Here is a 53828-nt window from a genome sequence, read left to right on the forward strand (position 1 = left end):
AAACGGTTCGGGTTAAGGGTAAATCTGATTGCAGGACTGATTAATGCGATGGGATGAATATTTTCGCAAGAGGTCTACTATTGATTGCAATTGTTTCATTTTTGTCTGCCTGTTCCGATCCGAAAGAAATTGTTATTAACAAAGGGGGAGATATAGAGGCAAATGCAGATAAACTGAAAAATTTAAGTCTTGAAGACAGGCAATTATTGGCTGGATACATTATCCGTGCAGAAATGGGCAGCGTTTTCGGTCAATCCAATTCGGCCTCATACGGCGTAACCGTTCAAGAAGCCATTGAGAAGCAAAAACAGTTTGTTGTCGAGCAGGAAAAACAAATTGCCGAAAAAAAAGCGGTAGAGGAAAAAGTACGTGCGGCTGAAGAAAAAGCCCGTCAAGAATATGCTGAAAAAGAAAAGCAATTAAACTTGGCAGTAGATGTTGTTTTTGTATCGCACTCATCCGATGTGAACGATTTTGGTAGTCGGAATGCAACAGTAGTGTTTAAAATTGTCAATAAATCCGACAAAGATATTACGGGCATTAAAGGGATTGGTGTTTTCTATGATAAATTTGGTGATGAAATATATAGCAGCGGATTAAAAATTGATTTTAAAGACATAAATGGCGTTTTAGCTCAAGGGGCGGAATATGAGTATACTGGAGGAACACGCATCAACCAGTTTATTGATGAGGAAGTGAAATTTGCCACCAGTTCTACGGCAGATCTGAAATTTGAGTACCGTCCTGAGGTCGTTTTGTTCAAAGATGGCACGTCTATTGAAGCAAAAACATCTAACCAGAAATTTTAACTCTTTTTAAAATATGAAGAAATTATTGTTATCACTTTGTTTGTTTGGCTATTCTACGATGTCATTAAGCAATCCGGCTTGGCAGTTTTTAGTTAATGCTGATGCTGTGGATGTTTATGTGGATACCACCAGCCGAGAACAAAATTCTGCACTATTTAAGTGGGAAAATGACCCGCAAATGCTTAAGCTTGGGTTTAATATGGTTATTGCAAGATTTAGTGCAAATTGTGAGTCAAAATTGATTTGGCTTGATTCGGGACGGAAATATCTGAATGGTAAATGGGTTGGTGATGAAATGGTGGAAAAAATTGATGTTATGGATATTTCTTCCTACCCTGAAGAGAATGTTTATAAACATATTTTTGATTATATCTGTATAAATTATCAGTAAATATTATGTCTGACAAATTGTTCTATTTTTGTCATTGCCAATAAATCGGAGCTTGCCCTCCTTAAAGCCGTCTGAAAACCCGTTTGACGGAATGTCGGGTTTTCAGACGGCCTTTTGATATTTAACGGCTGCCGTTTAATTTTTCGGGCGGCTGTCGAGGATGTTGATGACTTTGCGCGGTTTGGCGAGGCTGATGCTGTCTTCGTCTTCCCCGCTGTCGAAACGGGCGGGCAGGGTTTCGCTGTCAAAGGCCAAATCGCCGCCGTGCTTGAGGTTTTGACCGCGTTTCAAGCTGGCGAAATCGAAAAGCTCGGTGTCGGCGAGGTGGGAAGGGACGACGTTTTGCAGGGCGGAGAACATGGATTCAATGCGGCCGGGGAAGCGTTTGTCCCAATCGCGCATCATGTCGCCGATGACTTGGCGTTGCAGATTGGGCTGCGAACCGCAAAGGTTGCACGGGATAATCGGGAATTGCTTCAGTTCGGCGTATTTGATCAAATCTTTTTCTTTTACATACGCCAGCGGGCGGATGACGATGTGTTCGCCGTTGTCGCTCACCAGCTTGGGCGGCATGGCTTTGAGTTTGCCGCCGTAAAACATATTCAGGAACATGGTAGCGAGGATGTCGTCGCGGTGGTGTCCCAAGGCGATTTTGGTGCAGCCCAATTCTTTGGCGGTGCGGTAGAGGATGCCGCGGCGCAGGCGGCTGCACAGCGAACAAGTCGTTTTGCCTTCGTCCAATACGCGTTTGACGGTGGAGTAGGTGTCTTCTTCGACGATTTTGTACGGCACACCTATGCTTTCTAGATAGGTCGGCAATACTTCTTCGGGGAAACCGGGCTGCTTTTGGTCGAGATTGACGGCAACCAGTTCGAAATCAATCGGCGCGCTGGCTTGGAGCTGGCGCAGGATGTCTAACAGGGCGTAGCTGTCTTTGCCGCCGGAGAGGCAGACCATGATTTTGTCGCCCTGCTCTATCATGTTGAAATCGTTAATCGCATCGCCGACGGCGTGGCGCAGGCGTTTTTGCAGTTTGTTGGCTTCGTGTTCGTGTTTCGGTTTGTTGGACATTTTTATGTGTTTCGGTTTGTTTTCGGTTGGGGCGCGATTATAGCGGAAACACCCCGTTTTGAGGCCGTCTGAAAAGGATGCGGCATCCATCGGACGGGAGGGCGGCTTTCAGACGGCCTTTTGCGGTACAATGCGGCCTTTATTTTTTCCGGAAACCGCAAACAAACGATGATTTCTTTAGAAACATGGATAGGCCTGCGCTATTTGCGGGCGAAAAAACGCAGCGGCTTTATGTCGTTTATCGGCATTATCTCCATCATCGGCATCGCCATCGGCGTGATGGCGCTGATTGTGGTTCTGTCGGTGGTAAACGGCTTTCAGAAAGACGTGCGCAGCCAATTGTTCAGCGTCGCGCCGCATGCCGAAATCGGCTTTTACGATACGGAAAACAGCGGCAGCTGGCAGGATTTGCGCAAAATGGTGGCGGGCAATAAGGACGTGCTCGGTTCCGCGCCCTATATCGCCGACCAGGCGCTTTTGGCCAACAACGGCGTGGTGCGCGGCGTGCAGGTGCGCGGCATAGACCCGCAAGAAGAGAAACAGGTCGTCGATTATTGGAAGAAAATGACGGCCGGTAAATTTGAAGATTTGAAACCGGGCGAGTTCGACATCATCCTCGGCCAGGAATTGGCCAACGAACTGGGCGCGGAAGTGGGCGGCAAGGTAACGGTGATTACGCCCGAAGGCAACGTTACGCCCGCCGGCGTGGTGCCGAGGCTGAAGCAGTTCAACGTAGTGGGCGTGGTGAAGACCGGCCTCTACGAATTGGACAATACGCTGACGCTGACCCATATCGAAGACGCGCGGACGCTCTACCGATTTGAAGGCGGTTTTGCCGGCCTGCGCCTGAAACTGGCCGATCCGCAAAACGCACCGGCTGTTGTGCCCAAGCTCCTGCCTGCTGATGCGGCCGACCGCGTGTGGGCGCGCGATTGGACGTTCAGCAACCAATCGTATTTCAATGCCGTGGAATTGGAAAAGAAAATGCTGTTCGTCGTGATGTTCTTCATCAGCCTGGTGGCGTCGATCAACCTGATTTCCACCCTGATTATGACCGTTACCGAAAAGCAGTCGGCAATCGCCATTTTGCGCACGCAGGGTATGCCGCCTTCGGGCATCATGAAGATATTCTTCGTCCAAGGCACGCTGCTGGGTTTAATCGGCACGGCCATCGGCACCGTGCTCGGCCTGTTGCTGGCGGTGAATATCGGCGACATTCTGAAATGGGTGGAAAACCTGCAGGGGCGCAAGTTAATCGAATCAAAAGTATATTTCCTCGACTATCTGCCCTCGCACGTCCTTTGGAGCGACGTGGCGGCGGTTGTCGCCATTTCCCTCGGCCTGTCGCTGCTGGTAACGCTTTATCCAAGCTGGCGTGCGGCGAGAACCGAACCTGCGGAGGCTTTGCGTTATGAGTAACACCATATTGGCTTGCGAGGCCGTCTGTAAAAATTATTACGACGGCCAACTGAACGTGCAGGTGTTGGACAACCTGACCCTGCAGGTGGACAAAGGCCGAAGCATAGGCATTGTCGGCGCGTCGGGCAGCGGAAAATCTACCCTGCTGCACATCTTGGGCGGGCTGGACAAACCGACTTCCGGCCGTGTTTCCCTGATGGGGCAGGACTTGTCCCAGTTGAGCCAGAAGCAATTGAGCGGGCTGAGAAACCAATATCTCGGCTTCGTTTATCAGTTCCACCACCTGCTGCCTGAATTTTCCGCCTTGGAAAACGTGATGATGCCCCTTCTAATCGGCAAACGCCCGAAAGAACAGGCGCGGGAACGGGCATTGCTTATGCTGGAAAAAGTCGGCCTGAAAGACCGCGTACTGCACCGACCGGGCGAACTTTCGGGCGGCGAACGCCAACGCGCCGCCATCGCCCGCGCGCTGGTTACCGACCCGGCCTGCCTGCTGGCCGACGAGCCGACCGGTAACCTCGACCGCAAAAACGCCCTCAACATCCTCGACATGATGATGGAACTGAAGCAGGAACTCGGCACCGCGCTGGTGGTGGTCACCCACGACGACGAAATGGCCGCCCGTTTCGACCGCGTATTGAACATGACCGACGGCGCGCTGTCGGCTTAAACCGAAGGCATCAGGCCGTCTGAAAACGCATTTCCCGTCCGGCAATCCGTTTTCAGACGGCCTCAATGCTTGAAACTGTCCCTGAACAGGCGCAAAATGCGCTCTTTACCGAACTTCACATTGGAATCAGAATATGAATGGTGAACTCCATCCCGAAACCCTGGCCATCCGGGGCGCGAAAGAACAAACCGGCTACAACGAACACAACCAGGCACTGTTTATCACCAGCAGCTTCATGTTTGACAGCGCGGCCGACGGAGCAGCACTCTTCAAAGGCGAGAAGGCCGGCTTTACCTACAGCCGCACCGCCAACCCCACCACTGCCGCCTTCGCCAAACGCATCGCCATTTTGGAAGGCGGCGAAGCGGCCGTGGCCACCTCTACCGGCATGGCCGCCATCAATGCCTCCCTGCTGACCTTCCTCAGCGCGGGCGACCACCTGATTTGCAGCCGCAGCCTGTTCGGCACCACCATGGGCCTGCTGAACAACCACATCGCCCGCTTTGGCATCGAAATCAGCTTCGTTTCGCAAACCGATTTGGACGAATGGCGCGCCGCTGTGCGCCCGAACACCAAAATGCTGTTCCTCGAAACCCCGTCCAACCCGCTCAACGAAGTGGCCGATTTGGAACAGCTGGCCGACATCGCGCATCAGGCGGGCGCACTACTGGTGGTGGACAACAGCTTCCTGACCCCGGTTTTGCAGCAGCCGCTGAAATTCGGCGCCGATTTGTCCGTACACTCCGCCACCAAGGCGATAGACGGGCAGGGCAGGGTGCAGGGCGGCGTGGTGGTCGGACGCAAGGAACTGATGCAGCAGGTTCAGGTTTACATGAACGCCTGCGGCATGTCGATGGCGCCGTTTCATGCCTGGGTGCTGCTCAGCGGCGTGGAAACCCTGCCGCTGCGTATCGAACGGCAATGCGCCAATGCCGAAAAAATCGCCGAATGGCTGCGGCGGCAGCCGCAAATCGAGCGCGTTTACCATTCCGGCTTCACCGACCACCCGCAGGCCGAATTGGTGAAAAAACAGCAATCGGGCGGCGGCATCGTCTTGGCGTTTGAAGTCAGGGGCGGGCAGGAAGCCGCGTGGAAACTGCTCGACAACGTTAAAATCTTCTCCAAAACCGCCAACCTGGGCGACGTGCGCTCCACCATCACGCACCCGTGGACGACCACGCACGGCAGGATGCAGCCCGAAGCGAAATACGCCGCAGGCATCCGCGAAGGCCTGCTGCGCATCGCCGTCGGCCTGGAACATGCCGACGACCTGATTGCCGATTTGGCACAGGCAATGGCATCATAAACCGCTTTCAGACGGCCTTCGGCAAATGGAGGCCGTCTGAAAAACAAACGGACGGCAAACTAGAAAGACGGCTTCCCGCCTGCCCGGTACAGCAGCAAACACACAACATCAAAAAAGGAAAAAACACACATGACTGAAGCACAATTCTCCGCCTGGGCCATGAAAATCGGCCTGACCGTACTCGTCATCTTCATCGGCTTCATCGTTTACGACCTCGGCAAAAAATCGAATGCGGGCAAGTTCGGCATGTTCATCCTGTTCTTCGTACTCGGGCTGGGCGTATTCGGTTTCCTGTTCAAAGAGCTGTTAATCGGCTTTTTGATGAAAAAATAATTTTCAGACGGCCTGAGGAATACCGCCCATGCTGCCCTACCTGTTCAAACGCCTGCTTTTGCTGATTCCCACCCTGCTCGGCATACTCGCGCTCACCTTCCTGATTATCCAATTCGTGCCCGGCGGGCCGGTGGAACAGCTGATGGCGGAACTTTCCGGCAGCGGTGCGGCGGCGGAAGCGGCATCGGGCGGCGGCAGCATGGCGGGCCGCACGCGCCTGAGTGCCGACGACATCGCCGCCCTCAACGCCCTCTACGGTTTCGACAAACCGCCGCTGACCCGCTTCGGCGAAATGCTGGCGCGTTTTGCCCGCTTCGACCTCGGCAACAGCTTCTTCCACCACGAAACCGTGGCTGAACTCATCCGCCAGAAGCTGCCCGTTTCCATGAGCCTCGGCCTGTGGACCTTCTTCCTCACCTACCTCATCTGCATCCCGTTGGGCATCATGAAAGCCGTGCGCGACGGCAGCCGCTTCGACACCCTGACCGGTCTCGTCATCCTCGTCGGCTACACCATCCCGCCCTTCGTGCTCGGCCTGTTGCTGCTGGTGTTGTTCGGCGGCGGCAGCTTCTTCGCCTGGTTTCCGCAAGGCGGACTGACGGGCGACAACTGGGACCAACTCTCCACTGCGGGAAAAATCGCCGATTACCTTTGGCACATCGCCCTGCCCGTTACCGCCTCCGTTGCCGGCAGCCTGGCCGTTACCACCGTTTTAACCAAAAACGTCTTCCTCGAAGAAATCCGCCGCCAATACGTCTATACCGCCCGCGCCAAAGGCCTGCCCGAACGGAAAATCCTGTTCAAACATATCTTCCGCAACGCCATGATTCCGCTGATTACCGGCTTTCCGGCCGCCTTCATCGGTGCGTTTTTCACCGGAAGCCTGCTGATTGAAACCCTGTTTTCCCTCGACGGGCTCGGACTGTTGTCCTACGAAGCGGTACTCAAACGCGACTACCCGGTCGTGATGGGCACGCTCTACGTCTTCACCCTGATGGGCCTGACCGCCCGCCTGCTGACCGATTTGTCTTACGCCTGGGCCGATCCGCGCATCCATTTCGGCAGCGGCCGCTGAATTTGCATTCAGGCCGTCTGAAAGCCGGTTTTCAGACGGCCTCCATCCCATCCCGAAGCCCCGAAACACCGCATTTCGCTATATAATGCCGCCTTTTCCCGAACGGCGGACACATGAAAACCGTAGAAAAAAACATATTGGTGGCACACAGCGCGTGGCAAATGTTCGAGCTGGTGGACAAAGTCGAAGACTACCCCGAATTTTTGCCATGGTACGGCAAGACCGAAGTCATCTCGCGCGAAGGCGACGAACTCAAAGCCCGCCTGTATATGGACTATAAAGGCGTGAAGCAGTCCTTCGCCACCCACAACCGCAACATCCCCGGCCGCCAAATCCGCATGGAACTGCTGGAAGGGCCGTTCAAAACCCTGCGCGGACGGTGGCATTTCATCGATTTGGGCGGCGACTGCTGCAAAATCGAATTCCGCCTCGAATATGATTTTGCCAACCCCATGCTTTCCGCCCTGATCAGCCCTGTTTTCAGCCACTTGGCCGGCCGGCTGGTGGAATCCTTCATCGCCGAAGCGGACAAACGCTATGATTGACATCGAAGTCGCCTACGGCACGGATAAAAAACAGTTTTTGCAGCAACTGGCCGTCGAGGAAGGTACAACCGCCCGCGAAGCCGTTTTGCAAAGCGGCCTGTCCGCCGCCTTTCCCGAAGCCGATTTGCACGCGCCGCTGGGGATTTTCGGCAAACAGGTCGCCGACGATACCGTTTTGCGGCAACACGACAGGGTGGAACTCTACCGCCCGCTGCTGATCGACCCCAAAGAAGCCCGCCGCCGCCGCGTGTCCGACGGCGGCCGCAACAAAATCAAACGATAACCCGAATATGAGCATCAAACTAATCGTCGGCCTGGGCAACCCGGGCACAGAATACGAACACACCCGCCACAACGCGGGCTTTTGGTTTTTAGACGAACTCGTCCGGCAGTGGAAGGCCGTGTGGAAGCACGAAAAAAAATACTTCGGGCACACCGCACGCGTCAGCCGCCCCGAAGGCGAAATCTGGCTTTTGAAACCCGACACCTACATGAACCTCTCCGGCAAAGCCGTCGCCGCGTTGGCGCAGTTTTATAAAATCCGGCCGGAGGAAATCCTCGTCGCCCACGACGAACTCGACATTCCCTGCGGCCAAATCCGCTTCAAGCTCGGCGGCGGCAACGGCGGGCACAACGGTTTGAAAGACATACAGGCCAAATTCGGCACGCCGGACTTCTACCGTCTGCGCCTCGGCATCGGCCACCCCGGCGACCGTAATCTGGTCGTCGGCTATGTGTTGAACAAGCCGAGTGCCGAAGACCGCGCCCTGATAGACAAGGCAATCGAAAAATCGCTGCAAGGCCTGCCGCTGATTATGGCGGGCGACCGCGAAGCCGCCACCCGCTTTCTGCATGCGAAATAACAGGGAGGCCGTCTGAAAAACAGTTTCAGACGGCCTCCGTCTTGTGTGGCAGTGCTTGGGTTCTTCATCAGATACATTGAGATTTTTGAAAAATTTTATATAATTCATATAGTTATAATATTTTCATAAGTACTTTCTTCCAGCAAACCGCACAAGCCATGATTGCCAAACACATCGACCGCTTCCCACTATTGAAGTTGGATCAGGTGATTGATTGGCAACCGATCGAACAATACCTGAATCGTCAAAGAGCCCGTTACCTTCGAGACCACCGCGGCCGTCCCGCCTATCCACTGTTGTCCATGTTCAAAGCCGTCCTGCTCGGACAATGGCACAGCCTCTCCGATCCCGAACTCGAACACAGCCTCATCACCCGCATCGATTTCAACCTGTTTTGCCGTTTTGACGAACTGAGCATCCCCGATTACAGCACTTTATGCCGCTACCGTAACCGTCCGCTGAAGGCGGCCTGGATGCTCGATTATCAGGTGTCCGGGGAGGATTAAGGGGGTATTGGGAATGTGAACAACCGAAAATCGGTGTTTGGGTTTCAGTTGTCGGAGAAAGGGTCTTTTTGCAAAGGTCTCGGGCTGCCGTTCCAGCGGTAACGCCTGAAACGAATGGTTTGATGGGCTTATTTTGCTTGTGTTGGCTTAGACGGCTTCTTCTTATAGAAATTATTAAGGGCTGTACTAGATAACTAGGGAAATTCAAATTAAATTAGAATTATCCCTATGCGAAAAAGTCGTCTAAGTTGGTACAAACAAAATAAGCTCATTGAGCTGTTTGTTGCAGGCGTAACTGCAAGAACGGTAGCAGAGTTGGTCGGTGTCAATAAAAATACCGCTGCCTATTATTTTCATCGTTTACGTTTGCTTATCTATCAAAACAGTCTGAGACCTTTGCAATAACATAAGTTATTAAAATTTTATGCTCAACACCATTTTCAAAATGAGGAACCTCCCTGATTTCTTCCACTTTTTTCTCAGTATCAGAAAGGTTTTAGTCGATTGAAAATTTTTTAGCACATTTTTATGCGTCAAATTTCGTTAACAGACTATTTTTGCAAAGGTCTCAGTCTGTATCTAGAAATGTTTGACGGGGAAGGAGAAGTGGATAAAAGTTAGGGGCTGTACTAGATTAGCAGATATGTTATCCTCGGAATATGAAGATAACACACTGCAAATTAAAGAAAAAAGTACAGAAAGAACTGCTCCGGTTTTTTGTACTCGAAGTTACCGCCCGTTCTGCCGCCGATATTTTGGGTATCCATCCCAATTCGGCAGTCCTGTTCTACCGCAAAATCCGTATGGTCATCGGCCATTATCTAGCCTTGGCTGCCGATGAGGTTTTCGAGGGCTCTGTCGAGTTGGACGAAAGCTATTTCGGCGGACGGTGTAAAGGCAGACGCGGTCGCGGTGCGGCAGGAAAAGTGGTTGTCTTCGGCATTCTGAAACGTAACGGACGGGTCTATATCGTTGTCGTAGATAATGCCAAGTCCGATACGTTGATGCCTGTTAGCAAACAGACAATCATGCCGGACAGCATTGTTTATACCGATAGTCTGAGCAGCTATGACAAGCTAGACGTAAGCGGTTTTATCCATTACCGCATCAATCATTCCAAAGCGTTTGCCGACCGTCAGAACCACATCAACGGCATTGAGAATTTTTGGAATCAGGCAAAACGCGTCTTGCGAAAATACAACGGAATCGATCGCAAATCTTTCCCGCTGTTCTTGAAAGAATGCGAATTTCGGTTTAACTTCGGCACACCGTCCCAGCAGCTAAAAATCTTGCGGGTTTGGTGTGGAATTTAGGGCTAATCTAGTACAGCCCCTTGTTTATACAGATTGTTACCGCAGTTATGATGTGTTAAACGTAAGTGAATTTAGTCATCTGCGTATCAATCACAGCACACATTTTGCAAAGCGGCAAAACCACATTAACGGAATTGGGAACTTTTGGAACCGGACAAAATGTCATTTACGCAAGTTTAACGGCATTCCCAAAGAGCGTTTTGAGTTGTATTTGAAGGAGTGTGAATGGCGTTTTAACAACAGTGAGATAAAGTCTCAGATTTCTATTTTAAAACAAATGGTAAACAAGGATTTGCCCTAGTTATTTAGGACAGCCTCAATTATTATAGTTTGAATTGATTTTCCCTAGTTATCTAGAGCAGCCCCCAGTTTTAGTGAAACAAGTTATTGCCAAAATATAAGTAATTCTTTGAGCAATAGCTAAATAAAGCTACTATGGAATAAATGCTTTTGCCGAGAATGCTATATTCGAATTTTGATTTATTTAATAATTAATCTTCTTAATATTATTTTTCTGGATATGGTTATGTAACTTTACCACAAATCTTCTTTTTTTACCTTTGGGTAAATTTTGAAACGCAATTTATTTAAATAATCTATAATGTGACCATCTATTGTGTGATTCTTTTAGTACCAAAGAGTTCATTTTAATTCGGATGCGCTAATGAAAAATCAGCAACCATTACAACAATATTTTGATGTCTATATTTCCTATCCCCCAGGTATCGATCAAGACCAAGTAAATGAAAATATAAGACAAAATTTATCTTCAGAAGAGGCGGAAGAAGTTATTTTAGCATTAGAAGAAAATAGACAAGCCCTGATGATTGAGCGATGCACTAATGAAGAGCGGCTGAATGCCCAACATTATTTTGGTTATTTGGGATTGGATGTCATTATCCGTGTTTCATTGGAATTAATATCGGATGACGATGGTTGCAATAGTAATCAAATTGATAATTCTTCATCCCCTATCCCCCAATGTCCTGTATGTTTTACTATTTTTGAAGATCCTGATACGACACAGTGTCCAACGTGTCAGTTACATTTGCGGACTGCGACTGAAGCCTATATTTACCGAAAGCGTATTGAATGGCAAGAGCGAATAGCTTTTGAACATCGAAAACAGCATGAACTGGCTTATCGTATGTTGCGTGAGCGTCAAGCAGAGGAAAAAAGAATACGTAAACAAATTCGTAATGAATTAGAAACCGAATTGTTGAAAGAGTTAGGTATTCTAAATAGCTGGCAGTCTGTTTTTTATAATAAAAGAGTAATTATCTCTCTTGTGTTAATTATTTTGTTTGCAATTATTTTTACTTCGCTGGGCTATTTTTTGGCTCAGATTATTGTTAAGTAAATAACATTTAGTTATTTTTGAGGTTAATATTTCAATTTTTGATATGTTTTACTTTCAATGATTATATAATAAAATAAATGTGTTAGATTAATTTTATAAAGAAATAAATATTATGGGTTGCGCTAGATAACTAGCACTGCCCATAATATTTTTGGGTTACACTGTAAACTTGTATAGTTTAAATATATTCTTTTCAGACGGCTTCCTTTATATAATAGGAATAGGATAATGAATTCAATGTCCTCTTTAGTTCGAGATGAAATACAGGAAATGTTAGCTTATACGGTAGCAGATATACCTAACTCCTGCATTAAGTTGGATGCAATGGAATTACCCTGCCAATTTCCAGAATATATGCAAAAAGAGTTAGCTTGCGAACTGGCAGTAGCGGAAATTAACCGTTATCCCAATCCGGCCACAAGCGGGTTGCAGCAATTATTAAAGGGAATATTTCAAATCCCTAAACAGGCGCAAATTGTTTTGGGCAACGGTTCGGATGAACTAATCCAACTAATCGCAATGCTGCTGGCAAAACCGAAAGCCAAAATATTGTCTGTAGATCCAAGTTTTGTGATGTATCGGCGCAATGCAGTATTATTTGGGTTGGAGTATATCGGAGTCCCTCTTAATAACGACTTTACCCTGAATTTACCTGCAATTTTATCTGCAATTAAGACTCATCAGCCTGCACTGATTTTTATTGCTTATCCGAATAACCCTACCGGTGTGTGTTTTAGGCATGAGGATGTTCAGGCAATAATTGATGCTGCGCCTGGCGTTATTGTAATAGATGAGGCTTACGGCTCATTTAGCCTTGATAGTTTTCTGCCTTATGCGGGCAATGTGGAAAAGCTGGTTGTGATGCGCACCCTAAGCAAAATCGGTTTTGCCGGATTGAGATTGGGCTATGCATGCGGTCATCCAATTCTGATGAATGAGTTGGCTAAAATTGTGCCTCCTTACAATATGAATCAGTTAAGTCTAACCGCAGCTAAGTTTGCCCTGCGCCATTATGGATGGGTTGAGGAACAAATCAATACTTTGAAACGGGAAAGAAGCCGTTTATCTGAGGCTCTATCAATGCTGCCCGAAGTGAAAGTGTTTGGTAGTGAGGCAAATTTCCTAACGATTCGGGTACCTGATGCAGAACTGGTTTTTAAGGCATTAAAAGATAGTAACATCCTGATCAAAAACTTACATGGTTCACATCCTTTGTTAGACCAATGCCTGCGTTTGACGGTGGGCACTTTTGAACAGAACCAACAGGTTCTAACAGTTTTTCAACATCTATTTAACAAATGAAATATATGGACAAAAAAGCAATCCGTACTGAAAATTTCTTCCGCCTGATTAAAGAAGCAGGGAATGTATCCAAACTGTCCCGCGCCTGCGGTTATACCAATCCTGCATCTTTACATCAGTTGCGTGCGCGGTTGGAAAAAAATGAGGAAGGTGGGCGTGGTATTTCCAGCGTTTTAGCAACCAAACTAGAGCAAGGCATGAAAAAACCAAAGGGCTGGATGGATGAGCGTCATCGTGATGAAACACAACCTGTTTCTGGCAACAAACAAACGGTAGATTTTACACATAGCCTGATAACCGATAACGGCGGCCGAATAGTAAGCGTGACCCGCAACACTAAAGAAACACAAATTACCATTACTATCAACCTAGATGGTAGCGGGCAAGGACGATTTGATACAGGTGTGCCGTTTCTAGAGCATATGCTTGACCAAATCGCCCGTCATGGAATGATTGATTTGGACGTTACTTGCAAAGGCGATCTCCATATCGATGATCATCATACCGTAGAAGATATCGGCATCGTTTTCGGCCAAGCACTGAAACAGGCTTTGGGCGATAAAATGGGAGTACGCCGCTACGGTCACTCTTATGTGCCGCTAGACGAGGCTTTGAGCCGCGTGGTATTGGATTTATCCGGTCGTCCCGGCTTGGTGTATAACTTAACATTCAGCCGCGCTTGGATAGGTAAATTCGATGTTGATTTATTTGAAGAATTCTTTCATGGTGTCGTCAATCACGCGATGATAACGTTACATATTGATAATTTAAGCGGTACCAATGCACACCATCAGGCTGAGACGGTATTCAAGGCATTTGGGCGTGCACTACGCATGGCAGTGGAATTTGATGAACGCATGACAGGAAAAATTCCGTCCACTAAGGGTTTACTATCTGAATCTAACTGACAGTAGAATCCAAAACCACTTATCCCTATAACCATACGGATAAGTGGTTTTTTCATATTAAAGGATAATTTGAGACCTTTGCAATAACATAAGTTATTAAAATTTTATGCTCAACACCATTTTCAAAATGAGGAACCTCCCTGATTTCTTCCACTTTTTTCTCAGTATCAGAAAGGTTTTAGTCGATTGAAAATTTTTTAGCACATTTTTATGCGTCAAATTTCGTTAACAGACTATTTTTGCAAAGGTCTCAATTTATTCGATTTCAAAGAAGCCATACTCGGTTTACATCTTATTATTTGTATTATGTGAGGGCGGTATAATAACCAAATTCATACTGTCCCGTATGTTTTTCAGACGGCCTTCAAATGCCGGAAGGCCGTCTGAAAAATGTATGAAACAGGGTGTGCCGTCCTTATTTTTAGTGTATGAATAAAATTGCGCGGAAATAGGCTGTTTCGGCATATAAACAGCTTGCCTTTAACACAACTTAGCAGTATAACCGTTTGGTTATCCAACCAGTCAAAACAGAAAGGACGTGTCATGTTTTTCGACAAAATCGAAGCTGCGCCTGCCGACCCGATTTTGGGTTTGGGCGAAGCATTCAAAGCCGAAACCCGCAGCAATAAGGTGAACTTGGGCATCGGTGTTTACAAAGACGCTAAAGGCAATACCCCGATTCCGAAAGCGGTGAAGGAAGCCGAAACCCGCCTGTTGGCCAATGAAAACAGCAAAAACTATCTGACCATCGACGGTGTGGCCGCCTACAACGCCGAAACGCAAAAACTGCTGTTTGGAGCGGACAGCGAAATCATCGCGTCCAAGCGCGCCAAAACCGCGCAGAGCTTGGGCGGTACGGGCGCGCTGCGCATCGCCGCCGAGTTTGTCAAACGTCAGACCGGTGCGAAAAACGTGTGGATTTCCGCTCCGACCTGGCCGAACCACAATGCCATTTTCAAAGCCGTCGGCATCAATATCCGCGATTACCGCTATTACGACAAGGCATCTCACGGCTTGGATTGGGACGGCCTGATTGCCGATTTGTCCCAAGCCGAAGCCGGCGACGTGGTGCTGCTGCACGGCTGCTGCCACAATCCGACCGGCATCGACCCGACTCCCGAACAATGGGAAACATTGGCGAAAATGTCGGCTGAAAAAGGCTGGCTGCCGCTGTTCGACTTCGCCTATCAGGGCTTTGCGCACGGTTTGGAAGAGGATGCTTACGGCTTGCGCGCTTTTGCCAAGCTGAATAAAGAATTGCTGGTGGCCAGCTCTTATTCTAAAAACTTCGGCATGTATAACGAGCGTGTGGGTGCGTTTACCGTGGTGGCCGCCGATGCGGATACCGCCAACCGCGCCTTCAGCCAAGTCAAAACCATCATCCGCACACTGTATTCCAATCCGGCATCGCATGGCGGCAATACGGTGGCCATGGTACTGCAGGATGCCGAATTGAAAGCGCAATGGGTGGCAGAACTGGACGAAATGCGTGCGCGGATTAAGGAAATGCGGCAGAAATTTGTCGATTTGCTGAAAGAAAAAGGCGCGCAACAGGATTTCGACTTTATCGTGAAGCAAAACGGGATGTTCTCCTTCTCCGGCCTGACGCCCGAACAGGTGGATCGCCTGAAAGACGAGTTTGCCATTTATGCCGTGCGTTCCGGCCGCATCAACGTTGCGGGCATTACCGCCGACAATATTGACTATCTGTGTGAAAGCATTGTGAAAGTGCTGTAATTACGGATAATTAAGAGGCCGTCTGAAAACATTTTCAGACGGCCTCTTATTGATTGGCTTGTTAATTTGCTGAAAGAAAAAGGCACACGGCAGGATTTCGACTTTATCGTGAAGCAAAACGGCATGTTCTCTTTCTGCGGCTTGATACTTGGACAAGAGGCCGTCTGAAAAGCGAATTTGCCATTTATGCCGTGCGTTCCGGCCGCATCAACGTTGCGGGCATTACCGCCGACAATATTGACTATCTGTGTGAAAGCATTGTGAAAGTGCTGTAATTACGGATAATTTAAGAGGCCGTCTGAAAACATTTTCAGACGGCCTCTTATTCATGGAAAGGCTGCTAAACGATTATTCCGCCGCAGCTTTCGCTACGCGCCGCCAGTGGTGCAGCAGCGGTTCGGTGTAGCCGTTGGGCTGCTCGGTGCCTTTGAAAATCAGGTCGCAGGCAGCGAGGAAGGCGGGGGAGGTATCGAAGCGGCCAACCATGGGCGTGTAGGCCGGATCGCCTTCGTTCTGTTTGTCCACCACGGCAGCCATACGCTCCAAAGTGGTGCGAACCTGTTCGGCACTGACAATGCCGTGCAGCAGCCAGTTGGCGATGTGCTGGCTGGAAATCCGCAGTGTGGCGCGGTCTTCCATCAGGCCGACGTTGTGGATGTCGGGCACTTTGGAGCAACCCACGCCTTGTTCCACCCAGCGGACGACGTAGCCCAAGATGCCTTGGCAGTTGTTGTCCAACTCCTGCTGTTTTTCCGCTTCCGTCCAGTTGGCGTCGGCGGCTGTGGGGATGGTGAGCAGGTCGTCCAGGTAATCGGCGGCAGGGCGGGTGGCCAGTTCGCGTTGTACGTCGAATACGTTGATTTGATGATAGTGCAAGGCGTGCAGGGTGGCTGCGGTAGGCGAGGGCACCCATGCGGTGGTGGCGCCGGATTTCGGATGGCCGATTTTCTGTTTCAGCATTTCCGCCATCAAATCAGGCATTGCCCACATGCCTTTGCCGATTTGGGCTTTGCCGGGCAGGCCGCATTGCAGGCCGGTTTGGACGTTGCCGGCTTCGTAGGCGGCAATCCATTTGCTGGCTTTCATGTCGCCTTTGCGTATCATCGCGCCCGCCTGCATGGAGGTGTGCATTTCGTCGCCGGTGCGGTCGAGGAAGCCGGTATTGATGAAGACGACGCGGTCGGAAGCCACTTGGATGCAGGCGGCGAGGTTGGCCGAGGTGCGGCGTTCTTCGTCCATGATGCCCATTTTCAAGGTTTTCGGCGGCAGTTTGGCCAGTGTTTCGATGGCGGCAAACAGTTCGTCGGCAAAGCGGACTTCTTCCGGGCCGTGCATTTTGGGTTTGACGATGTAAACGCTGCCGCTGCGGCTGTTTTTGTTTTCGCTGCGGCTCAGGTCAAGCGGGGCGATGAGGGCGGTCATCACGCCGTCTAGGATGCCTTCTGGAATTTCTTTGCCTTCGGCATCCAATACGGCGGGCGTGGTCATCAGGTGGCCGACGTTGCGGATGAAGAGCAGCGAGCGGCCGGGCAGGGTGAAGCTGCCGCTGCCGTCGGGTTTGGTGTATCCGCGGTCTGCATTCAGTTTGCGGGTGAAGGTTTTGCCGCCTTTTTCCACTTCTTCGGTCAGTGTGCCGTTCATCAGGCCGAGCCAGTTGGCGTATACCAGTGCTTTGTCTTCTCCGTCTACGGCGGCCACGGAGTCTTCGCAGTCCATGATGGTGGAAAGGGCGGCTTCAAGGATGATGTCTTTTACGCCGGCAGGGTCTTGGCTGCCTATCGGGCTGTTTTTGTCGATGAGGATGTCGATGTGCAGGCCGTTGTGCAGGAAGAGGAGCGAGGAGGGGGCTTTCGCATTGCCGTTGTAGCCGATGAAGAGTTCGGGCGTTTGCAGGCCGCTTTCGCCGCCATCTTTCAGTTTGGCTTTCAGACGGCCTCCTTCTACGCGGTAGGCGGATACGTCACGGTGGCTGCCTTGCGCCAGCGGGATGCTTTGGTCGAGGAAGTTGCGGGCGAAGGCGATGACGGCGTCGCCGCGTTTCGGATTGTAGGTTTTGCCTGCGGCCAAATCGCCGCTTTGGTCGATGGCGTCCGTGCCGTACAGTGCGTCGTACAGGCTGCCCCAGCGGGCATTGGCGGCATTGAGGGCGTAGCGGGCGTTGTTGATGGGGACGACCAGTTGGGGGCCTGCCTGCTCCGCCACTTCCCGATCGACGTTTTGCGTTTCGATTTTAAACGGCGCGGGTTCGTCGGCCAGATAGCCGATTTCTTTCAGGAAGGCGCGGTAGGCGGCGGCATCGGTTGCTGCTCCGTTTTGTTTGTGCCAGTCGTCGATTTGTTGTTGGATGGCATCGCGTTTCTCCAAGAGGGCGCGGTTGCGCGGCGCGAATTCCGCCAAGAGTTCCGCAAAGCCCTGCCAAAATGCCTCGGCCTGTATGTCAGGGCGGGACGGGAGGACTTGTTCGGTGATGAAACGGTAGAGGTGGTTGTCGATCTGCAGGCCGGCAGCGGGGATATAGTTGTATGCCATGATAAATTCTCCAAAATATTGTTCTTATGAAACATCGCGATGACGCCATGCAACCTTAACACTATTTTTCAATGGATAAAAGTAGGCTGTCTGAAAATTATTTAATTACAATCGATTTCGGTGTCGGATTTTGTTTTCTTACATTTGAAACGCCGAAGGCCGTCTGAAAGTTGATTTTCAGACGGCCTTTTGCTTGGTTTAGTCTTTTATCTTTCGGCTTTCAACACCCGCTGACGGCGCGTTTCGCTCAATACCATGCCTGCACTGACGGAGACGTTCATGCTTTCGACCGTGCCGAACATGGGTATCGACACCAGCATGTCGCAATGCTCGCGCGTCAGGCGGCGCATGCCTTCACCTTCGTTGCCCATCACCCATGCCGCGCTGTCGGGCAGATCGCAATGGTAGAGGTCGGCGTCGCCGCCCATGTCGGCGCCGATGATCCAGATGCCGTATTCTTTCAGCTCGCGCAGGGTGCGGGCGAGGTTGGTTACGGTGATGTAGGGAACGGTTTCCGCCGCGCCGCAGGCGACTTTGCTGACGGTGGCGTTCAGTCCCGCACTTTTGTCTTTCGGCGCGATGACGGCGTGTATGCCCATTGCGTCGGCGGTACGCAGGCACGCGCCGAGGTTGTGCGGGTCGGTGATACCGTCGAGTATCAGCAATAGCGGCGGTTCGCTGAGATTTTCCAATACGTCTTCGAGGTGGACGTGGTTTTTGGAAGCGTCGATAAACCCGACCACACCCTGATGCCGCGCACCTTTGCTGATGGCGTTGAGGCGGTCGGCGTCGGCGAAGTGTACGCGCACGTTTTCGTTTGCCGCTTTTTCCAACACATCGCGCGTGCGGGCATCGTTTTTGCCTTCTTGGACGTAGAGTTCGGTAATCGATTTCGGGTTTTGCCACAGGCGGGCGTTGACGGCGTGGAAGCCGTAGATTAAGCGTTGGTTGGCCATGCTGGGTCTTTCGGTTTGAAAGGCGGGATTATAGCAGGCTGCCGCAATGGGGAAGGCCGTCTGAAAAGCCAAAGCGGGGTTTCAGACGGCCTTTTTGCCGTTTGCATGGATAGTTTATGGATAAACGGTTTCCATCATCTCTTGTTTTAAATGCTAAAAGCTAGACTGCTTCTTGCTTTTTGGGCAACTTTGCAGCGGGGCATGGTGTTCGAACAGCCAATCCACATAACGGTCCACGCCTTGTTCCACAGTGAGGAATTCTTCTTCATAGCCCGCGTCGCGCAGGCGGGTGATGTCGGCTTGGGTGAAACTTTGGTATTTGCCTTTGAGCGCGTCGGGAAACTCGGTGTAGCGGATTAGGCCGTGTTTGACCAGCGATTCCAGCGGCAGGCGGTCTTTGCCTTCGGCGGCGCGGCAGGCATTGACGGTTGCGGCGGCCAAGTCGTTGAAGGGCTGGCTGCGGCCTGTGCCGAGGTTGAAAATGCCCGATTTTTCGGGGTTGTCGAGGAAGAACAGGTTCACTTTCACGACGTCTTCCACGCTGACGAAATCACGGCTTTGGCCGCCTTCGGGATAGCCGTCGTAGCCGCCGAACAGGTTGACATAGCCTTGCTCGCGGTATTGGTTGAAGTGGTGGAAGGCCACGGAAGCCATGCGTCCTTTGTGCTGTTCGCGCATGCCGTATACGTTGAAATAGCGGAAACCGGCCACCTGCGCGGTCAGTCCTTCTTCGATGCGGCGGCGGACGACTTGGTCGAACAGGAATTTGGAATAGCCGTAGACGTTCAGCGGTTCTTCCAATTCCCGCTCTTCGCGGAAGGTTTCGCCTTTGCCGTAAACGGCCGCGCTGGAGGCGTAGAGGAAGGGGATGCGTTCGTCCTGACACCAGTCCAAGAGGTCGAGCGTGTATTGGTAGTTGTTGTCCATCATGTATTTGCCGTCGTGGTTCATAGTGTCGGAACACGCGCCTTCGTGGAATACGGCTTCGATGTCGTCAAACGGGAAGAGGTGTTCGCGCACTTGGCGGATGAATTCGTGTTTGTCCAGATAATGCGCGATGTCGCAGTCGGCCAGATTTTTGAATTTCTGGCCGTTGCTCAGGTTATCCACCGCCACGATGTCGCTGATGCCGCGCGCGTTCAATCCTTTGACGATGTTGCTGCCGATAAAGCCGGCGGCACCGGTTACGATGATGGTCATGTTGTTTCCTTATACAGGCCGTCTGAAAGGTGGTTATTGTAAACCAAAGGCAGGCATGCCGAAATATCCGCTAAAAAGGCCGTCTGAAATCCTTATCCGGGATGAAAAAAGGATTTTCAGACGGCCTCTGTTCGGGAGGGCGGTTCGGTTTTAGTTCACGCTGTTGCCGATGCGGCCGAAGTCGCCCAAGTTCATCCAGATGAAAAACGCTTTGCCGACAATCAGTTTGTCATCGACAAAACCCCAGTAGCGGGAATCCGCGCTGTTGTCGCGGTTATCGCCCATCATGAAATAGCGGCCTTCGGGCACTTTGCAGGTAAAGGCACTGCCGTCTTCGGCATATTGGCAAAACTCTTTCAATCCGCTGCCTTGATAATTTTTCTCCGGCATCAGTACGTTGAAGTAACGCAGCAATCCTTCGGGATTAAACGACGGCTGGCCTTCATCCAGCAGGATGTCGAAGTTTTTACCGTTTAAGGCCGTCTGAAAGCGTTCGGACGAATGCGTCATGGCGGGATTTTCGTCTTCAGGATATTCGTAGTTGCCCGCTGCTGTTTGCGGTACGGGCTGGCCGTTCACGGTCAATACCTTGTCTTTGTATTCCACCACGTCGCCGGGAATGCCGACCGCGCGTTTGATGTAATTAGTTTCCGGCTCCAAGGGATAATTGAAGACCACCACGTCGCCGCGCTGAATGGTGCCGGTATCGATTAACACATTATTCAGAATCGGCATGCGGATGCCGTAGGCAAACTTGTTGACTAAGATAAAGTCGCCTTTCACCAGGCCCGGGCGCATGGAGCTGGACGGAATCTGAAACGGTTCGGCAATGAAGGTACGCAGTATGAATACAGTCAGGATAATCGGAAAAAAGCCGGACATATAATCGCGGAAATGGTTTTCGTCATCCAAGGTGCCGCGCAATACCTTTTGTCCTTTTTCATCCACCGTGGTCGTCTGCCCAGGTTTGAAAGACAGCTTGCGCCACAGCCAAATCGCGCCGGTAAATACGACAAACACCAGCAATACGGCGGTAAAGCTCATCTTGAACGCCAGCAGGCCGAATATGCCGATCATGGTCAAGAGATAACCCCATTGCAGGCCGTCGCTCCATTCGCCGTTTTCGCCCCGCTCTTTGCTGCTGATTGCAAACAGGCCGATGCCGGCGATTAAGGCCAGTAGTGCGCCGATTAGATAGATATTCATTTATTTGTCCCCCACCTGCAAAATCGCCAGAAACGCGCTCTGCGGGATTTCCACATTGCCCACTTGTTTCATGCGTTTTTTACCGGCTTTTTGTTTTTCCAGCAGTTTTTTCTTACGCGTAATATCGCCACCATAGCATTTCGCCAATACGTTTTTGCGCAGCGCCTTCACGTTTTCGCGGGCGATAATCTGCCCGCCGATGGCAGCCTGCACGGCAATGTCGAACATCTGGCGCGGGATGAGTTCGCGCATTTTTGCCGCCAGTTCGCGGCCGCGCTGCACGGAGGTTTGGCGGTGCACAATCAGGCTCAGCGCGTCCACTTTGTCGCCGTTCACCATAATGTCCAGTTTCACAAGGTCGGACGGCATAAACTCTTTAAATTCATAGTCCAAAGAAGCGTAGCCGCGCGAAGTGGATTTGAGTTTGTCAAAAAAGTCCATCACCACTTCGTTCATCGGCAAATCGTAGGTCAGCATCACCTGCCGCCCCATGTATTGCATATTGCGCTGCACGCCACGTTTTTGGTTGCACAGCGTCATCACGTTGCCGACATAATCCTGCGGCACGAGGATGGTCGCTGTAATAATCGGCTCCATAATCGTGTCGATGGTGGCGATGTCGGGCAGCTTGGAGGGGTTTTCTACGTCGATTTTTTCGCCGTTTTTCAGAATCACTTCATACACCACGGTCGGCGCGGTGGTAATCAAATCCATGTCGAATTCGCGTTCCAAGCGTTCCTGCACGATTTCCAAGTGTAGCAAGCCCAAGAAGCCGCAGCGGAAGCCGAAGCCCAACGCTTGCGACACTTCCGGCTCGAATTTCAGCGAAGCGTCGTTGAGTTGCAGCTTTTCCAGCGCGTCGCGCAGGGCTTCGTAGTCGTGGCTTTCCACGGGATACAGGCCGGCGAACACTTGGCTTTGCACTTCTTTGAAGCCGGGCAGCGGCTCGGAAGCGGGGTTTTGCACCAGCGTTACCGTGTCGCCCACTTTGGCCTGTCCCAGCTCCTTCACGCCGGTAATCAAAAAGCCCACTTCGCCTGCTTTAAGCTCTTGTTTGTTTAACGATTTCGGGGTGAACACGCCGAGCTGTTCCACTTGGCTTTCGGCCTTGGTGGACATGAAGCGTACTTTGTCTTTCAGTTTCAGACGGCCGTTTTTCACGCGGATGAGCATCACCACGCCGACATAGTTGTCGAACCACGAATCGATAATCACAGCTTGCAGCGGCGCGTTTTCGTCGCCTTCCGGCGCGGGGATTTTGGCCACGATTTCTTCCAGCACGTCTTCCACGCCCAAGCCGGATTTGGCGGAGCAGGTGACCGCGCCCACCGCGTCGATGCCGATGATGTCTTCGATTTCCTGCGCCACGCGGTCGGGGTCGGCAGCGGGCAGGTCGATTTTGTTCAGCACGGGCACGACTTCCACGCCCAAATCAATCGCCGTGTAGCAGTTGGCCACGGTTTGCGCTTCCACGCCCTGCGATGCGTCCACCACCAAGAGCGCGCCTTCGCAGGCGGACAGACTGCGCGACACTTCATAGGAAAAGTCCACGTGTCCCGGAGTGTCAATCAGGTTCAGCAGGTAGGTTTCGCCGTTTTTGGCTTTGTAGTTCAGCGCGGCGGTTTGCGCCTTAATCGTGATGCCGCGCTCTTTTTCGATGTCCATGCTGTCCAAAACCTGCGAACTCATTTCGCGGTTTTCCAAGCCGCCGCAGAATTGGATGAAGCGGTCGGCGAGGGTGGATTTGCCGTGGTCGATGTGGGCGATGATGGAGAAATTTCGGATATTTTTCATTTGGTTCTATATGGGTTTGGAGGCCGTCTGAAAACAGGTTTCCGGTCAAATCATTTCTTTCAGACGGCCTTTGAAAATAGAAAAGGCAAATAGCTGCGCATTTTAGCCGAAAAAGCCCGTTTCGGCTAATTGGAGCCGTCTGAAAAAATAACGGCGGGTCGGCAAAGCTCGGATGCGGTTTTGCAAGCATCCGCCAATGGACTATACTGCCCGCTTGTTTTCCCCGAATGCAGACCGCCATGCAGGAACTCGCCCCGCAAACCGCCCTCAATGCCGAACAACGCGCCATGTTGCAGGAAATCCTGCGCGGCGCGCTGGACGGCATGACCCTGCTGACGGCGGAAAACGAACTGAAAGCCTACGAATGCGACGCGCTGACCGTTTTCACCCGCCCGCCGCTGGCCGTCGCCCTGCCGGAAACCGAAGCGCAGGTGCAGGCCGTTCTGCAAACCTGTTCGGGGCTGGGGATACCCGTTACCGTGCGCGGTGCGGGCACGGGTTTGACCGGCAGCGGCACGGCCACGCCCGACGGGCTTTTGCTGGCGATGGCGCGGTTTAACCGCATTTTGAAAATCGACCCGCAGGCGCGCACCGCCACGGTGGAACCCGGCGTGCGCAACCAGGCCGTTTCCGATGCTGCCGCGCCATACGGTCTTTTCTACGCCCCCGACCCGTCCAGCCAGCTTGCCTGCACCATAGGCGGCAACATCGCGCAAAACGCCGGCGGCCTGCACTGTTTGAAATACGGCCTGACCACCCACAATGTGTTGAAAATACGCGCCATATTGATGGACGGCGGCATCATCGAACTGGGCGGCGAAGCGTATGATGCGCCGGGCTTGGATTTGCTGCCGCTGTTTATCGGCAGCGAAGGCATGTTTGCCGCCGTTACCGAAGTCGTATTGAAACTTCTGCCCAAACCGCAAACCGCGCAAGTCATCCAAGCCTCGTTTGCCGATATGGGCAAAGCAGGGCAGGCGGTGGCCGATATTATTGCCGAAGGCATCATTCCGGCCGGGCTGGAAATGATGGACGGCGCGTCCACCCGCGCCGTGGATGACTACCTGCATGCCGGATTCGACCGCGAAGCCGAAGCATTGCTGCTGTGCGAATCCGACGGCATGGCCGAAGAGGTTGAAGCGGAAATCGATAAAATACGGCACATCCTGAGCCGCGCCGGCGCGACCGGCCTGAAAGTGTCACGCAACGAAATCGAACGTACCGCCATTTGGGCGGGCCGCAAATCCGTCTTCCCCGCCGCCGCCCGCCTTGCGCCCGATTCTTATTGCATGGACGGCACCATCCCGAGGCGGAAAATCGGCGAAATGCTGGATTTTACCGACGGGCTGTCGAAGAAACACCGCCTGCAATGCATCAACGTTTTCCATGCGGGAGACGGCAATATGCACCCACTCATCCTGTTCGACAATCAGGCGGGCGAATGGCCGCGCGCCGAGGCCTTCGGTGCGGAAATCCTGCGCCGCTGCGTGCAGCTCGGCGGCACTATTACAGGCGAACACGGGGTAGGGCTGGAAAAAATCGACGGCATGTGCGCCCAATTCGGCGAAGGGGAACGCGCCGCCTTTTGGGGCATCAAAGCCGCGTTCGACCCTGAAATGCTGCTCAACCGCGATAAAAAACTGCCGCTGAAAACGCGCTGCGCCGAATACGCCCGCACATTCGACGGCGGCAGCATTGCCGCCAAGTTTCCCGATTTGGAATATTTTTAAACATCCGTTTTTCAGACGGCCTGCCTTATGCTGGAGAGGCCGTCTGAAAAAGCAATCTTTCCACACCCTGAAGCAGGGTAAGCACCGAGAGGACCCATGATGAAACCCATTTCCCTATTGCCCGCCGCGCTGGCACTCCTGCCCGCCACACTGCCCGCCTCGGCAGCCGAACTGCCGCAAAGTGCGGAATTGCAATACAGCGGCTCTTACGGCATTCCGGCCACCATGACGTTCAGCCGCAGCGGCAACAGCTACCGCATTGTTTCCGTCATCAAAGTGCCGATGTACAACTTCCGTTTCGAAAGCGGCGGCACCATCCACGGCAACAGCCTGCACCCGAGCTATTACAAAGACATCCGCAAAGGCAAAACCTATGCCGAAGCCAAATTCGGCGGCGGCAAAATCACCTACGGCAAAAGCGGCGAATTGCAAACCGAAAACGCCGCCGGACAAATCCTCGACCTGTTCGCCCTGTCGTGGCAGCTGGCCGCCACCGACGGCAAACTCCCTGCCGGCCTGAAAATTACCAACGGCAAGCGTGTCTATAATGTCAGCGGGCTGGTGAAAACCGGTTCGACGCAATATGCGTTCAACGGCGGCAAAACCACTATCGACAACTACCGAGTCAAACGCGGCGACGACATCGTGAACTATTCCTTCGCGCCCGCGTTCGGCAACATTCCGGCCAAAATCACCTACACTGACAACGGCAAAACCTACGATTTGAAACTGACCGGCCTGAAAATCAACGGCCAAACGATTAAACCTTGAAGCTGTGTTGTCCTGAGATAAAAAGGCCGTCTGAAAAATGCGTTTGTAGGATTTTTCAGACGGCCTTATCTGGAATGACAAATAGGAAATTAATACAGCATTTATTTTCTATATTGGGGATACCGTTCAAAAATAACTATCGGCCAATATAAACAGGGTGGTTAGTGCAGCCAGCCTCAGTGCATCCCGCCCCCAATACGAATGACTTATGCAATGTATCCAGCGTATTGGCCGCACAGTTTGCAATACCAGTTTTTGCACTGTTTCCGGTTGTTCCAACAGTTTGTCATGCCATAAAACCGACGCCTGTTTCAGCAAACCGTATTTTTTTAACAATAACGAAGTCGAATGCAGATAGCACAACCAATCCCGGCTTTGGCATTCCTCCAAGGTCAATACTTCGGACGGGTCGTCCTCAAAATCGAGGAAAGAGATTTTATCGCTGTCTATCATGCAGTTGCGGGCGAAAGCCTGACTTAGGAATTGCCCGCGCCGATGCACGTCTTCGATTGCCGACAATCCTGCTTCCCATGCGTCCAAATGCCCCTCTCCGGCTTCTTGTTCGATGCGGACGTCAAGTGCGATACCGGTCAAATTACCCATCATCAGGGCGTTGCTCTGTACGGCCAGTAATTCTGGTACGCGGATACCGGCCTTATAAAGCGTACGTAGGCGGGTTGATTCAACTGCAATCGCTTTTTCTCCACCTAAGTTTGGTACAGGCTTCAGTACTCTTAAATGGAGCGGTTTGGTAATCATACCCAGTAGTGCGTAACGCCAGGCAGGATTATGCGGTTTAGCTTTACGTATCCAAACGGTCCTGCCGTCTGAAAGTGTATAGCGCGCGATATTGTTACTTTGCTGAGCGGCGAGCCGGGTAAGTTCGACGGCAAAGTTTGGGGCATTGGTATGGTTGGTGTCCGTATCTTTTTTATTTATCTGCATCTTAATTTAACACGTTGCGGATGATTTCTTTTACCGCTTCGGCCTGATTCGGTACGTTCTGCACCTTCTGCGGCAAATCTTCCAAACCCTGCAGTTTGGCCGGGCGCGGGATGTCCACATCGCCGACCGCTTCGCGGATGGTATCGGCAAATTTTGCCGCCAGCGCGGTTTCCAGGCAAACGACGGTTTCGCCTGCCTCGCGCAATTCGCGGGCGACTTTCACGCCGTCGGCGGTATGCGGGTCGATGAGTTCGCCGTCCTGCTCGTAAACCTGCTTGATGACGGCCAGGCGGTCGCGGTGCAGGCTTTTGCTGGAAACAAAGCCGTATTCATTGCGGATTTTGTCCAGCGCGAAAGCGAGGTTGAAGCCTTTGCCTGCGCCGACTTCCGCCCACAACGTTTCGATTTCCGCCGCATCCCGGCCGGTCAGGTCGAAAATGAAGCGTTCGAAGTTGGACGCTTTGGAAATGTCCATCGACGGGCTGGAGGTAACGTGGGTGTGCGCGGCGGTGCGCGGACGGTAGGAACCGGTTTTGAAAAACTCGTCCAATACGTCGTTTTCGTTGGTGGCGACCATCAGGCGGCGGATAGGCAGGCCCATTTGTTTGGTGATGTGGCCGGCGCAGACGTTGCCGAAGTTGCCGCTGGGCACGCAGAAGCTGACGGTTTCGTCATTGCCCTCCGTCGCTTTGAAATAGCCGGCGAAGTAGTAAACCACCTGCGCCATCACGCGTCCCCAGTTGATGCTGTTGACCGTGCCGATACGGTATTTCTCTTTGAAGGCAGCATCGTTTTGAATGGCTTTTACAATGTCCTGGCAGTCGTCAAACATGCCGTCCACGGCGATGTTGTGGATGTTTTCGTCTTGCAGGCTGTACATTTGCGCGCGCTGGAACGCGCTCATTTTGCCTTTGGGCGACATCATGAACACATGGATGCCTTCCTTGCCGCGCAGGGCGTATTCGGCAGCCGAACCGGTGTCGCCGCTGGTGGCGCCGACGATGTTCAGGGTTTGCCCTTCGCGTTTCAAAACATATTCAAAGGCGTTGCCCAAAAACTGCATGGCCATGTCTTTGAAGGCCAGTGTGGGGCCGTTGGACAGGGCTTGGATTTTCAGGCCGTCTGAAAGGGTGCGCACGGGGGTGATTTCCGCATTGCCGAAGGCTTCGGCGGTGTAGGTGCGGTTGATGATGGCGCGCAGGTCGCCTTCGGGAATGTCGGTGGCAAACAGGTGCATGATTTCAAACGCCAAATCGGCATAGGCCAAACCGCGCCATTTGTCTAAGGTCGCACGGTCGATTTGCGGATAATGTTCCGGCAGCATCAGGCCGCCGTCGGGTGCCAGCCCCATAAGCAGGACTTCGCCGAAGGTTTTGCGGTCGGTTGCGCCGCGTGTGCTGATATATTTCACTTTTTTCTCCGAATCATGTTTTCAGACGGCCTCAAAAGGCCGTCTGAAAAGGTTTAGGGTCTGTAAATACGTTTCACGCAGGATGTTACCGTGCGAGCGGTGATTTTCGCCACGGCCTGATTGCGGCTGTTGGTGTCCAGCATGGAAGTCAGGTCGGCCACGCTGACCTGGTTCAGCGCGTCTTCGCTCACACAGCTGCAGATTCTGTCTTCCCACTGGCGTTGGCGTTCCGCGCTCATGCTCAAAGCAATCATGCGCCATTCGTTACGGTTGTTCAGCTCGGTGCGGCATTGTCCGTCGATAACGGTTTTTAGTACCGAGCTGCCGATGCCGGCTACATCCTGACCGCCGCCGCTGCCGAAACCGCCGCCCAAAAGGCCCATATTGCCGTCGCTCGCACAGCCTCCGAGCAGGGCGGCTGCCGTTATCATTGCCAACAATTTCTTCATATTGTTTCCTTTATTTGTCGAATTCGAAAAAATGCCGTTATCCGGCAGGGCAAAAGCCCGTATTGTACCCGAAAGCCGTCGCCGTGCCACCGATTGCGGGCAGCGGTATAATGAGGCCGTCTGAAATCCTCTTTCACGGAATCCGCCATGTCCGACCTCTTCACCCGCCAACCCGATGCACCGCTTGCCGAACGCCTGCGCCCGCATACGCTTGATGATGTTATCGGGCAGCAGCATTTAATCGGCGAAGGCAAGCCGCTGCGCGTGGCGGTGGAAGGCGGGAAGCCGCATTCCATGTTGCTGTGGGGACCGCCGGGCGTGGGCAAGACGACGTTGGCGCGGATTTTGGCACAGAGTTTCAACGCCCAGTTTTTGCCTGTTTCCGCCGTATTCTCCGGCGTGAAAGACATACGCGAGGCAATCGATAAAGCCGAAATCGCTTTGCAGCAGGGACGCGCGACGATTTTGTTTGTCGATGAAGTCCACCGCTTCAACAAGGCGCAGCAGGACGCGTTTTTACCTCATGTCGAAAGCGGTTTGCTGACCTTTATCGGCGCGACGACGGAAAACCCGTCGTTTGAAGTCAATCCCGCGCTGTTGAGCCGCGCGCAGGTGTATGTTTTGCAATCCTTGTCTTCAGACGACCTCAAGAAACTGATTGCCAAAGTATTAGCGTTGCCCGAATACCGAGATTTTACGATTGAAGCCGATGCGCAGGAGCTGCTCGTCAATACCGCCGACGGTGATGCGCGCAGATTGTTGAATTTATTAGAACAACTGTTACGCGCCGCCGACACACGTCGTCTGAAAACCCTGACCGCCGAATTTCTCGCCGACAGCTTGGGCGCGCAAATCCGCCGTTTCGACAAAGGTGGCGAGAGTTTCTACAACCAAATCTCCGCCCTGCACAAATCCGTACGTGGTTCGCATCCGAATGCCGCGCTGTATTGGTTTTGCCGTATGCTCGACGGCGGCACCGACCCGCGCTACCTTGCCCGCCGCATCGTGCGTATGGCGTGGGAGGACATCGGGCTTGCCGACCCTCGCGCCTTCCAAATCGCCAACGATGCCGCCGCCACCTTCGAACGCTTAGGCTCGCCCGAAGGCGAACTCGCGCTGGCGCAAGCCGTACTGTACCTTGCCGCCGCCGCGAAATCCAACGCAGGCTACAAGGCATACAACCAAATGCGCCGCTTCGTCAAAGAAAACGCCAGCGACGAAGTGCCCGTCCATCTGCGCAACGCCCCGACCAAGCTGATGAAGGAATTGGGCTACGGACGCGAATACCGTTACGCCCACGATGAACCGAACGCCTACGCCGCCGGCGAAAGCTATATGCCCGACGGCTTGGAGGAACCCGATTTCTACCAACCCGTCCCGCGCGGGCTGGAAATCAAAATCGGCGAAAAGCTGGAATGGTTGAAATCTCTGGATGAAGAAGCGTTGAAAGAATAAAAAACAACGCGAGATAGGGCAGAGGCCGTCTGAAAAACAATCTTCAGACGGCCTCTGTCATATTGCGCGGCCTTAATCGATACCGATGTCCAAACAGACGATTTCGCCGCAGTATGTTTTACCGTTTCCGCCCAGGTGCGCCGGTTTGTAGGCGGCGAAGGTGTAGGTTAAATCGGCACGGAAGGTATCCGCATCTGCTTCTCCCGTGTCGCAGTTCAGCCCGGTCGGGATGTCCAGCGCGACTTTCAGGCCGTCCGATTGATTCAGCAGGCGGCAGATTGCGGCGATGCCGGCGGGCAGCCTGCCGCCGAAGCCTGTGCCGAAGATGCCTTCGATAATCACATCGTAACCTGTTTTCAGACGGCCTGCCAAGTCTTCGGCGGCAATCAAGCCTATGCCGTCCAAACCTTGCAGCCGGCCGCGGTTTAATTCCGCCAGTTCGGATAGTTTTTCTCCGGCAGCAAACAGGATGTCCGCCCGCCAGCCGTGCGCCTGCAGTATCCGCGCCATCACCATGCCGTCGCCGCCGTTGTTGCCTTTGCCGCACACAATCAGCACCCGCCCGGCCTGGGGCCGCCTTCGCAGCAGGTCGGCGGCTGCGGCTCGTCCCGCGTTTTCCATCAGTTGCTCGAAAGTCGTGCCTTTGTCGACGGCCATTTGTTCGTGTTCGCGCATTTCTGCGGCGGTGTAGATTTTCATCATTTGCTCCTTTTGTCTCCACTGTTTTATGAAACATCAAAACGGAAATCCCATCAATAGTGCTCCCCTGCTTTTCCGACGAATCATTCCTTTTTTTGATTTGCCGCAAGAAGCCGTCTGAAAACAGGGTTTTGGCAGCTCTTGGATTTGATTTTTTTATTAACAAGATTTATTATCATAGCGAAATAAAGCAGCAAATAATTAAAATTATCTCTTTTGCGGGAGCGGGCGGCGGGATATATCCTTATCCTTCCTCGCGTCGGATTCGTCTTTCCAGGCCGTTTGTTTTTTTAATCGACACCGAAAGTAAACCCCCTATGTCTACCATACCTTTATCAAAACTCAGTAAAGGCGCGGTCGCGCACATTGATTCTATTGTCGCCAATCCGATTTTCGGCGAACTCGACCCGCTGGTTACGCGCCGCCTTGCCGATTTGGGCTTTTCAAGCGGGATGCCGTTGCAGGTGATTGCCGTCGGCGGATTCGGACGCGGTCCGTTTGCCGTGCGGCTGGGCAACCAGTCGCAATTCTCGTTGCGGCAGGAAGAAGCGGGAAAAATTATGTGCCATGTGATTGACGGCTGACCGCCGTACACAGGCATGCTTCGTACTCCGAAAATGCGGCAAGGGTAAAATCAATTTGATTGCCCCATCCTTTTCAGACGGCCTTAGGCCGTCTGAAAACACAATTTCAAAGCCTTTTCCCCAAATCCGACTTCAAACTTATCAAAGCAATCAAAAAAAGGAGAGTTCAATTCATGGAACTAAGCTATTTTGCCTTGATTGGCGCGCCAAACTGCGGCAAAACCGTTTTGTTCAACGGTTTGACCGGCTCACATGCCAAGGTGGCCAATTATCCGGGCGTAACGGTCGATAAGCGCGAGGGTGCCTTCCTCGACGACGAGGCCGTCCGCATTATCGACCTGCCAGGCACATACAGCCTGCGCACGACCAGCCCCGACGAAGCGGTGGCGAAAGATGTAATGGTGGGCAAGATGGGCATTCCGCCCGATGCCATTATTGCCGTTGCCGACGCGACCAACCTGCGGATGACCCTGCGCATGATTTTGGAACTGAAAACGCTGGGGCTGCCTATGGTGGTGTCGCTGAACATGAGCGACGTTGCCCGAAGAAGGGGCTTGAATATCGATGCCGCTAAACTGAGCGAGTTGTTGGATGCACCTGTTTTGGAAACAGTCGCAGTGAGCGCGTCGGGCGTACAGGCAGTGCGCGAAGCCGTGGCCAAGCTGCCGCGCAAACGCTCTTTCCCCGCCAGCCCCGCCTCTGCCGAACGCACGCTCGATGCGCTGGATAGCGACAAACTTTATCAAGAAGTCGAATCGATTTTGGCACAAGTAGTGCGCACGCAGATGACGCTGCCCGCATGGCACAAAAAACTCGACGACATCGTGCTGCACCCCGTCTGGGGCATGATTATGCTGCTGGTCATCCTGTTTATGGTGTTCCAAGCGGTTTACACATGGGCGGCGCCGATTATGGACGCCATTGAAGGCGGCTTTACCGCGCTGGGCGAATGGGTCGGCGCAAACATGGCGCCGGGCATCCTCAACGACTTGCTCGTCAACGGCGTACTTGCTGGTATGGGCAGCGTGTTGGTATTCCTGCCGCAGATTACGATTCTGTTCGCCTTCATCCTGCTTTTGGAAGATTCCGGCTACCTGCCGCGCGCGGCGTTCCTGCTGGATAACGTGATGGCGAAAAGCGGCCTGTCCGGACGATCGTTCATCCCGCTCCTGTCGAGTTTCGCCTGCGCCGTCCCCGCCGTGATGTCGGCGCGTACGATTAATGACCCGCGCGAACGCCTCGTTACCATCGCCGTCGCCCCGCTGCTGACCTGTTCCGCGCGGCTGCCCGTGTACGCGCTGATTATCGCCGCCGTCATTCCTGACCGCACAGTAGGCGGAATCTTCAATCTGCAAGGGCTGACGCTATTCGTCCTCTATCTCGCAGGCATCCTGTCGGCTGCACTGGCGGCATATATCATGAAACGCTTGGCACGAGTCAAAGGCAACGTGCAGCAATTCCCCCTGCTGATGGAGCTGCCGACCTTCCGTACGCCCAACTTCAAACACATCATCACCAGCCTGTGGGACAGGGTCAAAGCCTTCCTGAAACGCGCCGGTACGATTATCTTCGCGCTGACCGTGGTTTTGTGGGGCTTGGTCAGCTGGCCTCAACCGCCCGCAGGCGCGACCGGGGCCGCAATCGATTACAGCCTCGCCGGCATGATCGGCAATACCATCCAGCCGCTGTTCGCTCCGATCGGCTTCACTTGGGAAATGTGTATCGCCATGATTCCGGGCATCGCCGCGCGTGAAGTCGTCGTTGCCGCGCTGGGTACGGTCTATTCCGTCAGCGCGTCGTCTGAAGACGCGGTACAAAACGCGCTGATTCCGATCGTACACAACAACTGGGGCCTGCCGACCGCCTTCGCCTTCCTGGCTTGGTATGTGTACGCCCCCATGTGCGCCGCGACATTGGCTGTGATTAAACGCGAAACCAAATCCACAAAAAGTATGGTGATGATTACCGGCTATTTGTTCCTGATGGCTTACTTCGCCTCATTTGTGGTTTACCAAACAACTAAATGGATACAATCGTTATGACTCAATATATTATCGTCGGCGTGATTATGCTCGCCTGCGTATTCTTCCTTTTGCGGAAATTCGTATTCAAACCGAAAAAACGCGATTGCAGCAGCGGCTGCGGCAAATGCGGCGGTTGCGGTTAAATAAAGAGGGTTCGACAAGTAAAGGCCGTCTGAAATCGTTTCAGACGGCCTTTTGTATATTTGGGCTATGGTTGAAACGACAGGAATATCGAATATGCCGCCGGATGTCAGTAGTCGAATCTATGGCTTTTCAAGCGAACCCTAAGCGTGAACTTTAACAACCCAGGCAGCCCATCTAAATCGCTCTATAACAAAAGGCCGTCTGAAAACCAAACTTCGGTTTTCAGACGGCCTCATACATTCCAAAATTTTAACCAACCTTATTTTAACGCTTCCAACAGCTTCCCGTGTATCCCGCCGAAACCGCCGTTGCTCATCACCAAAATATGGTCGCCTGCTTCGGCATTTTTCACGATTTCGGCGACGAAGGCATCGAAGTCTTGTCCGACGTGCAGCTTGCCGCCCAAAGGCGCGAGGGCGTCGGCGACGTCCCAGTCCACGCCTCCGGCGTAGCAGAACACTTGGTCGGCACCTTTGAGGCTTTCGGGCAGGGCGGCTTTCATGGTGCCGAGTTTCATGGTGTTGGAACGTGGCTCGAGGACGGCGAGGATGCGTGCGTTTCCGACGCGCTGGCGCAGGCCTTCTATAGTGGTTTCGATGGCGGTCGGATGGTGGGCGAAGTCGTCGTAAACGGTGATGCCGTTTACCGTGCCTTTGATTTCCATGCGGCGTTTGACGTTTTTAAACGCGCTCAAGGCTTCGCAGGCCGTCTGAATATCGACTCCGGCATGACGTGCGGCGGCGATGACGGCGAGCGCGTTCATGCGGTTGTGTCCGCCCATCAAATCCCATGCGACGTGTCCGGCTTTTTTGCCGTCAAGCAACACGTCGAACGAGCCGTCGGTATTGACTTCGCCGACCTGCCAACCGTGTTCGGTACCGAATTTTTCCACCGGCGTCCAGCAGCCTTTGTCCAAAGTATCTTGCAGGCTTTGCTGCTGTCCGTTGCAGACGATTAAACCTTCAGACGGCACGGTGCGCACAAGGTGGTGGAACTGGGTCTGTATCGCGCCTAAGTCGGCGAAGATGTCGGCGTGGTCGAATTCCAGATTGTTCAACACGGCGGTACGTGGACGGTAATGCACGAATTTGGAGCGTTTGTCGAAAAAGGCGGTGTCGTATTCGTCGGCTTCGATGACGAAAAACGGCGATTTGCTGTTCGGGTCTTGACGCGGCGTTTGCGGCAGGCGGGCGGAAACGCTGAAGTTTTCCGGTACGCCGCCGATGAGGAAGCCCGGCGCGAGTCCGGCATATTCCAAGACCCATGCGAGCATGGACGCAGTGGTCGTTTTGCCGTGCGTCCCCGCCACGCCGAGTACCCAATGATGGTGCAGCACGTTTTCCGACAGCCATTGCGGGCCGGAAATATAAGGCAGACCGCGGTTCAAAATTGCTTCAACCACATCCATCCCGCGCTTGGCGACATTGCCGATCACGTAAACGTCGGCTTTAAATTCGTCCAACTGCGCGGCATCGAAGCCTTCGTGTACGTCTATGCCCAAGGCTTCGAGCTGGGTACTCATCGGCGGATACATCTTCGCGTCGCAACCGCTGACTTTGAACCCCGCTTCTTTGGCAATGGCGGCCACCCCGCCCATAAACGTGCCGCCGATACCGATAATGTGGATGTGTTTCATAATCTTGAATCTTTAAATGAAGTTAAATCTAAAATACTGTTTGAAAGTACGATGACGAAATGACTAACAACTCATGCGGTTTCCATTTTCAGCATTGCATGGTTAAGTTATTGCGGTTGTTTTGAAAAATAGCAGGGCAGCATCGGCAAGCAGTTTTTGCTCCTCGCGGCTCAAATGGCGTAAATCGGTCATAAAGGGCTTTCTGTCGGTGTTTGGGTAAAACGGATTATCGGGTTTGGTGTTTACTGAAAACAGCTTTTTACGGCTCATCATTTTCAGACGGCCTATCTCATTCTATTGAATCGTGATAAGGCTCGTCCAAATAATAAGGTTTCGCTTTTAATCTTTCCCATTTGACTTTCGGACGGTCTTTCGATGAACCGAACACATTGCCGCCTGTCGTTCTCTTCCGCTTTCCGGTCAGATAATTGTCGCTGTACTCCTCAATTTCGCCTGAAGCCCTGTGATATTCATAATATGAATACCCAATCAGGAGAAAGCGGTCGTTTTGGTAACGGAATAGGTAGTCGCTGTAATCTTTCCACCAGTTTCCGCAACTGTAAAACCCTTCAAAACGGAGTTTCAGACGACCTTTATCGATGGAGACATCAGAAAACGGGTCGTCAAGACAGCTCTTATCTTTATCGCCTTCAGGCGGAATCAGCGTTGTGTTTTCGACAGCCGTCTTGTAACCGTCTGCCTGTTTGAACAATACTTTCAACATCCTCGGATTGGTATCCAATTCGGGTGATCCCATATAGTCGTTTGGGATGATGTTTGCCTTGTCTTGCTTTTGCAGCACCAAAACGGCATCGGCTTGATTGTCGCCGTTTAAATCCCCCTCCACGCTTTTGATGATTTTCCAGCCTTTGGGCGCGTAAGCGGAAAAATCGGCGGCGCAAGCAGGCAGGGCGATGCAGGATAAAAATATCAATATGCTGCGTTTCATAGCAATTCCTGATGATGGCAAATTCAATAGCCCGTAGCACGGGCTTCACTTGCGAAACCTAATGCCGAAACCGACTGATTTCGGATTTTAGCGAAACTCGGTACTCTTGTTTTAGCGAAGCTCGCTTCGCTCGTTTTCAGACGACCTTGAACGCAGCTCTGACCCTGTCCAAATCTTCCTGCGTATCCACACCGGCTGCGGGGGCTTCTTTGGCGGTTTCGACGGCAATCGGGTAGCCGTGCCACAGGACGCGCAGTTGCTCCAGCGATTCGATGGTTTCCAGCGGCGAGACGCTCATTTCGGCGTAGCGTTGCAGGAAACCGGCGCGGTAGGCGTAGATGCCGATATGGCGCAGGACGGCGGTTTCGGCGGGCAATTCGCGTTTTTCGGCGCGCATGGCATCGCGCGGATAGGGAATCGGGGCGCGGCTGAAGTAGATGGCGTTGCGGTTTTTGTCGAGGACGACTTTGACGACGTTGGGGTTCATAAATTCGTCGAAATCGTGCAATTCGTGCGCCGCGGTCGCCATTTGTACGTTGTTTTCCACTAAAACTTCGGCGGTGCGGTCGATGAGTTCGGGGGCAATCAGCGGTTCGTCGCCCTGTACGTTGACGATAACGGTGTCCGGCGGCAAGTTCAGCAATCCGGCAGCTTCGGCCAAACGGGTCGTGCCGCTTTCGTGTGTGTCGGCAGTCATGACGGTTGTGATGCCGCAGGCCACGCAGGCTGCATGAATGTCGGCGTGGTCGGTTGCAACGATGACGCGCGCCGCTTTGCTTTTTGCCGCCTGTTCGGCCACGCGCACGACCATGGGTTTGCCGTGGATGTCCGCCAGGGCTTTGCGCGGCAGGCGGGATGACGACAGGCGGGCGGGAATGATGACGATAAAGCTCATGATGCCAATTCCTCCTCGGTCAGTTCGCGCGCTTCGTTTTCCAGCATATAGGGAATGCCGTCTTTAATCGGATACGCCAGCTTTGCCTGACGGCTCCACAACTCTTGCTTGTCGCGGTGAAATTCGAGTTTGCCCTTGGTAACGGGGCAGACGAGGATATCAAAATATTTTTGTTCCATGGGGTTTCTTTCGGGTTTGATGGTTTTAGCGAAACTCGCTTTGCTCGTTTTCAGACGGCCTTTATCCGTTCCAACACGAATGATGCCAAATGAGGCTCGATTATCGCACAAACGGGCAATACCCATACATGGTTCATATTGAGGCCGTCTGAAAACTTGACCGCATCCTTTTCCGTAATAATCACCGCGTCCGCATCCGGCAAATCTGCCGCTGCGATGTCGGCATGGTCGGGCAGCGCGACGGTTTGGTTCAACGTGATGCCCATGTTCCGCAGCGAATCGAAAAAACGCTCCGGCTTGGCGATACCCGCCACAGCGGCGACGGTTTGTTTTTTCAGACGGCCTGTATCCAGTATTTCAGACGGCTGGTTCAAACGGTAAATCTGTCCCGTTTCGATACGGCTGTGAAACATATTTTCAGACGGCGCAAACGACGCATCCGCCTGACCGCCGCTGACGACGACCGCATCCACCGAATCCAGACGCGACAAAGGTTCGCGCAAACTGCCGTTGGGCAGCAAATCCAAATCTGACCGCCCCGTATCCGCCGCCGGAAACACCGCGATTTCCACATCCCGCCGCAGGGCGTAATGCTGCAAACCGTCGTCCGCCACAATCAGCCCGATGTCGGGATGCGCCGCCAGCAACGCCCTGCCTGCCTGTGCACGGCTGCTGCCCACCGCCGTCGGCGCGCCGGTTTTACGGAACAGCAGCAAAGGCTCGTCGCCCGCATCTTCCGCACGGCTCTCGGCATTCAATACATGAACCGCCTTGCGCTTGCGCCCGTAGCCTCGGCTGATGATGCCGACCTTGACGCCTTTTTCCTGCAAACCCGACACCAGCGCGGCGACAATCGGCGTTTTCCCCGTCCCGCCCGCATGGATATTGCCGACCACGACCACAGGTACGGGCAGCTTTTCGCTTTTCAGACGGCCTGAAACGAAATCATCGCGCCGTTTTGCCGCAATTTTGGCAAACAGCATGGATAAAGGTTTGAGCAGGAAAGATAAAAACAGATTGGGGTGTTGCCAATGGCGTTCGATGATTTGATGGGGCTTGGGCATTCAGACGGCTTTCGGGGTACGGGGTGGGAATGTATGGAGGCAGGCAGGTTTTATAGCGGATTAAATTGAAACTGGTACGGCGTTGCCCCGCCTTGCCGTATTATCCGTACTGTCTGCGGCTTCGCCGCCTTGTCTTGATTTTTGTTCATCCGCCATATCTTTCGGTTGGGTTGTCGTGGCAATCAATATGATGAAACGGAAATGGTTTCTATGCGGGAGTTTTTGCGATAGCGGCGGGTTTGGTTCGGTATTTTGTCTGGATCCGCATAAATTCCGGCCCCGCTTTCGACTCGGAACGTCATCTGTTTCGGCATACGGGTAAATTCGGCGGTTTCGCGCATTTCGATTTCCGACAGGCTGATGCGTTTGAGCTTGCCCAGTTTTGCTTCCGCATCTTGGATTTTCATGCCCGGGCGGATGCCGGAAGCGGTGCGGCAGGCGGGGGAGGAGGTGCCCAGCCAGATAATTTTCTGATTCAGCCGCAAAGGCGCATCGGGATCGTCGTCGCCGTTCAAATGGGCCGACACGGTAATATCTTTGGACAGCATGATGTCGACAAAGGCCGCACCTTCGGCATCACTTTCCCGTTTGAATTTCGCTTTGGGAAATTTTTGCCTGACCTGTTTCAGGTCCTGCCCGAGTGAGACGCCGCCGATGCTGTTTGGGCCGATCAGGCATTCTGCGGCGGCGGGCAGGGTGCAGCCGAAAGTCAGTGTCAGGAAGATTCCGATTTTTTTCATTTTCGTTTCCGTGGATGGAAAGGGGCAAACCCCGATATTATCATTTCAGGCCGTCTGAAAATATGTTCGGGAAACCCGCTTTCAGACGGCCTGACCGTATGCGGCATCGTTGTTCAGCGTGCCGCCATTTCCAGCAGTTCGGCGGCATGGCTGCGCGTGGTGGCGGTGAGGGTTTCGCCGCCGAGCATACGGGCGATTTCTTCCACCCGTTCTTCGGCGGAGAGTACGCGGATGCTGCTGACGGTTTGCTCGCCCTCGCTGTTTTTCCTGACCTGCCAATGCTGTTCGCCGCAGGCCGCCACTTGGGGCAGGTGGGTAACGGCCAGCACTTGGTGTTTCCTGCCGAGGCTCCGCAGGGCGCGGCCCACCATTTCGGCTACGCCGCCGCCGATGCCGGTGTCCACTTCGTCGAAAATCAGGGTCGGCGTTTGGGTGTATTGGCTGGTGACGACTTGCAGGGCGAGGCTGATGCGCGCCAGTTCGCCGCCGGAAGCGACTTTGTTCAGCGGGCGCAGCGGGCTGCCTTTGTTGGCGGCCACTTGGTATTGCACTTGTTCCAGTCCGAAGGCGGACGGGGAGGCAGGCAGCAGTTCGATGTGGAAGCGCGCGCCCTTCATGGCCAATTCCTGCATGTGGGTGGCGGTTTCGCTGCCGAGGCGTTCGGCGGCCTGACGGCGGCCGGCGGAAAGTTGCTGTGCCGCTTCGTGGTATTGTTTTTCGCAGCGTTCGGCGGCGGCTTCGAGGGCGGCAATGTCGGCGGCGGCTTGAAGCTGTTGCAGCGCGGCTTCGATTTCCTGCATTTTAGCCGGCAAATCCTGCGGTTCGACGCGGTATTTGCGCGCCATGCCCATAAGTTCGCCCAGGCGTTGTTCTTGTGCGGCCAGTTCGGCCGGATCGAGGTCGCTGCGGGAGGCTACGTCGCGCATGTTGGCGGATACTTCGCCCAATTCGGCTTCGATGCTGGCCAGAAGGTTCAGGCTTTCGTTGAAGCGCGGCTCTATGCGGCTGAGGGCTTCGAGTTTTTTCTGGCAGCGGTAGATTTGCGCCTGCAGGCCGTTGTCGCCGTTGATGGCTTCTTCGGTTTCCTGTGCGGCTTCCATCAGTTCGGCGGCGTGGGCGAGGCTGTCGTGGCTTTGGCTGACGGTTTCCCATTCGCCGGGCGTGGGGGCGAGGCGGCTGAGTTCGTCAAACTGCCATTCCAGCCGTTCGCGTTCGATTTGCAGGTTTTCGCTTTGGGTTTGGGCGGCCTTCAGGGCTTGGTTGGCGTTTTGCCAGCTTTGGTAGGCGGCTTTGACTTCGCCCGCCAGCGCGGTGCAGCCGGCAAAGGCATCCAGCAGTTCGCGCTGCGCGGCTTCTTGGTTGAGCGAGTGGTGGGCATTTTGGCCGTGAATGTCGATCAGGCGGCTGCCTATGCTTTTCAGTTGCGACAGGGTGGCGGCCTGGTTGTTGATGTAGCTGCGGCTTTTTCCTTTGGCATCGATGATGCGGCGGATGGAGAGTTCCTCCGCATCTTCCGCCAGCAGTCCTTGTTCGCGCAGTTCGGCCTGCAATTCGGGCAGTTCGGAAAGGTCGAACAGGGCGGAGAGGCGTGCTTCTGCCGCGCCCTGCCTGATTTGGCCGTAGTCGGCCTTGTCGCCCAACAGCAGGCCGATGGCGTCGAGGGTGATGGATTTTCCGGCGCCGGTTTCGCCGGTCAATACGGTGAAACCGGGTTGGAAGTCGAGGTTGAGTCGGTCTACGATGACGAAGTCGTTGAGGGAAAGTGCCAGCAGCATGGTGAATCCTTTGGATGTCGTGGGCGGCGATTATATAGGGGAAGCGGCCGTGAGACGACTGTTTGCTTGTCTTGCGCCGTCGCGGCGGGGCAAAGGCCGTCTGAAAGTAAGGTATAATCCGCGCCGTTTTTAAAATCACACCGGATAAATTATGTTTAAAGAAGCCGAACGATACCTTTCCACCGTGCGCGATATGTTGCGCTTCGCCGTCAGCCGTTTCAATGAGGCGGGGCTGGCGTTCGGCCACGGCAGCGACAATGCGCACGACGAAGCCGCTTATCTGATCCTGCACACGCTGAATCTGCCGCTGGATTTGCTGGAACCTTATCTGGACGCGGTTTTGCTGCCGTCTGAAAAACGCCGCCTGCTGGCTTTGATTGAACGGCGGGTAAACGAACGTGTGCCGGTGGCGTATTTAACGAATCAGGCTTGGCAGGGCGAATTTGATTTTTATGTGGACGAACGGGTGCTTGTGCCGCGTTCGTTTATTTACGAACTGCTGGGCGAACCGCTGCGCCCGTGGATAGAGTATGACGAGCTGGTGCATACGGCTTTGGATTTGTGCACCGGCAGCGGCTGCCTGGCCATCCAGATGGCGCATCACTATCCGGCGGCGGACATTGATGCTGTGGACATCAGCCTGGATGCGCTGGAAGTGGCGGCCGTCAATGTGGAAGATTACGGCTTGGAAGACCGTATCAATCTGATTCATACGGATTTGTTCGAAGGTTTGGAAGGCACTTACGACTTAATCGTTTCCAATCCGCCCTATGTCGATGCCGAGTCGGTGGCCGAACTGCCGCCGGAATATTTGCACGAGCCGGAAGAGGCCTTGGGCAGCGGCGAAGACGGACTGGACGCGACGCGGCAGATTATTCTGCAGGCGGCGAAGTTCCTCAATCCGCGCGGCGTGCTGCTGGTGGAAATCGGCCACAACCGCGATGTGTTGGAAGCCGCTTATCCCGAACTGCCGTTTACCTGGCTGGAAACCAGCGGCGGCGACGGCTTCGTGTTCCTGCTGACGCGCGAACAGTTGTTGGGTGAGGAGTAGCGGAAGCAAGGCCGCTCGGCATTGAAAAAAGCCTGAGGCCGTCTGAAAACCGTTTTTCTTGTCGGAAACGGTTTTTCAGACGGCCTCAGCCGTGACGGGCTGCCTTATCGGGCATCTGCCTGTTGCAGTACGGCGGGGGCGAAACGTTGGATGGTGTCGCGCAGGGGAATCAATTTGCCGTGGAAGAAGTGCGAGGCTTGGGGGATGAGGATGACGGGGATGTCTTGTCCGGCCGCCCAGTCCAATGCCTGCTGCGGTTTGACGACTTCGTCCAGCTCGCCGTGTATCAGCAGGGTGCGGGCCGGGTTCGGCGCGTCAGGTTCGCGTTCGCGATCGTAGTGGCGCACGGCAGGGCCCATCAGCAACAGTAAGTCAGGGGTCTGGCGGGCGGCGGCGAAAAGGGAAACGTAGCCGCCGAAGGAAAAGCCCGCAATGGCCAGTTTTGGTGCTTCGGGGTGGCGGCTGCGGGCGTAGTCGATAACGGCCAGGCAGTCTTCCGTTTCGCCACGGCCGTAATCGTGTTCGCCGCCGCTGTTGCCGACGCCGCGCAGGTTGGGCAGGTAACAGTGGAAGCCCAGCCGGTTGAGTGCTTTGGCTGCGGTTTGGATGACTTTGTTGGTGTTGGTGCCGCCTTGCAGCGGGTTGGGGTGGTTGATGACCGCCACGCCCTGCGGGGCGGTTTGCGACGGCAGGAAAATGGTTTCGAGCGTGCCTACGGGGCCGTTGATGCTCAAAACTTCCGGTTGGTTCATGATGGCGTTCCTTGCGGTTTCGGATGGCGGATTGTAAAGGCGGCAGTCGGGCTTTGTCTATGAAGGATGCCCGAAACGATTTTTCAGACGGCCTTTACATCACCGCTCCTTTCCGTTATTTTCCTTCTCCCGCTTTCCACACCAAACATTCTAACCATGAAAAAAATCACTCCGGACAACCTGCCCGTCCTGCTGGCCGAGGCCCTAGCGAAAAAGGATATGGCGACGATACTCGATGCGCTGGTGCAATTTTTGCGCAGGGGCGGTATCAGGCGCGCGAGGCAGCGTTTCGACCTTCTGCTGGATGTGCTGCGGCGGGATTCGGAATTGGCGGCACTGTTCGGCAGCCGTTTTTACCAATGGCTGGGCGGCGTACACGTTTATCCGGCCTTGGTCGGCTTGGGCATTTTTTCGCGCAGCGGTTTTGCACGCGAAATCGGTATCCGAATCTATGAACGCTTTATGCCGTCGTTTAAGGATTTGAATAACCTGCGCGATGTCTTCCTGCATCTGTTTCATTCGCAGAACGATGAAAAATGGCTGGAAACCATTAACTTGCGCCGTTGGTTGAAGCTGTACGGCTGCCTGCGTGCGGGCGCGGAGGATGCAACGGTTCAGACGGCCGCAAGGCATCTGACGCAGGCGCGGCTTCATGCTTTGGAAATGCTGTCGATTTGGGTGGCGGCGGAGGAATTGGAACCCGAGTTTACCCGCATCGAACCGAAACTGATGGAAGTGGATTCGGCATTCGTCGCCCTGCATCAGGAAATCAGCCGGCTGGTGGCGCATTACCGCCAGCCGGATTACAAAGAGGCATTTGATACCGCCCACCTCGAAGTGATGATGGAGCAATGCCGGCAGCAGGTGGAGAGGCTGCGCAAACGGGGCACCGGCGCGGGCGCGGGCTCGTCGGTCAAAGTGGCGCACCTGCTGGAAAGGCTGTCGCAAACGCTCGACCGTTTGGATGTGCTGCTGGAAATCCAAACGGCTGAAAACGGCCGTGCCTACCGCCGCCATACCGTGCGTTTGCTGCGTTCCCTGACGATGGCCGCTGTGGAACAGCACAGCACGGAGCTGCTGAGGCGGCGCAGCATCAAAATGCTGGCGCGCAGCATTTCGGAGAATACCAGCGGCCACGGCGAACATTACATCACGCGCAACAGGCGCGAATATTGGGGCATGTTGGCTTCGGCTTCGGGCGGTGGCGTGATTATCGCCCTGATGGCGGGCAATAAAATCAACATTGCCGGCTGGGGTTTGGGCGATTTCTCCACCGCACTGCTGTCCGGCCTGAACTACGGCTTGGGCTTTATGTTCATCCACATGGTGCACTGTACCGTAGCCACCAAACAGCCCGCCATGACCGCTTCCCGCATCGCCGAATCGGTGGAACAGGGCGACAAGGTGCGCGGCGCGGTGGAAGGCAAACTGGCCAAACTGCTGATCGACGTCGCGCGTTCGCAGACCGTGGCGGTGTTCGGCAATGTTTGTATTGCCGTACTGGTGGCCACGCTGGTATCGTTGTCTTTCGCGCAAAACAACGGCCGGCCGTTCTTGGACGCCGATGCGGTTGCCTACCAGTTCAAATCGCTCCAGCCGTTCACCCAGCCGACGCTGTGGTATGCGGCGATAGCGGGCGTGTGGTTGTTTTGCTCCGGCATCATCTCCGGCTTTTTCGACAACCGCGCCGACTACCTCAACCTGCGCCAACGCCTGACGGTGCAGCCGTTGCTGAAAAAAATCCTGCCGCCGGGCATCCGCGCCCGTTTGGCCGACTATCTGCACCGCCACTACGGTTCGCTGGCGGGCAATTTCATTTTCGGCATGCTGTTGGGCATGACGGGCTGGGTCGGCCACCTGCTCGGCCTGCCGTTGGACATCCGCCACGTTGCCTTTTCTTCGGCCAACTTGGGTTACGCTAGTGCCAGTGACGGTGGCAGCATATTGTATTTCATCATGAATTTGATTTTTGTCCTGATGATAGGCGTGGTCAATCTCTTCGTCAGCTTCTCGCTCGCGCTGATTGTCGCCCTGCGCTCGCGCGGTACACGCATCGAAAGCCTGTCGAAGCTGATAGACACCATGTGGATGCAGATCAAAGCCAATCCGATGAGTCTGATTTATCCTGTTCAGACGGCCTCCGAAATCCAAAAAGCAGTAAAAGAAAACAAAAACGGCGGATAGGCCGTCTGAAAAAAGCAAATCCATTTAGCGAGGCACAACCATGCAAGCACAATTTCTGACACTCGACGGCATCGACGGTTCGGGCAAATCCACCCATCTGGCGACCATGCGCGAATGGTTTGAACGGCGCGGAATGCCGGTTCTGTTCACCCGCGAGCCGGGCGGTACGCCTTTGGGCGAGGAATTGCGCCGCCTGCTGCTGTCGCCCGACAGCCGGGTCGGACTGCGTACCGAAACCCTGCTGATGTTCGCCGCCCGCCGCCAGCATTTGGAAGACGTGATACTACCGGCTTTGGATAAAGGCATCCACGTCGTTTCCGACCGTTTCACCGACGCCACCTTCGCCTATCAGGGCGGCGGGCGCGGTATTCCGGCGGCAGACATCGAAGTGTTGGAAAACTGGGTGCAGGGCAGCTTGCGTCCGAACCTGACCCTGCTGCTGGACGTGCCGCTTGAGGTATCGTTCGAACGTATTGCCGGTTCGCGCGAGAAAGACCGTTTCGAACAGGAAGAGGCGGAGTTTTTCGCCCGCGTGCGCCGTGCTTATCTCGACCGTGCCGCCGCCCATCCGCAACGTTACCGCGTCATCGACAGTAACCGGAGCAGGGAAGAAGTGCGTGCGGCGGTGGAAGCGGCCTTGCAGGCGCATTTCGAGGCCGTCTGAAAACAGCGGATGCTTGTCGTACGGCCGTTTGATTTTTGAATCGAGTGGTTGTTTGCGCGATAAAAAAACGCCGAATTCATGATTGATTCATGATTTCGGCATTTTTTTGTGCGGTAAATCTGTTTTATGGTTGCTATGGGGTGGGATTCTCTCAGCCTGAAGAGGTTAATGTCTGAGATGCCGCCGATATGAGGCAGACAAGCTTTGTATGATTCATGCAGGCATCAAAAGCAGATGAAGCCGCCATATTCTTTTCAGACGGCCTCATTATTGATTGCCGCCAAGTTTATTCTTCGGCAGGAAGTTCCATTTCCAAAACGGTCTGTTTCTGCCGTTCGCGGAAATCGGCCAGCTTGGCCGCCAGTTCGGGATCGTGGTTGGACAGCAGGGAAACCGCAAACAGAGCGGCGTTTGCCGCTCCCGCTTCGCCGATGGCGAAGGTGGCGACGGGTATGCCTTTGGGCATTTGGACGATGGACAAGAGGGAATCTTCGCCCCTCAGATATTTGCTCGGCACGGGTACGCCCAGTACGGGCAGGGTGGTTTTTGCCGCCACCATGCCGGGCAGGTGGGCCGCGCCGCCCGCTCCGGCGATGATGGCCTGAATGCCGCGTTCGCGTGCGGTTTCTGCGTATTCGAACATCAAGTCCGGCGTGCGGTGGGCGGAAACGACGCGCGCCTCATAGGTAATGCCGAATTGTTCGAGAAATTGGGCGGCATGCCGCATAACGGGCCAGTCGCTGTTGCTGCCCATGATGATGCCGATTTTTGCCATGGTGGTTCCTTAATCGTTTGATGGGTGGGCAGGGTTTCAAACCCTGAGGATGCTGGTTTTGATTTTGCCTGAAACGGGTATCGTTTCAAAAACGGCAGGCGTTGCCGGAATGCTCCGCAGTCCGCCCCGCCGCCGGTTCTAACGCCAAATTTTCAAATTTTTGATATTTTGCCGTGCTTTGGAAAAAATGTCTTCCGATTCTTGCGCGTTATTGTTGCCGGAATGGTTGGCATCGGCCGCATCGTCGTCGATAAAAGCTGGGAAAATGGTCGGATTTTGTGTGCGGCGCGGATTTTGAAAGGCTGCCCGAACCGCTGCTTCGGCTTCCAATTCGTCGTAAGAGGATTTGGCGGCCAAATATTTTTGCACGGCGGGGATGAAACCTTTGTCGTGATGGCTGATATGGGTAAACAGCCAGTTGTGCAGTATGCCCAGCAATTCTTGTCCGATATCTTCGCCTTCGCGCTGTTTTTGTTGGATTTCCCTGACTTTATCGACAAAACGCTGATGGATTTGTTTGTGTTGTTTGCTGAGCGGATATCCGGCATCGTCCATCAGTTTTTCTTCATCGGAAAAATGTTCGACCGTATAGCGGATTAGGTCTTCGATGATTTTTCCCTCCGTCTCGAAATCCTTGCGTTGATTGGCTTCGTGCAGTTCGTTAATGCAGCGGACCAGGATTTTATGTTGCTCATCCACCAATTCTATGTGGGTGTCGAGATCCGGAGTCCAGTCGAAATAGCTCATTTTATTGTTTCCTGTTCTGATGGTTTTCCCAGTGAGGGCGGTATTGTAATGATGCAAGTACTTTGCGGCTTAATCTAAGTCAAAGAATATAGCCGGCATGAAGCGCATCATTTCAGACGGCCTGAATGGGAGGGTGCAGGCTGCTTAAGAATGAGATTGACACAATCGGGCTGATTTAAAGCATTTATGATTTCGATATGTTAAGTCTGCCGCATATTTTGTCGTTTTTGTGTTAATCTTATAAGCGGGCTTCACACTACCATCTTTAGTCTCCTCACATAAAGGCACTGTGTGGCGGTTGTTTGCCCGGTGTCATCATTCAGGCCCTTTGTGCTTAATTTTATATATTCTAAGGATTCAACCATGAAATCGCTGAAAACGTTCCTTATATGGGGCATTGTGGTTTTGGTCGGCCTAGCCTCCTTTACTACCTTGGCCGTCAGCCGCGGCGAGCATGTCAGTGCGATATGGATGGTAACCGCCGCCATATCGGTGTACTGCATTGCCTATCGTTTCTACAGCCTGTACATTGCCAAAAACGTGATGCAGCTTGATCCGAACCGCCTCACGCCCGCCGAGCGGCACAACGACGGTTTGGACTATGTGCCGACACACAAAGGCGTATTGTTCGGCCACCACTTTGCCGCGATTGCGGGCGCAGGCCCATTGGTCGGTCCCGTACTGGCTGCGCAAATGGGTTATCTGCCGGGTACGCTGTGGATTATCTTCGGCGTAGTGTTTGCCGGTGCGGTACAGGACATGATGGTCTTGTTCGTCTCCATGCGCCGTGACGGTAAGTCTTTGGGCGATATCGTAAAACAAGAACTTGGCACCGTGCCCGGCGTGATTGCGTCCATCGGTATTTTGATGATTATGGTCATCATCATGGCGGTGTTGGCGCTGATTGTGGTGAAAGCCTTGGTTCACAGCCCTTGGGGTACGTTCACCATCGCCGCCACCATGCCGATTGCGCTGTTTATGGGTATTTACACGCGCTATATCCGCCCGGGCAAAATCGGCGAGATTTCCATCGTCGGCTTTATCCTGCTGATGTTGGCCGTGATATATGGCGAAGACGTGGCGCACAGTTCCGTCGGCCACTGGTTCGACCTTGACGGTATCCAGCTCACTTGGGCGATTATGATTTACGGTTTCGTGGCTTCGGTATTGCCTGTTTGGTTGCTGCTGACTCCGCGCGACTATCTCTCTACCTTCCTGAAAATCGGTACGATTGTGGCCTTGGCTTTGGGCATCGTGATCGTTAATCCAGATCTGCGTATGCCTGCCGTAACCCACTTTATCGATGGTTCCGGCCCCGTATTCTCCGGCGCACTGTTCCCGTTCTTGTTCATTACCATCGCCTGTGGTGCGGTTTCCGGCTTCCACGCGCTGATTTCTTCCGGTACCACACCGAAAATGGTTGAGAATGAAGAACACGTCCGCATGATCGGCTATGGCGGTATGATTATGGAAAGTTTTGTGGCCATTATGGCTCTGGCCGCCGCCTCGTCGCTTGATCCGGGTGTGTACTTCGCCATGAACAGCCCGGCTGCCCTGATCGGTACGGATGCCAACACAGCTGCCGAAGTGATTACAACCAAACTCAACTTCCCTGTCGATGCTGCAACCTTGCTGCACACGGCAAAAGAAGTGGGTGAAAGCACCATCCTTTCCCGTGCCGGCGGTGCACCAACCCTCGCAGTCGGTATGGCGCACATCATGAGCCAGTTGATTCCGGGCGAAGCCATGATGGCATTCTGGTATCACTTTGCCCTGCTGTTTGAAGCCTTGTTCATTCTGACCGCCGTTGATGCCGGTACACGCGTCGCACGCTTCATGATTCAAGACTTGGGCAGTATCTTCTACAAACCTTTCGGCAACACCGATTCTATCCCTGCCAACCTGATTGCTACTTTCCTCGCCGTGGCATTGTGGGGTTACTTCCTCTACACCGGCGTGACCGACCCGTTGGGCGGCATCAACTCGCTCTGGCCTTTGTTCGGTATCGCCAACCAAATGCTGGCAGGCGTAGCCTTGATTATGTGTACCGTCGTATTGGTGAAAATGAAGCGCGACCGCTATATTTGGGTAACACTTGTTCCAGCCTTCGGCGTACTGTTTGTAACCTGCTACGCCGGTCTGCAAAAACTGTTCCACAGCGACCCGCGCGTCAGCTTCTTGGCGCATGCCGGAAAATTCCAAACTGCTTTGGATGAGGGCAAAGTATTGCCGCCGGCCAAAGACATCGGCGAAATGTCGCAGATTATCTTCAACGACTACATCAATGCCGGCCTGACCGCATTGTTCCTCTCAGTCGTCGTTGTCGTTGCCATCTACGGCTGGCGCACCGCCCTGAAGGCGCGCAAAGTGGCTTGGCCGACCGCGAAAGAAATCCCTGCGGTATACCGCGACGGCAAACAAGCGGAGGCACAAGGTGAAGCGTAAACTTGCAGCCTGGTGGAAAACCGCCAGGCTGACAGCCAACCTGATGGCGGGTGTGCCGGATTATGAAAATTACGTTGCCCAACAGCGCAGGCATAATCCGAACGCCCCTGTGATGACCGAACAGCAATTCCAAGACTATTGCCGTAAACGCCGCTGCGGCGCAAACGGTGGGCGATGCTGCTAATGAAACAGGCCGTCTGAAAAACCATAAACGGTTTTTTAGACGGCCTTCTTAATGCTTGGCTTGTTTTTCAGACGGCCTCCGACTATCCGGCGGCAACTTGGAAACCCGTTACGATCTTCTTCACTGTCTCTGCTTCCCGAACCGTCCGTACGGCGTCAAACAAAGCCTGTGCTTCGGGATAGGCTTTCTTCATCATGCCCAGCCATTGCTTCAGGCGGGCGACGGCGTATTTTTCGTTGGCCGTCTGAAACAGGCACAAATCGACAAACAGGTTTATCCAGCCGAGGATTTCTGCAAACGGCATTTCGCATACTTCTTCCCCGTTTTCATATTGCTTGATTTGGCGCGCCAAGTCCGGGCGCATTACCGCCCCCCGCCCGATCATCACACTGTTGCAGCCGCTTTCCCGCTTAATGTCCAGATAATCCCGCAAGGTGAAAACATCGCCGTTGGCCGTTACCGGAATGCTTACGGCATCGGCGATTTTTTTCACCCAAGACCAATGTGCGGGCGGCTCGTAGCCTTCGACTTTGGTACGGGCGTGTACCGTGAGCGAGCAGGCTCCTCCTTCGGCAATGGCCTGCGCGTTTTCCAAAGCCAGCGTTTTGTCTTCAAATCCCAAACGCATTTTGCCGCTCAGCGGAATATGGTCGGGCAGGGCGCGGCGCAGCGTGCGGACGATGTGGTGTATCCTTTCCGGTTCTTTCAACAGTACCGCACCGCCTTGGTGTTTGTTGACCGTCGGTGCGGGGCAGCCGAAATTCAAGTCGATTTTCTTCACCCCGAAGCGCACGGCTTCCAATGCGTTTTCCGCCATTTTTTCCTCGTCGCTGCCTAAAAGCTGAACCGTGCAGGGAACGCCCGACGGCGTACGATTGCCGTTGGCGATTTCGGGGGCGTATTTCAGCCAGGTGGCGCGTGAATGGACGGTGTGCGTGATACGGACGAATTCGCTGACGCATTCGTCAAAACCGCCGATGCGGGTCAGCAGGTCGCGCATCGGAGCGTCCGTCAAGCCCTGCATCGGAGCAAGCACGATTCTGCATTTTTCTTTAAATTCAGTCATTTGATTGTTTTCATTAGATTTTATTTAATTTTTAAAAGTGTTTATTTTGTATTATTCCGCCCTATTTCTGCACGTTTTAGCATTTTCAATGTACCATATATGCACCATTTTTATTTAATTTGGATATGGTGCAAATAATGGGAACGATAACAAAACGAACCAATCCGTCAGGCGCCATCGTATATCGGGCGCAGATACGGATTAAAAAGGCGGGCTACCCTGATTTCTCGGAAAGTCGTACCTTTTCTAAAAAGGCTATGGCGGTTGAATGGCTGAAATTAAGAGAGGCAGAGCTTGAAATGCACCCTGAACTGCTTTTCCGCGAGAAACGGCAAACATTATGCCCCACCCTTCGGGAAGCCGCCAAGCGGTATGCGGACGAGGTGCGAACAGAGTATAGTGATTCGAAGTTCAGGACACTAAATTTTGTGATGAATTTTGAGATTGCCGACAAGCGCATCGACCGGTTGCGGCGCGAGGATTTCATGTCTTATGCCTTTATCCGCCAACGCGGATCGGATGAATTGGGTCTGCTGCCGGTCAAGCCATCCACCATCAATTCAGACCTGCAATATTTGCGCTCGATTTTGAAGCATGCCCATTTTGTTTGGGGCTATCCAGTTACTTGGTCTGAAATCGATATTGCGATTGAAGGCCTACGGCGCGCGCGGGTCATCGGCAAAGCAGAAAAGCGCGACAGACTGCCGACATCAGAAGAATTGCAGAAGCTGACAGATTACTTTTATTTTTCGTGGAACCGCAGAAGCTCGAACGATATGCGCGTGCCTATGCACCTGATCATATGGTTCGCCATCTATTCCTGCCGACGTCAGGCAGAAATCGGACGGCTGGCATGGGCGGATTTGGATTTGGAAACGCGTCAATGGCTGGTAAAAGATGTAAAACACCCGCGCGGAAGCAAGGGAAATCATAAGAAATTTGAAGTCAGGGACGAGTTAATACCGTTGATAGAGGCTTTGCAGAGCGAGAAAATCAGAAGACAGATGCAGGGAAACCCCGATTTGCTTTTAGGCGGGTATCAATCGAAAACAATCAGCGCACTATTTACCAACGCCTGCCGCGCCTTGCATATTGAAGATTTAAGGTTTCACGATTTACGGCACGAAGGGGCAACGCGCCTTGCCGAAGACGGGCTGTCCATCCCGCTGATGCAGCAGGTTACGTTACACGGGGATTGGGAAAGTATGCGGGTTTATACCAATATCCGCCGCCGTCCGCGACGGTTGGATTTTGTTGAGGCGTTGGAAAATGCCAAGAAGTGCAATTGAGAAATATAAGGTTGTCTGAAAATTCAGACAACGTTTTTGCTCAAAACAACACAAAACAGCACAAAACAACACGAAAGCACACAAAACCACTTGATAAACGGCAAGGACTGCCATACTATAAACACACATCGAAATTCGCGACCGACAACGCAAGGAGCATTAAATGGGTAAAATCTATTCAGAAGGCTGGGACGGTTTTTAAATGGCGCCGGACAGCTTAATTATCTTCAATCAAGCATATGGCTTCTGGGTACAAACAGGAGCCATTATCATATCCATAGCCGTTACAGGCTACTTTGCCCAAAAAGCCATTAAAAAGAATGGGGAATCCGCGAAAACAACGCTGAACCATAATCACGAAATGATTAGGAAAAGAGCCACAATCGACATTCTGATTCAGGAAAACCAAGATACCGATTTGGTTCAGGCAAAAAGGATAGTGGCACAATTGCCGCCAGAAGCCTCTTTTATCAAATACATGGAACCCTCATTCTGCGATAAAAAAGAAGCCGAAGCCGAAAAAGAAAGTATCAGAATCCTGTTGAACCGCTACGAATTTATCGCATTGGGCATACGCACCGGCGCATTTGAAGAAGAAATTTACAAACGCCTGAAATACTCGGATGTGATGGACACATGGAAAAAAGCCAAGCCCATGATTATGGAGCTGCGCCGACAGAAAGAGCGTAATACCTATTACCAGGAACTGGAATGGCTTGCCAGCCGCTGGGAGGCATCCCCTCTTGGACAATGATTGCAAAAGGTCGTCTGAAATCCACATTTCAGACGACCTTTTGCTTTGATTTTGTTCGGAAAACGCTTGATTTTAAACGTGTCCACGTTTATAATTCAATTCATCGGGACAGTGAAGCCTGATACGGGAAAAGCCCCATCGAAGCGGGGCTCTACTGGGAGAAGGAAAATGAAGACAGCCCTTCAAATCCTTATCTTGGTTGTCCTGATGTTGGTAAGCGGTAAAGCTTACTAGGGATAACCAGCTAGGCGGCAGGACACGCCGCCTAGTCCCAATCTTACAAAAGTCATCCGAAAAAATCAAGGAGCTTATGATGGTTGATAAAAAATTAGCAGAAAACCGAAAGCGGTACGAACAGAAGCGAGTTATCAAAAAAGTATCGTTTAATGCGGAAATAGAAAAAGAGCTTTTGGAATATGCTAAAAATCTTGATTTTTCCCAATGGGTGAAAGAGAAAATCCGCGAAGAACTGAAAAAATAAACCCCGCCGCCAAGTTGCCGCTTGGCGTTTTTTCATGCCGTCTGAAAATTCCTCTTGACGGCGCAGCGGCTTTTAGTTAGAGTTCACTTCACGAGGCGTCGAAAACCTCTTCCTACACGGCATTCACCCCGTCAGCGTGAATTTTTTACGTCTATAGAATCTCGGTTTCCTTGTTGTTTCGATACTGAAGTTTTATGGCCGCGAGGGCTGCGAATACAAGACCCGATTAATCGGGGAATAAGCACGGCTCTTGTAGGGAGTTTTCGAACCTCGCGGCCGCCCGTTTCGGGCAACTTCGAAATCAACCTACAGGAAATCATCATGAACGCAGTATCCCTTTCTTTTAAAAATACTCATTTCCAAATTACCGACATCAACGGTCAGCCTTGGCTAAGGGGCTTGCAAATTGCAAGTGCCTTGGGCTATAAAAATCCAACATCAGATATTACCAACCTCTACGACCGCAACGCCGACGAGTTTACCGACAGCATGACCCGCGTCATCGAACTGACTACCGCAGGCGGCAAACAGCAGGTGAGCGTATTCAGTCTGCGCGGCGCACACCTTTTGAGACCTTTGCAAAAAAGCCTTTCCTCCAACAGCCGAAACCCAAACACAGATTTTCGGCTGTTTCCGCCCCTCCCCCCAATACCTCCTGATTTTACCCAAATGCCCCCTTAATCCTCCCCAGAC

General features: G+C 53.2%; 52 protein-coding genes and 5 pseudogenes. 34 read left to right on the plus strand and 23 right to left on the minus strand.

Annotated elements, in window-relative coordinates; all coding sequences use genetic code 11:
* The first annotated feature begins 53 nt into the window (after positions 1 to 53).
* Positions 54 to 809 (plus strand): hypothetical protein, encoded by a 756-nt coding sequence (locus ACTHSL_RS05535; protein WP_440380655.1) that lies wholly within the window; start codon positions 54 to 56, stop codon positions 807 to 809.
* Positions 810 to 822: 13 nt separating this feature from the next.
* Entirely contained in the window at positions 823 to 1200 is a 378-nt protein-coding gene (locus ACTHSL_RS05540; protein WP_159071695.1) for a hypothetical protein, read from the plus strand.
* A gap of 135 nt (positions 1201 to 1335) precedes the next feature.
* Here the strand turns inward: ACTHSL_RS05540 and ttcA are convergent, their stop codons facing one another.
* The gene (gene ttcA / locus ACTHSL_RS05545) at positions 1336 to 2271 is read right to left on the minus strand and encodes a tRNA 2-thiocytidine(32) synthetase TtcA (protein WP_440380656.1); all 936 of its coding nucleotides are present in this window, start codon (positions 2269 to 2271) and stop codon (positions 1336 to 1338) included.
* Positions 2272 to 2439: 168 nt separating this feature from the next.
* Here ttcA and ACTHSL_RS05550 point away from each other — a divergent pair, with 168 nt between their 5' ends.
* The 9 genes and pseudogenes from ACTHSL_RS05550 to ACTHSL_RS05590 all read left to right on the plus strand — a co-directional run.
* Positions 2440 to 3690, plus strand: a complete 1251-nt coding sequence (locus ACTHSL_RS05550; RefSeq protein ID WP_440380657.1) for a lipoprotein-releasing ABC transporter permease subunit — start codon at positions 2440 to 2442, stop codon at positions 3688 to 3690.
* Positions 3683 to 4360: a lipoprotein-releasing ABC transporter ATP-binding protein LolD gene (lolD, locus tag ACTHSL_RS05555; RefSeq protein ID WP_440380658.1), complete on the plus strand. Its 678-nt coding sequence runs from the start codon at positions 3683 to 3685 to the stop codon at positions 4358 to 4360. Before ACTHSL_RS05550 ends, lolD begins: the two co-directional genes overlap by 8 nt.
* Positions 4361 to 4493: 133 nt before the next feature.
* Positions 4494 to 5666, plus strand: a complete 1173-nt coding sequence (gene metZ / locus ACTHSL_RS05560) for an O-succinylhomoserine sulfhydrylase (RefSeq protein ID WP_440380659.1) — start codon at positions 4494 to 4496, stop codon at positions 5664 to 5666.
* Between the two features lie 129 nt (positions 5667 to 5795).
* Positions 5796 to 5999, plus strand: a complete 204-nt coding sequence (locus ACTHSL_RS05565) for a DUF2788 domain-containing protein (protein ID WP_003775499.1) — start codon at positions 5796 to 5798, stop codon at positions 5997 to 5999.
* 28 nt (positions 6000 to 6027) lie between these two features.
* Entirely contained in the window at positions 6028 to 7074 is a 1047-nt protein-coding gene (locus ACTHSL_RS05570) for an ABC transporter permease subunit (RefSeq protein WP_440380660.1), read from the plus strand.
* Positions 7075 to 7187: 113 nt separating this feature from the next.
* The gene (locus ACTHSL_RS05575) at positions 7188 to 7619 is read left to right on the plus strand and encodes a type II toxin-antitoxin system RatA family toxin (protein WP_440380661.1); all 432 of its coding nucleotides are present in this window, start codon (positions 7188 to 7190) and stop codon (positions 7617 to 7619) included.
* Positions 7612 to 7902, plus strand: a complete 291-nt coding sequence (locus ACTHSL_RS05580; protein ID WP_049248781.1) for an RnfH family protein — start codon at positions 7612 to 7614, stop codon at positions 7900 to 7902. Before ACTHSL_RS05575 ends, ACTHSL_RS05580 begins: the two co-directional genes overlap by 8 nt.
* 7 nt (positions 7903 to 7909) lie before the next feature.
* Positions 7910 to 8482, plus strand: a complete 573-nt coding sequence (gene pth, locus ACTHSL_RS05585) for an aminoacyl-tRNA hydrolase (RefSeq protein WP_440380662.1) — start codon at positions 7910 to 7912, stop codon at positions 8480 to 8482.
* Between the two features lie 125 nt (positions 8483 to 8607).
* Positions 8608 to 8934 (plus strand): annotated as a pseudogene (locus ACTHSL_RS05590) (transposase); the annotation flags it as partial.
* Between the two features lie 136 nt (positions 8935 to 9070).
* Here ACTHSL_RS05590 and ACTHSL_RS05595 read toward each other — a convergent pair.
* Positions 9071 to 9154, minus strand: a pseudogene (locus tag ACTHSL_RS05595) (IS1595 family transposase); the annotation flags it as partial.
* 62 nt (positions 9155 to 9216) lie between these two features.
* On the opposite strand from ACTHSL_RS05595, the pseudogene ACTHSL_RS05600 reads away from it, so the two are divergent.
* The 8 genes and pseudogenes from ACTHSL_RS05600 to ACTHSL_RS05635 form a co-directional block, all read left to right on the plus strand.
* Positions 9217 to 9375: pseudogene (locus ACTHSL_RS05600) on the plus strand (IS1595 family transposase); the annotation flags it as partial.
* A 272-nt stretch (positions 9376 to 9647) separates the two neighbouring features.
* On the plus strand, positions 9648 to 10301 hold the full coding sequence (locus ACTHSL_RS05605) for an IS1595 family transposase (protein WP_440380663.1): 654 nt from the start codon (positions 9648 to 9650) through the stop codon (positions 10299 to 10301).
* Between the two features lie 19 nt (positions 10302 to 10320).
* Positions 10321 to 10602 (plus strand): annotated as a pseudogene (locus tag ACTHSL_RS05610) (transposase); the annotation flags it as partial.
* 363 nt (positions 10603 to 10965) lie between these two features.
* Entirely contained in the window at positions 10966 to 11661 is a 696-nt protein-coding gene (locus ACTHSL_RS05615) for a hypothetical protein (RefSeq protein ID WP_440380664.1), read from the plus strand.
* Between the two features lie 228 nt (positions 11662 to 11889).
* Complete coding sequence (gene hisC / locus ACTHSL_RS05620; RefSeq protein ID WP_440380665.1) at positions 11890 to 12963, plus strand: histidinol-phosphate transaminase; 1074 nt, start codon at positions 11890 to 11892, stop codon at positions 12961 to 12963.
* A gap of 5 nt (positions 12964 to 12968) precedes the next feature.
* Positions 12969 to 13871, plus strand: a complete 903-nt coding sequence (gene hisB, locus ACTHSL_RS05625; RefSeq protein ID WP_440380666.1) for an imidazoleglycerol-phosphate dehydratase HisB — start codon at positions 12969 to 12971, stop codon at positions 13869 to 13871.
* Between the two features lie 543 nt (positions 13872 to 14414).
* Entirely contained in the window at positions 14415 to 15608 is a 1194-nt protein-coding gene (locus tag ACTHSL_RS05630; RefSeq protein ID WP_041961447.1) for an amino acid aminotransferase, read from the plus strand.
* Between the two features lie 60 nt (positions 15609 to 15668).
* Positions 15669 to 15883 (plus strand): annotated as a pseudogene (locus ACTHSL_RS05635) (aminotransferase class I/II-fold pyridoxal phosphate-dependent enzyme); the annotation flags it as partial.
* Positions 15884 to 15956: 73 nt separating this feature from the next.
* On the opposite strand, the gene ACTHSL_RS05640 reads toward ACTHSL_RS05635, so the two are convergent.
* From ACTHSL_RS05640 to lepA, 5 genes are all read right to left on the minus strand, one after another.
* The gene (locus ACTHSL_RS05640; protein WP_440380667.1) at positions 15957 to 18137 is read right to left on the minus strand and encodes a malate synthase G; all 2181 of its coding nucleotides are present in this window, start codon (positions 18135 to 18137) and stop codon (positions 15957 to 15959) included.
* A gap of 206 nt (positions 18138 to 18343) precedes the next feature.
* Complete coding sequence (gene rlmB / locus ACTHSL_RS05645) at positions 18344 to 19093, minus strand: 23S rRNA (guanosine(2251)-2'-O)-methyltransferase RlmB (RefSeq protein ID WP_440380668.1); 750 nt, start codon at positions 19091 to 19093, stop codon at positions 18344 to 18346.
* A 153-nt stretch (positions 19094 to 19246) separates the two neighbouring features.
* Positions 19247 to 20293, minus strand: coding sequence for an ADP-glyceromanno-heptose 6-epimerase (gene rfaD / locus ACTHSL_RS05650; RefSeq protein ID WP_440380669.1), 1047 nt, complete (start codon positions 20291 to 20293; stop codon positions 19247 to 19249).
* 150 nt (positions 20294 to 20443) lie between these two features.
* Positions 20444 to 21499, minus strand: coding sequence for a signal peptidase I (gene lepB / locus ACTHSL_RS05655; RefSeq protein ID WP_440380670.1), 1056 nt, complete (start codon positions 21497 to 21499; stop codon positions 20444 to 20446).
* Positions 21500 to 23293 carry a translation elongation factor 4 gene (gene lepA / locus ACTHSL_RS05660; RefSeq protein WP_440380671.1) on the minus strand — a complete coding sequence of 598 codons (1794 nt, stop codon included), beginning with the start codon at positions 23291 to 23293 and terminating at the stop codon, positions 21500 to 21502. It abuts the gene before it with no gap.
* Positions 23294 to 23532: 239 nt separating this feature from the next.
* On the opposite strand from lepA, the gene ACTHSL_RS05665 reads away from it, so the two are divergent.
* Positions 23533 to 25023: an FAD-linked oxidase C-terminal domain-containing protein gene (locus tag ACTHSL_RS05665; protein WP_440380672.1), complete on the plus strand. Its 1491-nt coding sequence runs from the start codon at positions 23533 to 23535 to the stop codon at positions 25021 to 25023.
* Positions 25024 to 25119: 96 nt separating this feature from the next.
* The gene (locus ACTHSL_RS05670; RefSeq protein ID WP_440380673.1) at positions 25120 to 25794 is read left to right on the plus strand and encodes a DUF3108 domain-containing protein; all 675 of its coding nucleotides are present in this window, start codon (positions 25120 to 25122) and stop codon (positions 25792 to 25794) included.
* 126 nt (positions 25795 to 25920) lie between these two features.
* Here the strand turns inward: ACTHSL_RS05670 and ACTHSL_RS05675 are convergent, their stop codons facing one another.
* The 3 genes from ACTHSL_RS05675 to ACTHSL_RS05685 are packed head-to-tail and all read right to left on the minus strand — an operon-like array spanning position 25921 to position 28599.
* A complete protein-coding gene (locus ACTHSL_RS05675; protein ID WP_070452708.1) occupies positions 25921 to 26739 on the minus strand; it encodes a hypothetical protein in 819 nt (272 codons plus the stop codon).
* 1 nt (position 26740) lies between these two features.
* A complete protein-coding gene (gene thrC / locus ACTHSL_RS05680; protein ID WP_440380674.1) occupies positions 26741 to 28150 on the minus strand; it encodes a threonine synthase in 1410 nt (469 codons plus the stop codon).
* Positions 28151 to 28203: 53 nt separating this feature from the next.
* A complete protein-coding gene (locus ACTHSL_RS05685; RefSeq protein ID WP_283120255.1) occupies positions 28204 to 28599 on the minus strand; it encodes a hypothetical protein in 396 nt (131 codons plus the stop codon).
* Between the two features lie 147 nt (positions 28600 to 28746).
* On the opposite strand from ACTHSL_RS05685, the gene ACTHSL_RS05690 reads away from it, so the two are divergent.
* On the plus strand, positions 28747 to 30054 hold the full coding sequence (locus ACTHSL_RS05690; protein WP_440380675.1) for a replication-associated recombination protein A: 1308 nt from the start codon (positions 28747 to 28749) through the stop codon (positions 30052 to 30054).
* Positions 30055 to 30126: 72 nt separating this feature from the next.
* On the opposite strand, the gene ACTHSL_RS05695 is transcribed toward ACTHSL_RS05690, so the two are convergent.
* A complete protein-coding gene (locus tag ACTHSL_RS05695) occupies positions 30127 to 30753 on the minus strand; it encodes an NAD(P)H-hydrate epimerase (protein ID WP_440380694.1) in 627 nt (208 codons plus the stop codon).
* 317 nt (positions 30754 to 31070) lie between these two features.
* Between ACTHSL_RS05695 and ACTHSL_RS05700 the strand changes: the two genes are divergently transcribed.
* From ACTHSL_RS05700 to ACTHSL_RS05710, 3 genes are all read left to right on the plus strand, one after another.
* Entirely contained in the window at positions 31071 to 31337 is a 267-nt protein-coding gene (locus ACTHSL_RS05700; protein WP_049251546.1) for a FeoA family protein, read from the plus strand.
* Between the two features lie 173 nt (positions 31338 to 31510).
* Entirely contained in the window at positions 31511 to 33379 is a 1869-nt protein-coding gene (gene feoB / locus ACTHSL_RS05705; RefSeq protein ID WP_440380676.1) for a ferrous iron transporter B, read from the plus strand.
* Entirely contained in the window at positions 33376 to 33504 is a 129-nt protein-coding gene (locus ACTHSL_RS05710) for a FeoB-associated Cys-rich membrane protein (protein ID WP_003774988.1), read from the plus strand. The genes feoB and ACTHSL_RS05710 overlap by 4 nt, the downstream gene beginning before the upstream one ends.
* 260 nt (positions 33505 to 33764) lie before the next feature.
* Here ACTHSL_RS05710 and mpl read toward each other — a convergent pair whose 3' ends face one another.
* From mpl to recN, 8 genes are all read right to left on the minus strand, one after another.
* Positions 33765 to 35141: a UDP-N-acetylmuramate:L-alanyl-gamma-D-glutamyl-meso-diaminopimelate ligase gene (gene mpl, locus ACTHSL_RS05715; protein WP_440380677.1), complete on the minus strand. Its 1377-nt coding sequence runs from the start codon at positions 35139 to 35141 to the stop codon at positions 33765 to 33767.
* Positions 35142 to 35243: 102 nt separating this feature from the next.
* Complete coding sequence (locus ACTHSL_RS05720; protein WP_440380678.1) at positions 35244 to 35414, minus strand: hypothetical protein; 171 nt, start codon at positions 35412 to 35414, stop codon at positions 35244 to 35246.
* Positions 35415 to 35430: 16 nt separating this feature from the next.
* Positions 35431 to 36090 carry a hypothetical protein gene (locus ACTHSL_RS05725; RefSeq protein WP_440380679.1) on the minus strand — a complete coding sequence of 220 codons (660 nt, stop codon included), beginning with the start codon at positions 36088 to 36090 and terminating at the stop codon, positions 35431 to 35433.
* 136 nt (positions 36091 to 36226) lie between these two features.
* Positions 36227 to 36985, minus strand: a complete 759-nt coding sequence (kdsB, locus tag ACTHSL_RS05730; RefSeq protein WP_440380680.1) for a 3-deoxy-manno-octulosonate cytidylyltransferase — start codon at positions 36983 to 36985, stop codon at positions 36227 to 36229.
* Positions 36982 to 37164 (minus strand): Trm112 family protein, encoded by a 183-nt coding sequence (locus ACTHSL_RS05735; protein WP_440380681.1) that lies wholly within the window; start codon positions 37162 to 37164, stop codon positions 36982 to 36984. The genes kdsB and ACTHSL_RS05735 overlap by 4 nt, the downstream gene beginning before the upstream one ends.
* Before the next feature lie 50 nt (positions 37165 to 37214).
* Positions 37215 to 38228, minus strand: a complete 1014-nt coding sequence (gene lpxK, locus ACTHSL_RS05740) for a tetraacyldisaccharide 4'-kinase (RefSeq protein ID WP_440380682.1) — start codon at positions 38226 to 38228, stop codon at positions 37215 to 37217.
* Positions 38229 to 38410: 182 nt separating this feature from the next.
* Positions 38411 to 38968, minus strand: a complete 558-nt coding sequence (locus tag ACTHSL_RS05745; protein WP_440380683.1) for a hypothetical protein — start codon at positions 38966 to 38968, stop codon at positions 38411 to 38413.
* Positions 38969 to 39081: 113 nt separating this feature from the next.
* Positions 39082 to 40743, minus strand: coding sequence for a DNA repair protein RecN (gene recN, locus ACTHSL_RS05750; RefSeq protein ID WP_440380684.1), 1662 nt, complete (start codon positions 40741 to 40743; stop codon positions 39082 to 39084).
* 151 nt (positions 40744 to 40894) lie between these two features.
* Between recN and prmB the strand changes: the two genes are divergently transcribed.
* On the plus strand, positions 40895 to 41794 hold the full coding sequence (prmB, locus tag ACTHSL_RS05755; RefSeq protein WP_107884685.1) for a 50S ribosomal protein L3 N(5)-glutamine methyltransferase: 900 nt from the start codon (positions 40895 to 40897) through the stop codon (positions 41792 to 41794).
* Between the two features lie 104 nt (positions 41795 to 41898).
* Here the strand turns inward: prmB and ACTHSL_RS05760 are convergent, their stop codons facing one another.
* On the minus strand, positions 41899 to 42546 hold the full coding sequence (locus ACTHSL_RS05760) for an alpha/beta hydrolase (protein ID WP_440380685.1): 648 nt from the start codon (positions 42544 to 42546) through the stop codon (positions 41899 to 41901).
* A 156-nt stretch (positions 42547 to 42702) separates the two neighbouring features.
* Here ACTHSL_RS05760 and ACTHSL_RS05765 point away from each other — a divergent pair, with 156 nt between their 5' ends.
* A complete protein-coding gene (locus tag ACTHSL_RS05765) occupies positions 42703 to 44730 on the plus strand; it encodes a site-specific recombinase (RefSeq protein ID WP_440380686.1) in 2028 nt (675 codons plus the stop codon).
* 40 nt (positions 44731 to 44770) lie between these two features.
* Positions 44771 to 45394 (plus strand): dTMP kinase, encoded by a 624-nt coding sequence (gene tmk / locus ACTHSL_RS05770; RefSeq protein WP_440380687.1) that lies wholly within the window; start codon positions 44771 to 44773, stop codon positions 45392 to 45394.
* A gap of 286 nt (positions 45395 to 45680) precedes the next feature.
* Here the strand turns inward: tmk and purE are convergent, their stop codons facing one another.
* Together purE and ACTHSL_RS05780 are read right to left on the minus strand one after the other, a co-directional pair.
* Complete coding sequence (purE, locus tag ACTHSL_RS05775) at positions 45681 to 46169, minus strand: 5-(carboxyamino)imidazole ribonucleotide mutase (protein ID WP_283113964.1); 489 nt, start codon at positions 46167 to 46169, stop codon at positions 45681 to 45683.
* A 138-nt stretch (positions 46170 to 46307) separates the two neighbouring features.
* Entirely contained in the window at positions 46308 to 46916 is a 609-nt protein-coding gene (locus ACTHSL_RS05780) for a bacteriohemerythrin (protein ID WP_440380688.1), read from the minus strand.
* 363 nt (positions 46917 to 47279) lie between these two features.
* On the opposite strand from ACTHSL_RS05780, the gene ACTHSL_RS05785 reads away from it, so the two are divergent.
* Complete coding sequence (locus ACTHSL_RS05785) at positions 47280 to 49361, plus strand: carbon starvation CstA family protein (protein ID WP_440380689.1); 2082 nt, start codon at positions 47280 to 47282, stop codon at positions 49359 to 49361.
* Positions 49351 to 49545 (plus strand): YbdD/YjiX family protein, encoded by a 195-nt coding sequence (locus tag ACTHSL_RS05790; RefSeq protein ID WP_070452802.1) that lies wholly within the window; start codon positions 49351 to 49353, stop codon positions 49543 to 49545. Before ACTHSL_RS05785 ends, ACTHSL_RS05790 begins: the two co-directional genes overlap by 11 nt.
* Positions 49546 to 49627: 82 nt before the next feature.
* On the opposite strand, the gene ACTHSL_RS05795 is transcribed toward ACTHSL_RS05790, so the two are convergent.
* Positions 49628 to 50611, minus strand: a complete 984-nt coding sequence (locus ACTHSL_RS05795) for a tRNA dihydrouridine synthase (RefSeq protein WP_440380690.1) — start codon at positions 50609 to 50611, stop codon at positions 49628 to 49630.
* A 137-nt stretch (positions 50612 to 50748) separates the two neighbouring features.
* On the opposite strand from ACTHSL_RS05795, the gene ACTHSL_RS05800 reads away from it, so the two are divergent.
* From ACTHSL_RS05800 to ACTHSL_RS05815, 4 genes are all read left to right on the plus strand, one after another.
* Positions 50749 to 51900: a tyrosine-type recombinase/integrase gene (locus ACTHSL_RS05800; protein WP_440380691.1), complete on the plus strand. Its 1152-nt coding sequence runs from the start codon at positions 50749 to 50751 to the stop codon at positions 51898 to 51900.
* A 202-nt stretch (positions 51901 to 52102) separates the two neighbouring features.
* Positions 52103 to 52654 (plus strand): DUF4760 domain-containing protein, encoded by a 552-nt coding sequence (locus tag ACTHSL_RS05805; RefSeq protein WP_440380692.1) that lies wholly within the window; start codon positions 52103 to 52105, stop codon positions 52652 to 52654.
* A 310-nt stretch (positions 52655 to 52964) separates the two neighbouring features.
* Complete coding sequence (locus ACTHSL_RS05810) at positions 52965 to 53135, plus strand: hypothetical protein (protein ID WP_440380695.1); 171 nt, start codon at positions 52965 to 52967, stop codon at positions 53133 to 53135.
* Positions 53136 to 53456: 321 nt separating this feature from the next.
* Positions 53457 to 53816 carry a BRO-N domain-containing protein gene (locus ACTHSL_RS05815; RefSeq protein WP_440380693.1) on the plus strand — a complete coding sequence of 120 codons (360 nt, stop codon included), beginning with the start codon at positions 53457 to 53459 and terminating at the stop codon, positions 53814 to 53816.
* Positions 53817 to 53828 lie beyond the last annotated feature (12 nt).

Source organism: Neisseria sp. P0008.S010 (genome assembly GCF_051962715.1).
Classification (GTDB): domain Bacteria; phylum Pseudomonadota; class Gammaproteobacteria; order Burkholderiales; family Neisseriaceae; genus Neisseria; species Neisseria elongata.

Coding starts and splice junctions, on each gene's coding strand:
- ACTHSL_RS05535 (WP_440380655.1), top strand. CDS start 54: ATGAATATTTTCGCAAGAGGTCTACTATTGATTGCAATTGTTTCATTT.
- ACTHSL_RS05540 (WP_159071695.1), top strand. CDS start 823: ATGAAGAAATTATTGTTATCACTTTGTTTGTTTGGCTATTCTACGATG.
- ttcA (WP_440380656.1), bottom strand. CDS start 2,271: ATGTCCAACAAACCGAAACACGAACACGAAGCCAACAAACTGCAAAAA.
- ACTHSL_RS05550 (WP_440380657.1), top strand. CDS start 2,440: ATGATTTCTTTAGAAACATGGATAGGCCTGCGCTATTTGCGGGCGAAA.
- lolD (WP_440380658.1), top strand. CDS start 3,683: ATGAGTAACACCATATTGGCTTGCGAGGCCGTCTGTAAAAATTATTAC.
- metZ (WP_440380659.1), top strand. CDS start 4,494: ATGAATGGTGAACTCCATCCCGAAACCCTGGCCATCCGGGGCGCGAAA.
- ACTHSL_RS05565 (WP_003775499.1), top strand. CDS start 5,796: ATGACTGAAGCACAATTCTCCGCCTGGGCCATGAAAATCGGCCTGACC.
- ACTHSL_RS05570 (WP_440380660.1), top strand. CDS start 6,028: ATGCTGCCCTACCTGTTCAAACGCCTGCTTTTGCTGATTCCCACCCTG.
- ACTHSL_RS05575 (WP_440380661.1), top strand. CDS start 7,188: ATGAAAACCGTAGAAAAAAACATATTGGTGGCACACAGCGCGTGGCAA.
- ACTHSL_RS05580 (WP_049248781.1), top strand. CDS start 7,612: ATGATTGACATCGAAGTCGCCTACGGCACGGATAAAAAACAGTTTTTG.
- pth (WP_440380662.1), top strand. CDS start 7,910: ATGAGCATCAAACTAATCGTCGGCCTGGGCAACCCGGGCACAGAATAC.
- ACTHSL_RS05605 (WP_440380663.1), top strand. CDS start 9,648: ATGAAGATAACACACTGCAAATTAAAGAAAAAAGTACAGAAAGAACTG.
- ACTHSL_RS05615 (WP_440380664.1), top strand. CDS start 10,966: ATGAAAAATCAGCAACCATTACAACAATATTTTGATGTCTATATTTCC.
- hisC (WP_440380665.1), top strand. CDS start 11,890: ATGAATTCAATGTCCTCTTTAGTTCGAGATGAAATACAGGAAATGTTA.
- hisB (WP_440380666.1), top strand. CDS start 12,969: ATGGACAAAAAAGCAATCCGTACTGAAAATTTCTTCCGCCTGATTAAA.
- ACTHSL_RS05630 (WP_041961447.1), top strand. CDS start 14,415: ATGTTTTTCGACAAAATCGAAGCTGCGCCTGCCGACCCGATTTTGGGT.
- ACTHSL_RS05640 (WP_440380667.1), bottom strand. CDS start 18,137: ATGGCATACAACTATATCCCCGCTGCCGGCCTGCAGATCGACAACCAC.
- rlmB (WP_440380668.1), bottom strand. CDS start 19,093: ATGGCCAACCAACGCTTAATCTACGGCTTCCACGCCGTCAACGCCCGC.
- rfaD (WP_440380669.1), bottom strand. CDS start 20,293: ATGACCATCATCGTAACCGGTGCCGCCGGCTTTATCGGCAGCAACATC.
- lepB (WP_440380670.1), bottom strand. CDS start 21,499: ATGAATATCTATCTAATCGGCGCACTACTGGCCTTAATCGCCGGCATC.
- lepA (WP_440380671.1), bottom strand. CDS start 23,293: ATGAAAAATATCCGAAATTTCTCCATCATCGCCCACATCGACCACGGC.
- ACTHSL_RS05665 (WP_440380672.1), top strand. CDS start 23,533: ATGCAGGAACTCGCCCCGCAAACCGCCCTCAATGCCGAACAACGCGCC.
- ACTHSL_RS05670 (WP_440380673.1), top strand. CDS start 25,120: ATGATGAAACCCATTTCCCTATTGCCCGCCGCGCTGGCACTCCTGCCC.
- ACTHSL_RS05675 (WP_070452708.1), bottom strand. CDS start 26,739: ATGCAGATAAATAAAAAAGATACGGACACCAACCATACCAATGCCCCA.
- ACTHSL_RS05685 (WP_283120255.1), bottom strand. CDS start 28,599: ATGAAGAAATTGTTGGCAATGATAACGGCAGCCGCCCTGCTCGGAGGC.
- ACTHSL_RS05690 (WP_440380675.1), top strand. CDS start 28,747: ATGTCCGACCTCTTCACCCGCCAACCCGATGCACCGCTTGCCGAACGC.
- ACTHSL_RS05695 (WP_440380694.1), bottom strand. CDS start 30,753: ATGAAAATCTACACCGCCGCAGAAATGCGCGAACACGAACAAATGGCC.
- ACTHSL_RS05700 (WP_049251546.1), top strand. CDS start 31,071: ATGTCTACCATACCTTTATCAAAACTCAGTAAAGGCGCGGTCGCGCAC.
- feoB (WP_440380676.1), top strand. CDS start 31,511: ATGGAACTAAGCTATTTTGCCTTGATTGGCGCGCCAAACTGCGGCAAA.
- ACTHSL_RS05710 (WP_003774988.1), top strand. CDS start 33,376: ATGACTCAATATATTATCGTCGGCGTGATTATGCTCGCCTGCGTATTC.
- mpl (WP_440380677.1), bottom strand. CDS start 35,141: ATGAAACACATCCACATTATCGGTATCGGCGGCACGTTTATGGGCGGG.
- ACTHSL_RS05720 (WP_440380678.1), bottom strand. CDS start 35,414: ATGATGAGCCGTAAAAAGCTGTTTTCAGTAAACACCAAACCCGATAAT.
- ACTHSL_RS05725 (WP_440380679.1), bottom strand. CDS start 36,090: ATGAAACGCAGCATATTGATATTTTTATCCTGCATCGCCCTGCCTGCT.
- kdsB (WP_440380680.1), bottom strand. CDS start 36,985: ATGAGCTTTATCGTCATCATTCCCGCCCGCCTGTCGTCATCCCGCCTG.
- ACTHSL_RS05735 (WP_440380681.1), bottom strand. CDS start 37,164: ATGGAACAAAAATATTTTGATATCCTCGTCTGCCCCGTTACCAAGGGC.
- lpxK (WP_440380682.1), bottom strand. CDS start 38,228: ATGCCCAAGCCCCATCAAATCATCGAACGCCATTGGCAACACCCCAAT.
- ACTHSL_RS05745 (WP_440380683.1), bottom strand. CDS start 38,968: ATGAAAAAAATCGGAATCTTCCTGACACTGACTTTCGGCTGCACCCTG.
- recN (WP_440380684.1), bottom strand. CDS start 40,743: ATGCTGCTGGCACTTTCCCTCAACGACTTCGTCATCGTAGACCGACTC.
- prmB (WP_107884685.1), top strand. CDS start 40,895: ATGTTTAAAGAAGCCGAACGATACCTTTCCACCGTGCGCGATATGTTG.
- ACTHSL_RS05760 (WP_440380685.1), bottom strand. CDS start 42,546: ATGAACCAACCGGAAGTTTTGAGCATCAACGGCCCCGTAGGCACGCTC.
- ACTHSL_RS05765 (WP_440380686.1), top strand. CDS start 42,703: ATGAAAAAAATCACTCCGGACAACCTGCCCGTCCTGCTGGCCGAGGCC.
- tmk (WP_440380687.1), top strand. CDS start 44,771: ATGCAAGCACAATTTCTGACACTCGACGGCATCGACGGTTCGGGCAAA.
- purE (WP_283113964.1), bottom strand. CDS start 46,169: ATGGCAAAAATCGGCATCATCATGGGCAGCAACAGCGACTGGCCCGTT.
- ACTHSL_RS05780 (WP_440380688.1), bottom strand. CDS start 46,916: ATGAGCTATTTCGACTGGACTCCGGATCTCGACACCCACATAGAATTG.
- ACTHSL_RS05785 (WP_440380689.1), top strand. CDS start 47,280: ATGAAATCGCTGAAAACGTTCCTTATATGGGGCATTGTGGTTTTGGTC.
- ACTHSL_RS05795 (WP_440380690.1), bottom strand. CDS start 50,611: ATGACTGAATTTAAAGAAAAATGCAGAATCGTGCTTGCTCCGATGCAG.
- ACTHSL_RS05800 (WP_440380691.1), top strand. CDS start 50,749: ATGGGAACGATAACAAAACGAACCAATCCGTCAGGCGCCATCGTATAT.
- ACTHSL_RS05805 (WP_440380692.1), top strand. CDS start 52,103: ATGGCGCCGGACAGCTTAATTATCTTCAATCAAGCATATGGCTTCTGG.
- ACTHSL_RS05810 (WP_440380695.1), top strand. CDS start 52,965: ATGATGGTTGATAAAAAATTAGCAGAAAACCGAAAGCGGTACGAACAG.
- ACTHSL_RS05815 (WP_440380693.1), top strand. CDS start 53,457: ATGAACGCAGTATCCCTTTCTTTTAAAAATACTCATTTCCAAATTACC.